Genomic DNA, 51476 nt, shown 5'->3' on the forward strand with positions numbered 1-51476 from the left:
TTACTATACATTATTATTGATGGTATTGTCATTTGTATTTTTATCATTTGGATTTTTAATCTCAAGCTTGATTAAAAGCAGTGAGCTTGGGCTTGGATTTTCATTTTTATTTTGGCTATTTTTGTTAGCGTTTTTAGACCTTGCTTTAATAGGCTTAATGATGAAAAGCTCCGTAAATGAAAATATCATATACTCTATATCGCTCTCTAATCCTATCGAGGTATTTAGAATCGCAGCAATTAGCCTATTTGATCCAAATTTAGCTCTAATTGGCCCAGCGGCGTATTTTATCTTAGATGGATTTGGTAGAATCAACTTCTTGATATATTCAGTTATTTATCCTATTTTACTTGGTATAATCTCGCTTTTAGTTGGTTATATACTCTTTTTAAAAAGAGATTTAGTATGAAAAAAATTATATATTTAACCATATTTGTTGGGGCAATTTTTGGGGCAAATTTAAGAGATGGTGAGTTTTTTAAAGATACGAATTCCACCTGCCCTATTAAATTTATAGATGTTTTCAAATATCCTGATTGGATAGCTGCTATTGAGTATAAAAATGGCAAAAAGGTGCTATTTAGCTCGGCAAAACAGATGTTTTACTATCTCTATACTAGCAAACCAAAAGAGGTAGTACCGATCAAAAAACTCTATGTCACAGACTATAAAACCAAAGAATTAATAGAAGCTACAGATGCCTTTTATATCTTTGGTAGTCGCATTGTGAGCTATAGCGGTGATGATCTCATACCATTTGCTAGTTACGAAGATGCCAAAGAATTTGCTACTCAAACCTCTGCTAGTAGGATTTTTGAATTTAGTAAAATCAATAAAAAATTAATTGATTACTTAAATTAAGGAAAAAATATGAAAAAGATTTTATATATCATAAGTGCGATTATCCTTGGTGGTGTATTTGCTTTTATCGCAAATTCATCTGATAACCAAATTCAAAAGATATCTGCCGATTCTAATATCACTTGCGATCTAAATAGCCAAGATTGTATCGTTAATCACAATGGTGATAGTATCACTTTCTCATTTTATCCAAGACCGCTTGAAGCGATGGCACCACTTACTTTAAAGGTAAATGGGCTAAAAAATGAGTATAAAAACCTAAATGCTAGAATCTATGGCCTAAATATGGATATGGGAACAATTAAAGCAAATTTAGAAAACAGAGGCGATATATACGCAGGTTCAGTGGTACTAAGCTCTTGTGTAGTAGAAGTGATGAATTATAGGCTAGAATTATACGACAAGGACAAACCGCTTGGAATTTATATAGATTTTAATCTCAAATATTAATTTTAGATCAAATAGCCAAAATTAGGCTATTTGACTATCAATTTGGCTTAAAAAATGTATCTAAATGTATATTTTCAAACGCCCCTTGCAAACTAGTAAATAGCTTTGGATTTTGCTTTTCTAAAGTAGCTAAAAGCTCCTTAGTTTCAGCCCTAGCGTGTGGCATTTTAACATCAAATCTCATAGCAGGACAAGCCTCATCACCAATTACTCTAAGCTCATTTCTAATAGCATTATCACGCAATTGACGCTCACGCACATTGATAAGTGGTCGAATCACCACTATACCATTTTTGGCAGTGTATTTAGGCGCTAGAGTCCTTAACGCCCCATTATAAGTAAAATTCATAAAAAAACTCTCAACCGCATCATCCAAATGATGTCCAATAGCAAGTTTATTAAATCCATTAGCCAACGCATAAGTATAGAGATATCCTCGTCTCATACGACTAAAAAAGCTACAAAAGCTTGAATTTTTGCGAATTTTATCCTTGCTAATTTCAAAAATAGAGCTATCAATCACACTATGCTTTATCCCGTGTTCTTGGCAATGCTTGGTTAGATACTCATAATCCTCGCCCATACCATAACTAAGAGTTACAGCTTGGAATTCGAATTTATCCGGCGTAACATTTTGAAAATGTTTTAAAATATGAGCCAGGCTTAAGCTATCCTTGCCACCGCTTAAACCCAATAAGATCTTATCATCTTTTTCAAACATCTTATATTTAGCATTAGTTTGACCTACTTGTCTAATTAGCTTTTTGCTTAATTCTATCATAAATTTTTTACCATTTCTAAGACAAATTTAGCCGATTTATCCGCCGCTTCAATCAAAAATTTATCAAAATCAATCTCCGCTTTTTTACCAGCTTCATCACTAATAGCCCTAAGCATACAAAATCCAACCCCTAAAGCCGCACAAACTTGAGCCACACTCGCCCCTTCCATCTCCACTGCATCAGCTTTGAAAGTTGATTTAATCCACTCTTTTTTATCTTCATTACAGATAAATTGATCACCAGTAGCGACTATCCCACTTAGCAAATTCACCCCCAAAGCATTAGCTACTTTTTTAGCTACGCTATTTAGTATATCATCACTATTTTCAAATACATTTATACCAGGAACATATCCATGCGGATGGCCAAATGCCGTGATATCTAGATCGTGTTGGGCTGTAGAGGTGGTATAGATCATATCGCCAATTTTTAAATTCTCATTTAAAGCTCCAGCCACACCGGTAAATATCAGCTTCTCGCACTCAAATCGCTCTATCAAAATAGCCGCTGTTAATGCCGCATTTACCTTGCCGATTTTGGAGTAGGCTATCACTAGCTCATGGCCAAAATAGTTGGCTTTGTAAAATGAATTTTTAGCGTGGTCTATCTTATCATATTCGCCAATCTCTTTTAGCAAAAATTCAATCTCTTCGCTCATTGCTCCAAGAATAGCAATTTTCATCTTAACGCCTCTAATGCTTCATTAAGTGAACTTAAATTTGTTATGCTATAAGTTGGTTTATCGCATATTTTTTTATTCATTCCCTTTAAGACACTTGCGCCAAATTCAACAAAACAATCAACGCCATCACAATAGTTTTTCACGCTATTTTGGTATAAAACTGGGCTAATTAATTGAAGTTTGAGTAGTTCTAAGGCCTCTTTTTTGGTTGTGTATTTCTTAGCAGTTACATTAGAGATAACAGGCGAAAACTCATCACTCAATAGACTCTCTAACTCATTAGCCAGCTTCACACTAGCATTTTGAAGTAGCGGGCAATGGCTTGCTACGCTCATATCAAGTAGCATAGCTCTCTTAGCTCCGGCTGATTTAAACTCATCTACGCTTAATTCAAGATCACTTCTAATTCCAGCCACTACAATTTGACCATCGCAATTATAATTCGCAGCCCAAATTTGTCTATTGCTATTTTGGCAAATCTCTTCTACTTTTTCATTGCTAAGACCTAGCACCACCATCATACCAGCACCGATCCCAGAGCAATCTTGAGTCATAAATTTACCACGCAAATTTACTAATTTAATAACATCAAGCGGCTTAATAGCACCACTTACGCTAAGGGCGCTAAATTCACCCAAAGAGTGGCCAAAGCTAAACTCAGGTTTTATAGATAGGCTATTTTTAAAGGCTTCAAAACACATTAATGAGTTTAAAACAATTGCCGGTTGAGTAAATTCAGACTCTCCTAGCTTATCATTTTCTGTAAATAATAAGGATTTAAAATCAATACCGCAATGCTCACTAGCACTATCTAATAGCTCTTGAGCTACCTTAAACTCACTATATATCTCTTGACCCATACCGACACTTTGTGAGCCTTGGCCAGGAAAAATAAATGCAATTTTCATGCTACACTCTTAATGGTGTTTTCCACAGCATCCACCACCATTTTCATCATGGTGAGCGCCATTACAACAACCATCATCATCATGACTCCCGCAACCGCCGCCGTGTCCATGATGATGACCATGATGATGAGAGTGGCCACCGCAACCACACACATGCGGCATAGCCACAACACCTGTTAACTCCTCATCGGCGTCTGCGTCTCTATTTTCTGTGATTTGAACATTAAATTCCAAATCCTTACCAGCGTATGGATGATTAAAATCCACAGTAACATCATTTTCGCCGATAGATTTCACACTTACACGAACTGTGCTTCCATCCTCACCCTCACCAAAAAGCTCCATACCAACACTCAAATCAATACCGGCAAACTGCTCTTTTGGCAAGTTTTGAAGAGCGCTTTCATCATACTCGCCCACACCTTGGCTAGCTGGAATTTTAATAGTAGCTTTCTCACCCACGGCTAAATTCAAAACACCGCTCTCTAAAGCATCTAAAACTTGATTTTTACCACTTACAAAAGCGATCTCTTGACCGCCCAAATTTGATTCTAAAAGCTCGCCTGTATTGGCATCTTTTAATTCATAGAACATTTTTATAACTTTTGACATATTTTCTCCTAAATTTATTTTCTATCTGGTGCTGCTGCGGCCTCTGGGCTATCTGGATAGGCTTGCTTTAATGCTTTATAAAATTTATTAGCACTATTTGTGTCGCCTATTTTGTCAAAACTAATAGCTGTATGATATAGAAGTTTTGGCATATATTTACCTTTTTGGCTGATAGCAACGCTCTTTTCGTAATATGGAATAGCGTTTTTGTAGTTTTTGTTAAAATACTCAATCTCTCCAAGCATAAAATTTGAATAAGCTGGTTTATAATTTTTCTTAATCAAACTCGCAAAACATTCACTAGCTTTCAAATACTCCTTAGATTTATAGGCTTTATCCGCCATCTCAAGCAACTCAGCGCCCGGGATATCATCGTATTTTAAATTATCGCTTTTTTTCTCACTATCAGCTTGTTTAGCTTTAGAGTCTGAATTTAACTCTTTTGGATTAGCTGCTTCTGAGTGTTTAGAATCTATCAAAGCAGTTAGTTGGCTAAGTGCGTTTGTGATATTTTTGATATCTTTGTCGTGTTGAGTTTGAGTTGTTTTGATTTGAGATTTTAAATTTGATATATCATTAGAATTTGTGGCTTTTTGCGAATTTACGCTATTTTCTAATTCAGTTATTCTAGTCTCCATAGCTAAAATTCTCTTATTTATGCCATCTAAAAGACTCTTGACACCTTCGATATTCTCTTGAACTAAAGATACATCGGACTGCATTGTGCCGATATTTTGATCTAATCTATCTACTTTTTTTTTATTGTTTAATAAGACCTTTTCATTCTCAGTTAAACCATATGGATTTTCTTTATTTATGTTACCTGCATCGAATACTGAAACTTCAGCAAATATAGAAGTTGCAGCCACTAAGGCTGCAAGGTGGATTGATTTTTTCATATATTGAAATGAAATTATGGAAGCAATCTAAATTCATCACGACGATTTTGAGCGTCGCAAGCTTTTGTTTTGTCAGTACATACAGGTTTGCTCTCGCCATTGCTTGTAATCTCTATTCTATCAGCAGCTATGCCTTGAGCTATTAGAGCATCTTTACCAGCTTTTGCTCTTTTAACGCCTAGAGCGTAGTTATACTCATCACTACCCCACTCATCGCAGTTACCTTCTATCATGATTTTGAAGTTACCAGCTTGGTTAAAGATAGAAGCATTTTGATTAATTACGCCTTGCATATCTGGACGGATATTGAATTTATCAAAATCAAAATATACATTTCTAACTTGCGCTTGTAGAGAATTTAATCTTTCAGCATCACTCATCATACCTTGTTGGCCAGCTTTGTTTGCATCAGCACTCATATCCACTTCTGGAGCTTTTGAGCTACAACCAGCCATAAATAGAGCCGCAGCTACAGTTGAAAGTAAAACTAACTTTTTCATTTTATTCCTTTTGTTGAAAATTTGGGCGTTATTATATCATAATTATTTAAATTTTAAGATATAAAAATATATTTTACCAATCAATTGATTGAAGTTTTCCTATTCTTAATGGAAACTGAAAACTTCTATTTTCATTTACTCTTATAATCCCAACCGCACTATTACCATCTAAATTTTTAATGAAAATGATGCTTCCACCATCACTAGAAAATCTAGGATAAGTATTAACCCCACCAGCTGTAAGCTGCCTTACATAATCACTCTTAGTTGAGATCAAATATAGATTAAAGGTCTTTTGAGCATACTCATTGACGCTTTCACGACTAGAATATACTACATAATTTTCAAAAGTGCTAATTGAGTTGTTGTTTTTGCCGTGAAATACCATCTGCTCCACCGCTCCACCATCTACACTAGTAGCAAAAATATTAGGATATCCTAATCTATCACTTACAAAAACAACCCTAGAATCATTATCTACAAAATTGCCATTGACATCAATTCCACTAAATGTGGTAATTCTTTTGAATTTTTTACTTATTATATCATATAGATAAATATCGCTTTGATCGTTTGGTGCCATACTTAAAAGCAACTTGGTGCCATCTTGGCTGACATCGCTTGCTACTATCATCCCACCACTTTGAGCGATTTTGCTTTTATGATTATTATCTAAATTAAATTTATATAGCGTAGGGACTGAATTTATATATGAAGTGTAATAAAAGGCGCTTTGATCTTTATTTGCCCATTTTGGGAAGATATTTAATCCGCCGCTTATTATGATTTTTTGGTATGTTAGTGTATAATCTGCTACTACAATATTGCTCTTACCTGGTGAAGTGTATTGAGAAAATATGATAGATTTATCCATCCAATCCACAGGTGATAAATTCAAATTTCTAGCCATATCCACCATGCTCTTGTGAGCTAAAAATACGAATTTATCAACACTTTGCGTGTATTCATTGCTAAATCTAATCTGATTTGTCTTGACATTTATTATTTTAAATTTCAAACTTAGCTTATCGCCTAATTGAGTTAAAGAGTATCTATATATAAGATCAGCTCTCTCATCGGCGCTTATTATCGCACTATCATCAAATCCGCTAGTGTAGTATTTATCAGATACTTCAAATGCGGATCCAACTTTTAAATCACCAACAACAAGCTTAAAAAATTTATCTTGCATTGCTCTATTAGCAAAATCCTTAGTTGCATCTTGGACTATAATTTTAGGTAAGACTAACCCTTTGTTAATCACATCTATCGTAGCATCTGCACTAAACAATCCTACACAGATACTAAGTAACAAAAATATCTTTTTCACTCTAACTCCGTTTCTATTTGGTCTATTAAATTTATATTTATCACTACAGCGTTTTGACTAGGCGGGGTAGGAAAATCCAAATCTTTTAACTGCTCTAGATACTCTCTTACCTTGCTATTAAAAGCACTGCTTAGTGAATATTTCTCCACACTATAGCTTAATTTTCCAAATTTATCTATAATGATTTGAACTTTTGCTTGATTATTTGTATCGGCTTTGTATGCCATCCATCTGCTTTGTATAATCTCAACTATATCGCCCATATATTTATTATAAACCCCTGTCATAGATGATTTGGGTGCTTTAGCATCTATATCTTTTTGGAGCGATGCGACTATATCGGCTGCACTTTTAGAGCTTGGCTCGGGGGTGCTTTTAGCGTTACTTTGGACTGCTTGAGTAGTGCTTGGCGTGATATCTATGGGCGCTGCTCCGCTAAAAAGATCGCTGAAATTTAAATTTGGTGTATCTGGTTTGGATGGGGGTAGATCTTTATTAGTTGTTTGTTGTTGTGGTTTTTCTTCTATTGTTGTATCTTTTACTTTTATATTTTTTTGCTCTGGAGCCACTATAATCTCACCAAGATTAGTCTCAATCACAAAAACATCCATAAATGCATCTTTATCATTTGTATATTTTATGCTATCTTCATAATTGCTAAGTTTGTAAAATATAAAAGATATGATAAAAACATATAAGATTAAAGAGAGCCAAAAAGCACTCGTAGTGTTATATGAGATGCCAAATTTACTATTCATTAGCCATTTGTCTCTAAAGCAACCTTAGAAAAGCCGGCATTTTTCATACTTTTTAAAACAAACATAACATCATCATAAATCAATCTTTTATCGGCTTTTATATATACTGGGGAATTTTTATCATATTTTTTAGATATTAAGATTAGATTATCACCTAATTCATTTAATGAAATTTTAGATTGATCTATATAAACTTGCCTTTGAGCGTCTATTCTGACTGTTAAACTCTTTATCTCTTGAGATAATACTTTGGATTTTGATCCATCAGGTAAGGTAATCTGTTCTTCATATATAATGGCTGGTGTTGTAACCATCAAAATAGCCAGCAAAACCAGCATTATATCAACCAAAGGAGTTATATTTAACTCTGGATTTTCATCAAAATTTATCATCTATCTACTACTAAGCAATAAATTTGACTCTCTTTGTATAAGGCTTATTAGCTCGTAGGCTTTACGCTTTATTAAGAGATTAAAGCTATAAGCAGGAATTGCTACAAAAATCCCGCAACCTGTGGCAACCAACGCTTCAGAAATTGCTGGAGCGATCACCGATAAAGATGCTGAGCCACCACCACTACCTAAAGCTGCAAAAGTCTCTAATATACTAATAACAGTCCCAAATAACCCAATAAATGGTGAAGTTGATGCTATTATAGATAAAGTTGTCAAACCGCTTGTAGAGTTAGTTTGAGCTAATGATATGAAGACCTCTAAATGCTCTTTGGTTAAATTCTCTTGTGGGCATTTTTTTAAAGATGAATCCGTGGTATCTAGTTTCTTACCTAAAAGAATCGCCTCTAAGGCTTGTTTCTCTCTTTTGATCCAGCGATTTAGCCCACTATATCGTGAGAATAAAATAGTAAAAGTGATGACAAAATATAGCGACAACCATGATAAAACAATGATTGTCACTAAACTACTTTTGGATAGATAACTTATAAAAAGCTCCATAGTATCTACTTATCTAGCTCTTGCTGAATTCTCTATCTTAGCCAAAGCAGTAGCCAAGATACCATTATTATCTTGCATTTTTCTAACAAGAGCTTTGGCATTTTCTATGGATTTAGCGATATCGCTTTCGCTATTACCGCTCACATATACAGCACCATCAACTAAAATACTAATCTTATCTTCATCAATCTTAGCATAACCCCAATCAATAGCAACAGCATCGTGCGTTCCATCCAAATTTTCGATATCAACTACTCCAATTTGAAGTAGTGAAACTAAAGAGGCGTGGCCTGGCAAAACTCCAAATTCACCATCCGCACCAGGAAGAACTACCATTTTAGCATCATTAGAAAATATTAGCCCTTCTGGGGTGACTATTTCTAAATGTATTGTATTCATATAGCTTCCTTTTTGGCTTACGATTTCATCTTTTCAGCTTTAGCGATAGCCTCATCAATATTTCCTACCATATAAAATGCATTTTCTGGTAGGTGATCATATTTACCTTCTAAAATGCCCTTAAATCCCGCAATTGTCTCTTCTAAGCTCACATATTTACCAGGGCTTCCTGTGAAAACTTCAGCTACGAAGAATGGTTGAGATAGGTATTTTTCTATTTTTCTAGCTCTATCAACTGTAAGTTTATCTTCTTCACTTAGCTCATCCATGCCAAGGATTGCGATAATATCTTGTAAATCTTTATATTTTTGTAACACCGCTTGAACTCCACGAGCTATTTTATAGTGCTCTTCACCTAGAATTTGAGGATCTAACATTCTTGAAGTAGAATCTAGCGGATCAACTGCTGGATAGATACCCTTTTCAGCAATAGCACGGTTAAGAACTGTAGTCGCATCAAGGTGAGCAAAAACTGTCGCAGGGGCTGGGTCAGTAAGGTCATCAGCTGGGACATATACAGCTTGCACTGATGTGATAGAGCCTTTTTTGGTTGATGTGATTCTCTCTTGCAGTTTTCCCATCTCACTAGCAAGTGTTGGTTGATAACCAACAGCACTTGGGATACGGCCAAGAAGTGCTGACATCTCTGAACCTGATTGAGAAAATCTAAAGATATTATCAATAAACATAAGAACATCTAATCCCATCTCATCACGGAAGTATTCAGCCATTGTAAGACCGGTAAGCGCTATACGGTTTCTTGCCCCTGGTGGCTCATTCATTTGACCATAGCATAGGGCAACTTTGTCTAAAACACCTGATTCTTTCATCTCATTATAAAGGTCATTACCCTCTCTTGTCCTCTCACCAACACCCGCAAATACAGAGTAACCACTATGTTTAAAAGCAACATTGTGGATCAGCTCCATTATGATAACTGTCTTACCAACACCAGCACCACCAAATAGTCCAACTTTACCACCTTTTGCGTATGGAGCTAAAAGATCAACTACTTTTATACCTGTTTCAAAAATTTCGCTTTTTGTGCTTTGTTCTTCAAATGGCGGTGGATCTCTATGGATAGACCATTTTGTATCAAATTTCTCTTCAGCGCCTTCATCTATCAAATCGCCAACAACATTAAAAATTCTACCCAAAACTTTTTCACCTACTGGAACGCTAATAGGCGCACCAAGAGCAGTGGCTTCTAATCCCCTAGTAAGCCCTTCGCTCATATCCATAGCGATTGTTCTAACTCTATTATCGCCTAGATGTGCAGCGGTTTCTAAAACTAATCTATGTCTATTACCCTCAACACTAAAATTTACTTCGATAGCTTCGTTAATCTTAGGCAAGTAGTCTTTGAAATCAACATCAACTACAGGACCCATAACTTGGCTAATTACACCTTTCATTATCACTCCTTATAAATTTACTTCATACTCTCAACGCCGCTTATAATCTCTATAAGCTCTGTTGTGATGCTTTCTTGTCTTGCTTTATTATAGGCAAGATTTAACTCTCTTACTCTGGCTTTTGCGTTGTTTGTAGCGTTATCCATAGCTTGCATTCTAGCACTATGCTCCGCTGCTAAAGAGTCAATAAGAGCATAATACATACTATACTCAAAGTATTTTCTCATCAGCTCATCAAGGATTCTATCATCGTGCTCTGGTTCAAAATCCATTAGTGAGCCTTGCTGATTATCATCTTGAATTTTTGGTGGTTCAACTGGCACTATGGTATTGACTCTAATCTCTTGAGAGATCATATTTTTATATCCATTATGAACCAATACAACCTTATCTGTCACACCAGCCGTAAAATCACTAATAGCAGCCCTAATCACATCTTGAGCCTTCTCATATGTAGGAGCTGAGCTAACACCACGATAACTTTCTAAAATTTCAATACCTTGAAAATTGAAAAATTCAATACCCTTTTTACCAACAGCTCTTAAGCGGACTTTTATTTTTTTAGATTTATATTCATCTATCATATTTCTTATAGTTTTGATAGTTGCAACATTAAAACCACCGCAAAGACCCTTATCAGCAGTAACGAAGATTATATCAACCTTTTCTACTTTAGCTTCTGTATCAAAGAATTTATTTCCTTCGCCGACGATTTTAAATTTGTTAATCTCATAAGCTATCTCGCTTAAGACTTCATTAATCTTTAGAGCATAAACACGAGAATGACGAGCCGCCTCTTCCGCTTTTTTGAGCTTAGCAGTAGAGACAAGCTTCATAGCTTTTGTCGTCTTTTGCGTGTTTTGAACGCTCTTGATCTTTCTTTTGATATCTTTTAAATTTGACATATTTTAGCCTTATTCAGCGCTAAATATTGCTTTAAATTCATTTAATGCTTTATCTAGTGCTTCTTCAATATCTTTATCAAGTGCTTTTTTGTTGCGAATTTGTTCAAAAATATCTGGATATTTAGCCTCAATATATGGATAAAGTTCAGCCTCAAATTTAGTAACAGCAGATACTGGAATATCATCTAAATATCCATTACTACCCGCATAGATGATGACAACTTGATTTTCTACTGGAAGCGGGCTATAAGGTGGTTGTTTTAATACCTCAACCATTCTTTGGCCTCTTTCAAGCTGTTTCCTGCTGCTCTCATCAAGATCGCTAGCAAATTGAGCAAAAGCTTGAAGTTCGCGATATTGAGCAAGATCCAATCTTAATGTACCAGATACTTTTTTGATAGCTTTGATCTGAGCTGAACCACCAACACGAGATACAGATAGACCAACATTGATAGCTGGGCGAATACCTGAGTTAAATAGATCGCTCTCAAGGAAAATTTGACCATCTGTAATGGAGATAACATTTGTTGGGATATAAGCTGAAACATCGCCTGCTTGAGTTTCGATAATAGGTAGAGCTGTTAAGCTTCCTGCTCCTAGCTTATCACTTAGCTTACTTGCTCTTTCAAGTAGTCTTGAGTGTAGATAAAATACATCTCCTGGGTAAGCCTCACGACCTGGTGGGCGGCGAAGGATAAGCGACATCTCACGATAAGCCACAGCGTGTTTGCTTAAATCATCATAGATGATAAGAGCGTGGCGAGAGTTATCACGGAAGTACTCTCCCATTGTTACACCTGCATATGGAGCTAGATATTGTAAGGCTGCTGCATCGCTTGCACTTGCATTTACAACGATTGTATAATCCATAGCACCATACTCTTCAAGCTTTTTGACAACTTGTGCTACGGTTGATTGCTTTTGACCAATAGCTACATAAATACATATAACATCTTGACCTTTTTGGTTGATAATTGTATCGGTTGCAACTGTAGTTTTACCAGTTTGGCGGTCACCAATAATAAGCTCCCTTTGGCCTCTACCAATTGGCACAAGACCGTCAATAGCCTTAATACCTGTTTGTAGCGGCTCATGGACAGATTTTCTAGCCATAATTCCTTTGGCTTTTTCTTCGATAAATCTACTTTCTGTAGCATCGATAGCACCTTTGCCATCTATTGGTTCGCCAAGAGCATTTACAACACGGCCAATTAACGCATCACCAACTGGCACTCTAAGAAGTCTAGCAAGTCTCTTTACACTACTTCCTTCTTTAATATCATTGCAACTACCTAAGACAACAACCCCTACGCTGCTCTCTTCTAGGTTTAATGCCATACCTTTTTGACCATTTTCAAATTCAACCATCTCGCCAGCCATGACATTTTTAAGACCATAAACATTTGCCACGCCATCTGCGACTGATATAACTTTGCCAGTCTCTTCAATATTAACGCTAAGATCAAAGTTTTCTATGCGTTCTTTGATGATACTGCTAATCTCATCAGCTTTTAACTTAACACTCACGCTTTTACTCCTTATTAAATTGCTTTTAATATATATTCGCTCATTTGAGCCCTTAATCTATCAATTGAAAAACTAACTTCCACGCCTAAATCATCAAGCTCAATTTTAATACCATTAAAATCATTTTTAATAGTTTCAAATTCAACCTTTACATCAAACTTATTAGAAAATTTACTCTCTAACTCACTTTTTTGTGCTGGAGTTATATCTATATTTCCAGATATTAAACCTTTAAATTTAGAATCTCTTATAGCCTTTTGATACTCAAATTCTTTTGAAATTTCTGGTATTAAATGCAATCTTTGCCTTTGGCTTAAAAGCAATAAAAAATTGCCTAATTTTTTATTTGAGCTATCATCTATTAAAGATAGTAGAAATTCAACCTTTGATTTAGCATCAATCATAGGAGAGTCTATGATAAAATTAAATTTAGGGATAGAAAATGCAGATGCTAACTTCTTAAACTCATCACTTGCTCTATCAAATTCACTAGCATCCAAAGCAAGAATTAGCGCTTTTACATATTTTTTTGCTACTATTTCTCTCATTAGCTCACCTTCTTAATAATAAGATTAACAAGCTCATTTTGATCAATTTTTATAGCATCACTTTCAAGTAACTCATCCAAAATTTCGCTTACTACAACTCTAACAAGCTTTCTTTCTTCAAAATCTTTTTGCTCTTCATAGCTTTTTTCTAAGATATGGATCTCGTTTTGAGTATCTTTTTCTATCTTAGCTAGCATAATTTCTATCTCTTTATTGATAGCCTCAGTTAGATCGCTAGCTATTACTTTAGCATTTTCTACCCTTTTAGCTGCCTCTTCTCTTTTGGCGTTTGATGCTTTTAACTTCTCTTGAATAGCATTTAATCTATTGGCAATAGAGTTAATCCTACCATTATAAGCGGCTTTTATAGGTTTGGCTATTAGATAATACAAAATAGCAAAGAATATAACAAAGTTAATCACCCTAGGGACTATGTCATACTCACCACTTCCACTAGCAGCACCAAAAGCAAATATCGGAGCTATAAGCAATAGAATAAATTTAATATTCATACAAAACTCCTATATTTTAGATAAAGAACCAGCAAGGGCACTTTTTAATTCTGGGATTTTGGCGGTTAAATTTGATTTTAACTCAGCTTTTCTATCAATCAATCCCGCTATAAAGCTGTTATAATCAGCTTCTAAGCTCTCTTTTTTGATAGCGATTTGTGTAGCGGCCTTCTCTTTGGCTTGGCTTAAAGCAGCGTGCTTTTTAGCTTGTGCTTCAGCTCTGGCATCACTTAGAATCTTATCTATTTGTGCTTCATAACTTCCAACATCGCTAGCATTTTTGCTAACGCTCTCTTCATCATTTTTGATAGATCTATTTCTATCATCAATGAAACCAAGCAAAGGCTTGTAGAGAATGGAATTTAACACAAAGATAAGCCCTAAAAAGATCACTAGCGTGATCAGCAACAACGGCGGATCTATCTGTAGCATCACTTCTCCTTATGTAATTTCATTAAATTAGCCAGTTATTTTACAATATTAAAAAATAAATTCTACTGAATTTTTTGAATTATTTTTATCAAATTAGCTATTTTTTTACTATCGTTTAAATTTAGTATCAATTTTGGACCATTTATCTTACATTTGATGCCAAAATCTTCTATTAGATCTTTAAGTAAATTTAAATTTTCTCTATCTTTCATATCGATTTTTGGCTTTTTGGTTTGACTAGGGCTTTTTAATCTTTTTACTAAATTCTCGGTATCTCTTACGCTTAATTTCTGGCCTATTATGGTGTCAGCGACTAATTTTTGATCTTCGCTGCTTAATCCTACCATTATTTTAGCGTGACCTTGAGTAATTTTGCCATCATCTATTAAGCTCTTTGTATAATCATCAAGACCTAAAAGTCTAAGTGTATTTGTGATCTGCGTTCGGCTCTTTTTGACTATTGATGAGAGAGTTTCTTGGGTGATTTTATACTCATTTATAAGCTCTTGATAGGCGTTAGCTAACTCAATTGGGCTTAAATTTTCTCTTTGGATATTTTCAATTAGCGCTAACTCTCTTAAATTTTTATCTGCGATATTGGCTACAATTGCTTTGATTTTGCTTAAACCAAGCAGTTTAGTAGCTCGTAAGCGTCTCTCGCCAGCGATCAAGGTAAAGTTGCTACCATCTTTAATGACAATTATCGGCTGGATAAGTCCATGACGCTCGATACTTTGGCTAAGCTCTTTTAAGGCTTCATCGCTAAAGCTTTTCCTAGGTTGAAATGGATTTGGCTGAATTCTATCGATATCGATTTCAGCCACTAGTTCTTTATTTAACTCTTTATTATACGCTTGTTCCACATCTCCTAAAATGGAGTCTAGTCCTCTGCCAAGTGCCATATCCTACCCCATTATCGAGTAAGCTAAATTTTGATAAGCTTGTGAGCCACTAGATTTAATATCATACAAAATTACAGGCTTACCAAAGCTTGGGCTTTCGGCTAATTTTACATTTCTAGGGATTATCACAAATCCATCTTCGCAATTTTGCGCTTTAAATAATTTATTGCTAAAATGCTTTTTAAGGTCGGCTACCGTCTCTTTAGAAAGGTTATTTTGTGCGCTATACATTGTAGGCAAAAATCCCTTTATAGTTAGTTTTGGATTTATTGTCTCTTTTATCACTTTTACGGTATTGAAAATTTGCGCTAACCCCTCCATAGCGTAGAATTCGCACTGAATCGGGATAATAACACTATCACTAGCAGTAAGTGCATTAATAGTCAAAATCCCAAGAGTTGGCGGGCTATCAATGATGATATAATCATAGCTATCACGGATGGTTGCAAGTTTATTTTTTAAAATGGTTTTATAATCTCTATTTTGTTCGCTAAATTCTTGCTCTATGCCTACTAATCCTATATTTGATGGGGCGATATCAAGCATTTTTAGCTCTGTTTTTAAAACTATATCATTTATATTTTTTCTACCTGTTAGGACATGGTAGATATTGAATTCATAATCACTTCTTTTAAATCCCAAACCAGTTGTAGCATTGGCTTGTGGATCTATATCAAGTAGCAAAACTCTCTTCTCAGCCACGGCCAAAGATGCTGCTAAATTTACAGCTGTTGTAGTCTTGCCTACGCCGCCTTTTTGGTTGGCAATGGTTATAATCTCACTCATCTTGCTGAATACACCCTTTTATTATTTATTATTATTGAGCCATCATTTTCTAGTTTAGCGTCATTTAGGCTAATTTCTTTATCATCTATATGGATAGAAAAACTCTTTGATAGCTCGAATTCTACCAAATATTTGCTAAAAATTTGCTTCCATTTTGGCTTGGCGCTTAAACTTTTGAAGTATAAATCCACTATATCATCTCTACTAAGCTCTATATCCAAACAATCGGCGTAATTTGGGCAATTAGTTAAATTTAATCCTATACCGCATATATAGATATTATTGATTTTGGTGGTGATGATGCCTGCGATTTTGCGATTTGCTAGGTATAGATCATTAGGCCATTTTAGCCAAATTTTAGAGCCTTTATCCCTTAGAGCTAAAACTAAAATAAAAGCAAAATATATACTAGCTGATGCTGGGGCTAAGTCGCTTGGTAGCTCACTCTCATCTATCGCAAAACTAAGATATAAATTCCCCCTTGGGCTATCCCAGCTATTTGCCCTACTACCGATACCAAAGCTTTGCGAATCAGCTATGATGGCGCATGGTGGGGATTTTTGTAGTGATTTTATATCATTAATTAGTTTGGTTTGAGTAGATTCACACTCACAAAGATACTCTATCTCCAATGCCTATCCTTTTGCCATTTAGATAACTTACCCCATCAACTGGTTTTTTACCGGCTATTTGAATTTTTTTGATCAATATCCCATTGCCAACTGCCCCGATCACAAATCCATCGCTATTTACGCTTATAATCTTGCCAACTTCGCCATTTAAATTCGAAATTTCCATATCCAAAATTTTTACGCCATTTTGTGTGAAAATACCCGGCCAACCAAAATATGCTAAAAATTTAGCCCAAATTTCGCTAGCTTTATCATTTTGTAAATTTATTAATCCATCATCTTTTTTAATTTTTTTACACTTTGAGCTAAGAGCGTTAAACTGCTTAATAGGCTTGATTTTTTCATACTCTTTTAAAATTTTGATAGTTAAATTTGCTGCTATATCACTTAATTTTTCAAACAACTCTTGAGAGTTTAATTTAGCTATATCAATGACGCTAAATGCCAATATATCGCCACTATCTAGCCCCTCATCCATCTTCATAGCCGTTACGCCACTTAATCTATTTTGGTCTAAAATCGCTGATTGTATCGGCGACGCACCACGATAAGCTGGCAAGATAGAAGCGTGTAAATTCACGCAAGGTGCGATATTGAGAATTTCAACTGGCAAGATCTGCCCATAAGCTGCTACTATTATAATATCTGGATTTAGTGATTTTATATGCTCTTTGACTCCATCATCTTTGAGCGAATTTGGCTGATGGACTATACTCAAAAGGCCTAAATTTATAGCTGTTTTTTTCACATCGGGCGGGGTTAGTTCGCCACTTCTGCCTACTGGTTTGTCTGGTTGAGTGTAGATAGCTAATATATTAAATCCCTCTTTATAAATTTCGTCCAAAATTCTACTAGCATAGCTTGGAGTTCCCATAAATACGATATTTTTCATCTTTTACCTTTGAAAATTGTCCCGCCAATTTGGTTTGAGTTTAAAAGAAATTCCCTAGCTACTTTTAGATCAAATCCACTAGCTAAAAACATATCTTTGCCCTTTTTCATCAAAAAATCAGCCGCTAAGAGCTTTGTGGTGATGCCGCCTGTGCCGTGCTTGCTACCTGTGTAGCTAGTTTTATTTAACTCTTCATCACTTAAAACAGTGACTAAATGGCGGATTGTTGCGCTCTTATCTAGGCTTGGATCAGCTGTGTAATACCCATCTATATCGCTTAATATCACCAATAAATCAGCGTCAAAATAGTGTGCTACCGCACTTGAGAGCCTATCATTATCGCCATAAACTATCTCGCTAATTCCTGTGGCGTCATTTTCATTTATAATTGGTAAAATTTTATTTTCAAGCAAACCATTGATAACATTTTTGGCATGATTTGTGATTTTTCTAGAGTCAAAATCTCCTGCCGTAAGGAGAATTTGAGCTGCTAATTTATTATATTTTGATAATGTTTTAGAGTAAATTTCCATCAAATATGGTTGGCCTAAACTAGATAAAATTTGCTTATTTACCACGCTTGTCCTAGGTAGATTAAACTTCGTTTGCCCCGCACTAATCGCCCCACTACTAACTAATATCACCTCAAATTTATCACTCAATTCACTTAGAAATTTACAAAGATTATCTATCCTATTTTGATTAATCGAGCTCTCATCGCTTAAAACATGAGAGCCTACTTTTATCACCACTCTTTTCATCACTTATTGCCTTGAATTTAAAAATAAATTTTGTGATTATACTATTTTTGGCTTAAAAATTTGGTTAGAATAAAAGCAAAATTAGCTAACTCAAATAGACTTTTTAATTAGCTAATTTTTATTATACATATAAGAAAATATAATAAAATATTAAATTTAATTTGAATTTAAAAGCTCCAAAAGATTAAATTTAAGCTCTTTTAATCCCTCTCCTGTAGCGCTAGAAATAGGCAAAACAAAAAACGGCTTTTGGTGATTATACTCATAAATATCTTGTTTTTTATCAAATTCAAACTCACTCAAAAACTCTTCTATCCTCTCATCACTATCCACCGCCGCATCAAGGCGAGTTAAGGCTATGGCGTAATCTCTTTTGGCTAGATTTGGTGAGAATTTCAAAACTTCATTTTTAAGAGTTTCAAACTGCTCTTTAAGTGAGCGATAATTTGCTAAATCTATCATATAAAGCAAAATTTTTGTCCTCTCAATATGCTTTAAAAACTGCAATCCAAGCCCCTTGCCATCGCTAGCACCCTCTATGATCCCAGGGATATCAGCCATCACAAATCCACTAAATTCATCCACTTCTACAAGGCCTAATTTTGGTGTGAGGGTTGTGAATTCATAATTGGCAATTTGTGGTTTTGCGTTTGATATGCTTGAGATTAAAGTGGATTTACCGACATTTGGAAAGCCTACTAATCCAACATCAGCTATGAGTTTTAGCTCTAAACGGATATTTTTACTCTCGCCTTGAAGTCCTGGCTGAGCTTTTGATGGAGCTTGATTGACGCTTGTTTTGAAATGAACATTACCAAGTCCGCCTTTCCCACCTTTTAAAAATAACTCTTTTTGCCCTTGGATTGTCAAATCTAGCAATATATCACCACTATCATTATCATATACTACGGTGCCAGGCGGGACAATTAAATTTAGATTTTCACCCTTTTTGCCACTCATATTTCTAGGAAGTCCGGGTTGGCCATTTTGAGCTTTTAAGACTCTTTTGCCCTTATAGTTAGCTAAGGTGTGAGTGTTGTTATCAACTATGAAATATACATCACCGCCATTTCCGCCATCGCCGCCATCTGGCCCACCTAATAAAACATGCTTTTCACGGCGAAAACTAGCACACCCAGCGCCACCCTTGCCACTACTTACACTGAAATTTACGCTATCGATAAACATTTGGATATCCTTTATTTAAAGGCTATTAAGAGATAATAAAAAGAGAAAAGCCCCAAATTATGGGGCTTAGATTATGCAGCTGGATAGACAGAAACTTTTTTTCTATCTTTGTCTTTTCTTTCGAATTTCACAAAACCATCAACCAAAGCAAATATAGTATGATCTTTTCCCATACCTACATTGTTGCCTGGGTGAGTAGCCGTTCCTCTTTGGCGGATTATGATATTTCCAGCTCTTACAAACTCACCACCGAATTTTTTAACACCTAAGCGGCGACCTATACTATCACGGTTATTTTGGGTTGAACCCTGACCTTTCTTGTGTGCCATACTTTACTCTCCTTAGGCTTTTATACTTGTAACTTTTACACGAGTGTATTCTCTTCTAAAACCGCGTTTTAATTTCGAATCTTTTCTTCTGCGTTTTTTGTAGATAACAACTTTTTTGTCTTTACCTTCTCGTATAACTTCTAAAACAACTTTTGCACCACTCACAAACGGCGCACCTACCTTTAAACTGCCATCATTAACTGCTAAAACCTCGGTGATTTCAACAATTGATTTTGCTTCGGCTTCAAAATGATCTAAATTTAGGAAGTCGCCTTCGCTAACTTTATATTGTTTTGAGCCATGTTTGATAATCGCATACATCAAACTATCCTTTAAAATTTGGTAAGACCAAAAAGCACTCTTAAATAAAAAATTTATCAAAGAGATTTATGGAGCTATTTTGGATATTAGGGCGTGATTATACTAAATTTTTTATAAATTTTGACTAAATTTGGGATGAAATCTGAATTTCGCCTACCGATTTGGTAGGCTTTGAGATTATAGCTCTGGTTTTGGAGTAGCTTCTGTGCTTGCTGGGAATTGTGGATATACAATTTTTGGTTTTTCACCTGTTAGAGCATTTAAGAAGTTAATAATGCTTTTTGCTTCAGCATCGCTGATTTCGATACCTAATTGGACGCTTCCCATCTCTTTTACAGCTTCATCAAGTTTCCATATAGCGCCATTGTGGAAGTATGGAGCAGTTTCTGCTACATTTCTTAGAGTTGGAGTTTTGACCATACCATTTGCATCACCTTTAAAGTCGCCAATATTAGCAAATTTATATTTACCTGCTACTTCAAATGCTTGCATAGATCCACCTAGATTTACACCTGTGTGGCAAGTAACACAACCTTTATCAATGAAAGTTTGTAGGCCTTGTTTTTCAGCTTTGTTTAGAGCTTTTAAGTCGCCATTCATAAATTTATCAAATTTAGATGGAGTAAGAAGTGTTCTTTCAAAACTTGCGATCGCATCAGCGATATTGTCAAATGTAATACCATCTTTATATATTTTTTTAAATTCAGCCTGATACTCTGGAAGTGAGCCTATTCTCTCTACTGCAAGTGCTGCTGGAGTAGCCATCTCTGGTTCAGCTTCGATCGGGCCTTTGGCTTGATCTACTAAAGTCATAGCACGACCATCCCAAAATTGTGTTGTGTTTAACACTGAGTTATAGACTGTTGGGCTATTTAGATGGTGTGGATTTACCGTCCATTTGTGACCCACAGCAGCAGCGATACCATCAGTTCCGCCTAGACCTAGATTGTGGCAGGTATTACAGCTAATTATACCGCTTTTTGATAATCTTGGCTCAAAATATAGTTTTTTACCAAGTTCGGCTTTTGCTTTTGTAAATTTATTTGGTTGTACGCCTATCTCTTTTAGCATCTCATCTACTTGGGCTTGTGTAGTTGGAAGTGCTTTTAAACCAGCATCTTTAGCAGCTTTTAAAAGATCAGCATCACTAGCAGCAAATAAAGATGTAGCAACTAATACAGAACTTAAAAGTAATGTACTTTTCATAATGAAACTCCTTACAAAATTTGGTTTGCGATTGGAAATATAATAATTGAAAGTAAATAAAAAATAGCGAATTTAAGCTAAAAATACTCTTTAAGTATTAATTATTTTTATTAAATATAAATTTTACTTATTTTATTTAAGATAATATTAATCTTTTTTGATGATAAAATAGAGCTTGAAAGCTATTTAAAGATAAATCTATGTAATAAATATATAATCAAATTTTATATAAAAATTCTAAATCAAATTTAAAATTTGTGTTACCTAAGGTAATATTATGCTATTTTTAGGCTTTGGATTCTTAAAAATTTGATAATAGATTGTGATTTTTGTTTAAAATTCGCCCATATAATTGCGATTTATATATGATAAGGATATAGAATGAAAAAGATATTTGTAAGCTCAATTCTAAGCTCTAGCTTGCTCTTTGGCGCTTTAAGCGAGTCTGAAATTTTAGAGATTTTTAAAGGAGATAATAGCCAATTAAAATACTCAATCGACTCACGCAAAAATATACCAAACACAAATTTCGAAGAGATCAAAATCAAAATAAGCGATGGCAAAAATAGTGCTTATAGCGCACTTTATAGCGATGGAGAGTATATCTTTCCTGATATTATAGATATCAAAAACAAATTTAGCTACCTAGCAAATTTCGAAAACGAACAAAACAAAATAGCCCTAAAAGAGGCCGCAAAATCCCTTGGCAAAGTGATAAAATCACTACCAAAAAATAGCATTATAACAATAGGAGATGATAAAAATAAAGAGACAAAATATCTATTTACAGACCCTGATTGTCCATTTTGTCGTCAGGATTTAGAATTGATAGAAAATAAGCTTGAAAAATCAAATTTAAAAGTCATTCTAGCCCCAGTCTCATCGCATGGAATTCCAGCAATTAAAAAATCTATAGCCATTTTAAACGAAGCCAAAAATGCCAAAGATGATGCCACTAAAATAGCAATTTTAAGAAAATATTTCTCTATAGATACAAAAGAGCCAACAGATATAAGTGATAAGAAAATTAGTGAATTTAAATCTCAAGTAGATAGGATTTTTGCCACTGGTGCTGTGCGTGGAGTGCCTACGCTTATAGATGCTAAGGATTTGGGATTATGATAAATAATCTAGCTATCATCACAGCAAGAGGCGGCTCGAAGCGAATTCCACGCAAAAATATCAAAGAATTTATGGGAAAACCTATGATAGCTTATGCTATACAAGCTTGTCAAAACTCAAATATCTTTGATGAGATTATGGTCTCAACAGATGATGATGAGATTGCTAATATAGCTCGAAATTTAGGCGCTAAAGTGCCTTTTATGCGCTCAAGAAAAAACTCTGATGACTACGCTACTACTAATGATGTTTTAGTAGAGGTGATCGGTGAGTATAAAAATCTTGGGATTGAACCAAGTGTGATATGCTGTGTGTATCCTTGTGTGCCGTTTTTAGATGGTGGTATCTTGCGTGATGCGTATGATAAGTTTATATCTAGTGGCGCTGATGGACTGACGCCGGTGGTGAAATTTAGCTTTCCAATTCAAAGGGCGTTTAGAATTGTAGATGGAATTTTACAATACAATGAACCACAAAACGCCACAAAAAGAAGCCAGGATTTAGAGCCTATGTATCACGATGCGGGGATGTTTTATTTCCATAAAACTTCAAGGCTAAATAGCAACAATATAATACCATATATAATAGATGAATCCCTAGCTCAAGATATCGATACAATGGATGATTGGAATATGGCACAGATTAAATTTAAGGTCAAAAATGAGTTATAAAATTGGTTTAAAACTTTGGAGTTTAAATGAAAATTATATATCACCAGCAAGAGAGCTTTTTGAGCTTGGGGTGTATAATTATATCGAGCTTTATGCGGTGCCAAATAGCCTTAATATGATATCAAAATGGAAAAGCCTAGCCAAAGATTGCGGGGTTAAATTCGCCATCCATGCTCCGCATTTTGGCAGTGGGCTTGACTTTTCTAATCCTAATAAACTCAATGATAATTTAAATTTATGCGAAGAGGTAAAAGTATATCAAAATGAGCTTGAAGCCCTATATACCATCTTTCATCCAGGAATTGGTGGCAAACTCAAAGAGAGTATAAGACAGATGAAAATGATCAAAAATCTCAAATTTGCTATAGAAAATAAACCATATATAGTCCCCATTGATAGCTATAACAACGCATTTTGCGTAGGTAGCACATACGAAGATATCAAAGAGATTTTAAGCGAAGTTGGGTGTGATTTTTGCCTTGATGCGGGGCATGCTCTGTGTAGTGCGAACTATCAAGGGCTAAATCCATATGATTATATAACCAAATTCAATACCCTAAAACCTACAATTTATCACATAAGCGACAATGACCAAGAGGCTAAATTTGACGCTCATTTACACTTTGGTGATGGCAGTATCGATATAGCTAGGATTGTATCAATCTTGCGTGGGGGCGAGTTTTTGGCTATTGAGACTATTAAAGATAGTAAAGAAAATTTAGATGATTTTATCAAAGATTCAAATTATTTAAAAGATATTATCTCAAAATTTATAATCTAATATTAGATTTGATAATAATTCTTAAGATTGTTAATTATATGTAATTTATTTAATTATAATATCAAATTTAAGCTATAAATCTCCTATTTTTATAATTTTATTTTAAAGTTATTTTGAGTATAATTATCAAAATTTTTGGAGATTTTAATGGAATTTTTAAAAGAATATATAGATTACATAATCTTTGCTACGCTTGGTATTATGGCGTTTGTGGCTTGCTGGTGCGTTATAGAGAGAGTTCTGTTTTTAAGGCGAGTTGATTTTGATAACTATTCTAATCAAACCGAATTAGATAACGCCCTAAGCTACAATCTCACTACTCTATATATAATCTACTCAAATGCCCCATATGTCGGACTTTTAGGTACTGTTATTGGCATTATGATTAGCTTTTATGATATGAGTATTTCAGCTACTATTGATGTTAAAAGTGTGGTTTTGGGTCTTTCGTTAGCGCTTAAAGCAACTGCGCTTGGACTATTAGTAGCAATTCCTAGCTTGATAGCTTATAACTATCTTTTGCGAGGTGTGAATTTGATATCTAGCAAATATCAAAATAGGATAGAATCTTGATTAAATTACCTAAAAACGAAGGGCTAAATATCATCCCATTTATCGATATTATCTTAGTTGTCTTAGCGATGGTTTTGAGTATCTCAACCTTTATCGCAAGTGGTAAAATCAAAGTAGATTTGCCAAGTGCTAGCTCTGCTAAACCGCTTGAGTCTAAGGAGAAATTAACCATCATAATAGACCAAGATGACAAATTTTATCTTGATGATACACAAATTAGCATTGATGAGCTAAGCAGTAAAATATCAATCACGCCAAAAGATACAATAGTAGAGCTAAAAAGCGATAAAGAGGCGAGATTTGATAGTTTTGTCAAAGTCATAGATATATTAAAATTAAATCATCACGAAAATTTCGCTATCATCACAGAAAGGGCACAATGATAAGATATATCTCAAATTCAACCAAAACACAATCATTTTGTCTAACTACTATATTGTTTTTGCCGTTTCTTTGGCTTGGGTTAAATGTATTAAAGCCCATTACTCCATCTATTAGCAATGATAGTAGCATATCTTTAAGCCAGATTATCCAAGCCCCATCCAAACAAGCCAGTCCCGCCCCAACTCACAATATCGAGCCTATAATAGAGCCAATTGCTAAGCCACTTGAAGCAATCAAAAAGCCACCAATAAAAAAGCCAAGACACAGACCAAAACCAGCTATAAAACCAGCTACGAAGCCGATACCAGAGCAAGTAGCACAGATGGCTACTACAAATGCTAACTCTCAAGCCCCTTTGGCTCAAGTTAATTCAGCCGAGCAAATAGAGAGCTTTAATATCTCAAATTCAACCAATCATCCATTCTTAGCTGCGATAAAATCGGCAATTGATAAAGAGCATAGATACCCTAGAATGGCTAGAAAATTAAGACAGCAAGGCGAAGTTGTGGTGAAATTCACATGGACTAAGGATATGAAGCTTAAATTTCTTAAAATTATAAAAGGCTCACCATATGAGATATTAAACGACGCCGCATTAACCACTATTTTAGATGCGTCAAAGCACTTTCCAAAATATGATAAAACCATTGAAATTCAAATTCCATTAGTCTATAAAATATCATAATTTCACCCCTAAACTCCCATCCAAATAGCCAAAAATCAAAATACCATTTAAATTTGGTATTATTTTGGCTTACAAGCTATAATTTTGGATTTTTTGGATAAAATCTATAAAATTAAATTTGGAGTTGATATGAATCCATTTGTCATAGCTGAAATGTCAGCAAACCACTGCGGTGATAAGAATTTAGCCTTTAAAATCATAAAAGCCGCTAAAGATGCAGGTGCCGATGCTATCAAAGTTCAAACCTACACCGCCGATACCATCACGATTGATTCTAGGGATGAGATTTTCATGACTAGAGATGATGAGCTTTGGGCTGGGCAGAGCCTGTATGAGCTTTATCAAAAGGCCTATACCCCTTGGGAGTGGCAAGGCGAGCTTAAAGCTTATGCTGATGAGATTGGGATTGAGTTTTTTAGCACGCCATTTGATTTTAGTGCTGTTGATTTTTTAGAAAGTATCAATGTAAATAGGTATAAAATAGCCTCATTTGAAGCGATGGATTATCCATTAATCCGCTACGCAGCAAAGCATAAAAAGCCTATGATTATCTCAACTGGGGTATCTGAAATTGAAGAAATTTATGAAGCAATTGAAGCTTGTAAAAGTGTCGGAAACAATGATATAACCATTCTTAAATGCACTTCTGATTATCCGGCTAAAATAGAAGATATGAATATCGCTACAATTGCTGATATGGTATCTAGATTTAGCCCACTTGGCGTTAAAGTTGGTCTAAGCGATCACTCAATGAGCCTAGAGGTGCCAATTTGCGCTGTGGCACTAGGTGCTAGTGTGATAGAAAAGCACTTCACACTTGATAGAGCCTTAGGCGGTGAAGATAGCGGATTTTCTCTTAATTATGATGAGTTTAGCGCCATGGCAAAAGCAGTCAAAAATGCCTATAAGGCTCTAGGCAAGGTAGATTATAGCTTTGATGAGAAAAATCGCAAATATGCTAGATCGCTTTTTGTAACAAAAGATATTAAAAAAGGGGAAATTTTAACCCCGCAAAATATCCGCTCCATCCGCCCTGCCCAAGGTCTTCATCCTAAATATTATGATGAAGTTATAGGCAAAAAAGCCTCAAAAGATCTGAAATTTGCCAAGCCATTAGAATTTAGCGATTTTGAATAGATGAAAAAAGTATATATAATAGCTGAAGCTGGAGTAAATCACAATGGTGATTTGGATATGGCTAAGGCTTTGATACAAAAGGCCTATGAGGCTGGGGCTGATGCGGTGAAATTTCAAACTTTTAAAGCTAAAAATTTAGCTAGTAAAACCGCTTTAAAAGCTAATTACCAAAAGCAAACAACAGATATAAACCAAAGTCAATATGAGATGTTAAAGGCTCTTGAATTGAGCTTTAATGACCATATAGAGCTAATCAAGCATGCTAAGAAATTTGGGATTGAGTTTTTATCTACGGCTTTTGATATAGATTCAGCTAATATGCTCTATGAGCTTGGGGTTAAAACCTTTAAAATTCCAAGTGGGGAGATTACGAATTTGCCCCTACTTCGCACCATAGCTAAATTCCAAAAACCTATAATTCTCTCAACAGGCATGGCGACAATGAGCGAGATAGACTCAGCTTTAGGCATTTTAAAGCAATATACAAAGCTAGAAAATATCACAATCTTACACGCAAATACGCAGTATCCAACCCCATTTTGTGATGTAAATTTAAAAGCGATGAATAGCATTGGGGCGGAATTTGGGGTTAAATTTGGTTATAGTGATCACACATTGGGGATCTATGTGCCTATTGCGGCTGTGGCATTGGGTGCTAGTGTGATAGAAAAGCACTTCACACTTGATAAAAGCCTAAATGGCCCAGATCACAAAGCTAGTTTAGAACCAAATGAGCTAAAAATGATGGTAGAAGGGATTAGAGCTATAGAGATAGCTTTAGGTGATGGCATTAAGCGTCCAAGCCCAAGTGAAATAGAGAATATAAATATCGCTAGAAAATCCATAGTAGCAAAGTGCGATATCAAAAAAGGCGAAATTCTAAACGAACAAAATATCACCACCAAAAGAGCCACACCACCTGGTATAAGTCCGATGAAATGGGATGAAATCATAGGTCAAGTAGCTAAAAAAGATTATAAAGAAGATGAGATAATATGAGAAAAATTTGTGTAATTACAGGCTCAAGAGCGGAGTATGGACTCCTATATTGGCTCATTAAAGAGCTTAGCATTAATGATAGTTTTCAACTACAATTAGTAGTCACAGGTAGCCACTTAAGGAGCGAATATGGCAATACATATTTAGAAATTCAAAATGAATTTAACATAGATAAAAAAGTAGATATATTAAACTTCTCCAACAACGCCCTAGGCGTGTGTAAATCAATGGGCGAAGCAATTAGTAAGATTGGTAAAGCTCTAAATGAGCTTAGCCCTGATATTGTGGTTGTCTTAGGTGATAGATATGAGATATTTTGTGCGGCAGCGGCGGCTTTGGTGATAGGAATTCCTATAGCGCATATTCACGGCGGTGAGCTAAGTGCTGGGGCGATAGATGAGGCATTTAGGCATAGCATCACTAAAATGGCCAATATACATTTTACCGCTGCTAAAGAGTATGCTAAAAGGGTGGCTCAACTAGGCGAAGATCCAAAATTTATATTTAATGTAGGTGGGATGGGGATTGAGAATATCAAAAGATTAAAGCTTTTAAGCAAAAAGAAATTTCAAGAGTCAATTAAATTTAAATTAAATAAGAAAAATATCTTAGTTACATATCATCCACTCACCACAAAAAAAGATAGCAAAGCTGATTTTAAAGAGATTTTAAAAGCTATTAGCGAACTAAAAGATACAAATATCATCTTCACAAAAGCCAATAGCGATGCTGGTGGATTGGAGATAAATAAGATGATAGATGAGTATGTCAAATCTCACGCAAATTGCGTTGTATTTGCCTCTTTGGGGAGTTTGAGATATTTGAGTGCTTTAAAATTCGTAGATATAATCTTAGGCAATAGCTCTAGTGGGCTCTTAGAAGCCCCAAGTTTAGGCGTGGCAACCATCAATGTAGGCAGTAGGCAAGATGGTAGATTAAAGGCTTTAAGCGTGATCGATACTAAGCCTATAAAATCTCAAATTTTAAAAGCGATAAAACTAGCCTACACACCAAAATTCCAAAAAATTATCCAAAAAAAGCAAAATCCATATGGCAACTCCAAACCTAGCAAAGCGATAATAAAAGTGTTAAAAAATATAAATTTAAAAGATATAAGAGTGAAAAAATTCAAGGATATAATATGAAAAATTGGGGGGGGGTATTGCGTGAAAAGGGCTACAATATGGATATAAATACTATAAAATTAAGCCCATCAAGCTCAATTAAAGAAGCCTTAAAAATCATAAATAACGGCGCTTTACAGATGGCCTTAGTCGTTAGTGATGATGGAGTTTTACTAGGGACTATAAGCGATGGCGATATAAGGCGTGGATTGCTAAATTCCATGGAGCTTGAAAGTAGCATTGAGAGCTTGTATTATCGCACGCCGATAGTATCTAGCTCATTTGAAATTCCAGCATCCATCATCGCAAAAGCCAAAGCCAAAAATATCCGCTACATACCGATTGTGGATCAAAATGGCATAGCCATAGCGATAAAAAATCTCTATGAATCCAAACAGATAAAGCCAAATCAAGTAGTATTAATGGCAGGTGGGCTAGGTATGCGACTTCGCCCACTCACTAGCAAAATCCCAAAACCAATGCTCCATGTAGGCCCAAAGCCGATTTTACAAACAATAATCGAGAGCTTTAACTCTTATGGATATATAAATTTTACTATCTGCGTTAATTATAGATCTGAGATTATCAAAGAGTATTTTGGTAATGGCGATAAATTTGGGATAAATATCCGCTATATTCACGAGAGTAAGCGACTAGGCACGGCTGGAGCGTTAAGCCTCATTGATGGGTTAGAAGATGAGTTTTTTGTGATGAATGCTGATCTGCTAACTAATGCTGATTTTAGCAAACTTCACGACTATCACAATGCCCATAAATCCATGGCTACAATGTGCGTGCGAGAGTATGAGATGCAAGTGCCTTATGGGGTTGTAAATTTAGATGATAACACCATCAAATCAATCACAGAAAAGCCAAAATCCAAATTTCACATAGCAGCTGGAATCTATATGCTAAATCCGCAAATTCTAAATTTAATAGACAAAAATAGCTATCTTGATATGCCTGATCTCTTTAATCATTTAGCCGCCAAAGGCTATAAACCAAAGGCCTATCCAATTAGCGAAAAGTGGCTAGATATCGGTAGAATCGAAGAGTATAACACCGCAAATGAAATTTACAATGAGTTTTTCTCATGAGAGCACTCATCATCTCCATGGGCTCAATCGGCCGTAGGCACTATGAAGTCTTAAATCAAATTGGTATAAAAGCTGACGCCGTATCATCGCAAAATTTAGAAAATATTAAAATTTATAAAGATCTAAATCAAGTGGATTTAAACTCTTATGACTACTTCATCATCGCTTCTGCGACGCATTTACACTATGAGCATTTAAGCTACATTGACTCAAAAGTGCATGGCAAAATCATACTTTGCGAGAAACCATTATTTGATAAATTCCAAAATTTCAGCCCAAATAACCAAATTTTAATCGGCTATAATCTTAGATTTCACCCTTTAATATTAAAACTTAAAGATATGTTAAAAAATCAAAACATCCTATCTATCGAAGCTCGTTGCGGCCAATACCTGCCAACTTGGCGTAAAATGGATTACACCAAATCATATAGCGCTGATAAAGAGTGTGGTGGTGGGGTTTTATTAGATCTTAGTCATGAGATTGACTATATAAGTTTTTTATCTGATACAAGCCTAAAACTCATCAAAGCTATCCAAGCCAAAATATCAAATTTAAATATCACAAGCGATGATATATCGATGATTTTAGCCTACTGCGATAGAGCCTTGGTCAATATCTCTTTAAATTATCTAAGCAAAACTCCATATCGCCAAATTTTAATTGAAACAGATGATAATACTTTTGAACTAAATCTTATAACAAACCAGCTTAAAATCAGTGATATAAGCGGATCAACTACCACAATAAATGAGCCAAATTTAGATAGAAATTCCATATTTATCGCTATGCACGCTGATGCTTTGGGCGAGCAAAAATATATATGTAAATTGAGTGAAGCCCTAAATACAATGAGATTAATAGACCAAATTCAAAAGGACAATATATGAGCAAAATACTATGTACCATCTGTGCTAGAGGTGGTAGCAAAGGGGTCAAAAACAAAAATATCCGCCAAATTGCTGGTCTTCCGCTAATTGCTCACACGATAAATCAAGCTAAGGAGTGTGGCTTGTTTGAACATATTGTAATTAGCACCGATAGCGATGAGATAGCTAGTGTGGCTATAAAATATGGTGGCGAAGTCTTTTTCAAGCGAGAATCAAGCTTAGCTAGCGATAGCGCCGGCAAGATCCCTGCTATCCGTGATGCTCTCATTAGATCCCAAGAGCATTATGGGTGCGAATTTGCTTATATAATAGACCTTGATGCCACTTCACCACTTCGATTAGCTAGTGATATCAATAGAGCTTTTAAGCAGTTTATAGATGATGATAATGATATCCTAATCACAGCCGCACCAAGTCGCCGTAGCCCATACTTTAACCTAATAGAGAGGCAAATTGATGGCACAATAAATTTAAGCAAACCACTCCCAAATGCGATTTTACGCAGACAAGACGCACCGCAAACCTATGATATGAACGCATCAATTTATATATGGAAATCTCAAATTCTATTAACAACCGATACTCTATTTATACCAAAAACTGGCCTATATATAATGCCTCAAAATCGTAGCATTGATATAGATGATGAGCTAGATTTTATGATTGTAGAGCAAATTTTAAGGAGTCAAAATGCTTAAAGATAAAGTAGTAGTAATAATAGGTGGCTCAGGACTAATCGGCAAAGCCCTTGTAAGTGCCACTATCCAAAATCACGCCACAACAATCAACGCCGATATATCCAAACCAAATTTAGAACAAAAATGCGATTTCATAAGCACAGATATCACAAGCCAAAACTCACTAGATAATCTAATAGAGCAAACTAGTCAAAAATATGGTAAAATCGATGCTGTAGTCAATGCTGCCTATCCTAGGACAAAGAGCTTTTCAAACCACTTTTTTGATGTGGATTATGAGGATTTTTGTCTAAATACAAATTTACAGCTTGGTGGGGCGTTTTTGGTGATGCAAAGATTTGCTAAATACTTCAAAACTCAAGGATATGGCAATATAATCACACTCTCATCCATCCAAGGCGTGGTCGCTCCTAAATTCCAAACCTACAAAGGCACGCAAATGAGCTCACCAGTAGCTTATAGCGCTATAAAAGCAGGCGTAATCCACCTAAGTCGCTACCTAGCCAAATACCTAAAAGGGGCTAATATCAGAGTCAATTGTATAAGCCCGGGTGGAATTTTGGATAATCAAAATGAGCTATTCTTAAACCAATATAAAGAAGTTTGCCTAAATAAAGGAATGCTAGATCCTAGCGATATTTGCGGGGCTTTGATATTTTTGCTTAGTGATTATAGCGAGTTTATCAATGGGCAAAATATCATAGTTGATGATGGATTTTGCTTATAAAGCTTAAATTAGTTATAATTAAACAAATTTTTAAAGGAGAAAAATGGATAATTCACTATCAGCATACATTACAAAGTATGATACACAAGGCTACGGCTTAGAGTTTCCTGATGGGCATGTTATTAGATTTTATGAGAGAATTTTAAATTTCGCTCTTCATAAAACTAGTGGAAACTTACTAGATTTTGGTTGTGGAAATGGAATTCACTCCAAATATTTCGCTAAACGATCAGGGGGGGGGTATAAGGCCTTTTGGCATTGATATCGTGCCAAGCTTAAAAGAAATTTGGCATAATGATCCCCATATAGATCAAGATAATTTTCATATAATCGAGCCAAATAGCTCATTTTCTCATCTATTTAACCAAAAGATGGACTTCATCTTTGCTAATCAAAGTTTATATTATCTTAGCAAAGATCACTTTGAAACTACCATAAAAGAGCTTTATGATATCTGTAATGATGGTGCCATAATCTTTGCTACAATGATGGCAAATGAGTGCTATGATATGTATCAAAAATCCACCCCACTACCAAATGGCTTAACCCATATCCAAGGCACTCCCACAGGTAGAATGAGCGAGGACTCATATATTAAATTTACTAAGGATATAGAGCAGTTAAAAGATGATTTTAAGCTATTTGAGCCACTATATTTTGGTGATTATACGCCGATTAATCTATATAATTTTGAAGGTAGCTCAAGGCATTTTATATTTATTGGTAAAAAAAATTAAGATAAATCTCTCTAAATTTGCTAAATTCATAGCAAATTTAGAGACAATAAGAAATTTATTTGAGTTGCTCTAAGCGCTCTTTTTTGGTGCCGATTTCTGTGATTTGGACACCGAAGTTACCATCTACAATCACCACTTCGCCAAGGGCGACTGGCTTATCACCTATTAAGACTTCAAGCGGATCATTTGCTAGCTGATTTAGCTCAATAACAGAGCCAATATCCATAGATAATACATCTTTTAATAGCATTTTTTTAGATCCTATGCGCACCCTAATCGGTAGCCTTACATCCATAATTAGCCCGATATTTCTAATCTCATCGCTTAGATCGTGCTTTTGCTCTGATTTATTCTCTTTTTGGTTTGAAGATTCTGTTTTATGAAAGTATTTATAAAACGCAAAATCAATACAAACCCCCATCATCTCGCTTAAATTCGCTATGCCAACTTGATACAAAAACATCTTTTCAAATGAGGTAAAATCCAAAATTTGATTCTCATCGATATACTTAACTGCGTTGATAGTGAAATTTATCTTTGGCATATCCTTAGCCGCACCAAGGCTAGTTGTGATAGCACTTAGCAAATTCGAAAATATCTCTTTTGTAGCATCTAGCTCATCATCACCGATTACTACATTGCCTGTTGGCTCTTCTTCGCCTAGCATCAAGTCATTTATCGCAGTCAGCAAAAGTGGAGAAGCTACGATATTCATCTTGCCATTTATATCGCCACTTAGAGCTATATTAGCTATCACAGCTGGAGTTTTAATACCATTTTGCGTTGGGGCGTCGTATTCAGCTGGATCTGATATCTGCGGCGTAGCACCTGTTAATCCCTCTATTGTCGCACTCAATTCATTTTTGAAAATCTCAAAAAATCTAATCATCGTAGTCATCCTCTTCTTCGTTATCTTCGTCGCTATCTTCTTCAGGCTCATTATATGCCATTAATTTAGCTTTTCTATCCTCTTCATATTGTTCTAAGATCGCTTTTATCTCATCTCTATCAGTTTTGATAAGCTCTTCTAATTTAATAGATTTGCTAAAGCGATGAATTCCAATCTGGGCTAAGAATACCTCTTTTTTATCTATACAGACTATGGCTTTGTCATCGGCATTGCGATCAAGCCTTAATATATCGCCAACTTCTAAATTCAAAAACTCACTCACACTAATCACAGTCTTACCCAAAATCGCCTCATATAACACCTCAGCACGACCAATTAAGGTTTTAAGCTCTTTGTTACGGCTCTTTTTCGCACTGGTTTCGCCAAGCATAATATCACGATTAGCAAGGCGACTTAAAATCGGCTCAAGATAGATAACTGGATAGCATAAATTTATCATTCCGCTTGAGTTTCCGATGATAATCTCCATAACAACCATAATGACAATCTCATTTTGGCTAACGATTTGGACGACATTTGGGCTAGACTCTTTGGCTTCGACATTTGGATACATATCTGTAATCATCGACCACGACTCTTTAAGCCGTTGCATAATAATACGCAAAATCGCATCCAAAAGATTAACCTCAATATCAGTTAGCTCTCTATTATTACTATCAAATCCATCGCCATTGCCACCAAGAAGTCTATCTATCATAGGAAATGCGATACTAGGATTGATCTCTAAGACGCAGTTTCCATCAAGTGGCTTGATAGAAAATACATTAAAGCTAGTTGGACTTGGCAAACTCATCAAAAACTCACCATAAGTCATCTGATCAACCGAGTGAAGCCTAATCTCAACGATGCTACGCATAATGCTTGAAATTTGCGATGCTAGATTTCTAGCTAATTTATCATGTATCCCCTTAACTGCTCTTAACTGCTCTTTACTAACCCTATTTGGGCGTTTAAAGTCATATATAACAACCTGTTTAGGCTCTTCTATGTGCTCTGGGATATCAGCACTCTGCCCATCTCCATCATCATCTACAACTTGTAAAAGCGCATCTATCTCCTCTTGACTTAAAATATCTGCCATTAAAAGCCTAGCCTTTCTCTAATTTTGGTTATAAGTCTTTTGTGAATTTGACTAATCCTAGACTCTGTTATATTTAAAATTTCACTTATCTCTTTTAAGCTCAACTCTTCATAATAATATAGCTGGATTATCATCTGGTCACGCTCACTAAATTCATTTAAAATCAATTTAATATGCTCTATTAGCTCATCTTTTTCTATCTGTGCTTCTGTATTATACTCACTTAATAACTCATATTGATCTTCTAAACGCAAAACAGATGCTATATCGCTTAAATTCCTAGCCTCTTTGATCTTGCTTATATCCTCATTTAAGGCCTTAGCAAGATACTCATCGCTTGGTTCGCTCTGATGTCTATTATAGTATTCATCTACTAAACGATCTATATCTTTGACTAATTTACGGCTATTTCTACTTATACTATCAAGAGTGCGAAGGTAATCTAACATCGAGCCATAGACCCTTTGCTTGACATAACCCCAAAAATTATCATTTTGACTCTTGTCATAGCTATGACTTAGCCTTACCATAGCTTCGCTCCCTACGCTGATTAGATCGCTAACTTCTACCGAGCTAGGCAAACGGGATTTAAGCCTATAAGCCATAGCTTTTAGAGCTGGCATATAGGCAATTACTAAATCATCTTGCTCTTTTTTAATTTGAGATTTATATATATCAAGCTGCTTTTGCTTTGCGTAGTTCATGCTTTTTACCTGATTTTTTGAGCTTTTGGTCTAAGTGTAAAACAATACTATCAAGCTTACGCTCTCTAATAGCAAGCTCTGTAATGAGATAATCATTTATCTCTTCGTGGTGCTCTTTGTTAAATATCTTTAGACCAATCTTTTTGGCATCTATATAGTTCATAACCACAATATGGATGATAATATAGAAAAAAAATGTGATAAGCAAGGTATAAACAACAATCTCTACAGGATCTTCGATCTTAAGAATAACAAACATAAGACCTACGAAAAATCCACACACTGTAAAAAATGCTATATAATTATCTGCTCTCACAAAATTCCTTTAAAACTGCTCTACTAAACGCTTGAAAAAGCCAGCAAAACTTCTATCTTCGCTAGTATCAAGCACTTTTCGTTCCAATTTCTCAAGTAGATTATTTGCCGCTTTTTTAAGCTGAATTGTAGCTAGAGAGTGCGGCGCATCAGTGGTAAATAATGCTCTTTGCTTAATGCTCTTTGATACAACCTTATCACTTGGCAACCAACCTAAAAGGCTTAAATTTAGATTATGAGTGATGTTTTTGTCAGCTACTATTTTGATAGTTTGGAATATCTTTTGCGCTTCATCTTCGTTTCTTGTTTGATTAATTAGCATAAAAACATCGCTTTTTGTTTTAGAAATAACTTTAATTGTAGCATAAGCGTCAGTTATCGCCGCTGGATCAGGCACAGTAACTACTATAATCTCATCACACGCTTCTAAAAATACTTGAGTACTAGAGCCAATCCCTGCTCCTGTATCTATAATCACAAAATCAACATCTTTTAAAATTGATGCTTGATTTAAAAACTTCTCATATAAAAATTGATCATTAAATTTAAAAATTTCATCTCCGCTCTCACCTGGAATTAGTGTTAAATTTGGCTTAACTTTGATCAATATATCTTCAAGCGGACATTCGCCTTTTAACACATCTAGCATATTTTTATTGATTTTAACATTTAACAAAACATCTAAATTCGCTAGCCCAATATCAGCATCAAATAGCACTATTTTATATCCACTAGATGCTAAAAGATTAGCCAAATTCGCACTTACTGTGGATTTGCCTACTCCGCCTTTTCCGCTAGTGATGGCTATAAAATGGGTTGATTTTTTGATCTTTTGAGCTATCATTAACTCTCTTAATTTATCTGCTTGATCCATCACTCATCTCCTTTAAATCCATCTAAAACACAACCAACCAAAAACTCGCTTTTAGCCTCCATAATATCATCAGGGACATTTTGCCCAGTTGAAAAGAAGCTAACAGGCACGCCCGTTTCATAAATAAGAGAGAATATATTGCCAAATATCTTAGTTTCATCAAATTTAGTAATAATCAAAGTATCAATATCCAAAGATGAAAAGTTATTATAAATCTCCAATAAATCATCGATTTTTGACCCAGCTGATACCACTAAACTCACATCAATCTTACTACCGCACTCTTTTAAAAATGTATGAAGTCGCACCAACTTCTCTCTATCATATTGACTACTTCCCATCGTATCAACTAAGATTAAATCGCAATTTGATAAGCTCTTAATAGCTGATCTAAAATCCTCAGGCTCAATCGCGTCAAGTATCGGTATATTCATAATCTTAGCATATTGAAACAGCTGCTCAACCGCCCCAAGCCTATATGTATCAAGGGTTATAATCCCTGTTTTATATCTGATCTGATCGCCATGAGCAAATTTATAAGCTAGTTTTGAAAGGGTCGTAGTCTTGCCTACGCCAGTAGGGCCTACTAGCATCATAATTCTTTGCTTTTTATTATCAAAGCTCTCACTTCTACAAGGTAGCATATTGCGCAAAAGTGAGTAAAAATATCGCTTTACCGTGGTTGGATTGCTCTTCATAGATGATGGCATATTTTCGATTGTGGCTTGCATTATGCCTTTTAAATGCTCGCTTTTCATCCCGCTTTGCTTAGCTAGTTTATATATAGTAGCAAATTCAGGTGGAATAATGATATCATCACGATTTTCAGACCTATCATCCCATATCATATCAGCTATCATAGAGATTTTTTGGTTGAGTTTATTAACCTCTTTTGCTACTTCATCTATCTTTTTATCATATTCTAAGCCCTTATCGCTCGTCTCGTTGCTAACACCTGCAACCTTGCTAATCTCCTTAGCAGCTTGTGAGATATTAAGCAAGATATCGTTGCTATCTTTTTTGGGTTGTTCTATTGGGTTGTTATTTTGATTAAATTTATTTGGCTCTGGGGGTTGATTTGAGCTTAGTGTATAGGCTGCGATCTGCTTTTGAATTTGATTGATTTGAGCTTGCTTGCCCTTTTCATCGGTGCTTTTTGGTGGTTGATTCTCTTCTACACTTACTAAAATCTCATATAGAGGTTTTTTGTTTAAGGTTTTAGGCTGAATTTGCTTAGTAGTTACTAGCATAGCACTCTCGCCACACTCCTCTTTGGCCTTTTTTAGTGCTTCTATCGCACTCTCTCCTGTAAAAGTCTTTAAAACTGTAGCCATCATACTCCTTTCATAAGACCCAATGGGATAAATACACTCGCCCTGCTATTAGCCCCTGGATGTGGCAAGGTTAAAATCTTATTATTATAACTCTTAGCACTAAAATATAGTATATCCAAGTCCAAAGTTCTTGGCGAATTTCTAAACTCCCTAGTGCGTTTAAATCTCTTTTCAAAATGCTGCATAATCCTTAAAATTTCTTTAGCGTATAAAGAAGTTTTAAGGATTATAACAGCATTTATATAATCCCTACTAACATACCCAAATGCCTTATTTACTAGCATTGGTGAGCTTTGAATGATAGCAAATCTCCTATCTTTTAAAATCAAATTTAAAAATCTATCAAATATCTTTGCTGTGTTACCGATATTGCCACCAAGACCGATTATAGCGGTATATTTGTGCGGGGCTTGTGGGTTAAATTCATTAGGAAAATACCTACTCCTAAGCAACATCCTAGCCCCATCAACGCAAATTCTATCCATCAAAGCACTTCACACCCATCATTAGTCACTACTACGACATCTTCTATTCTTATGCCAAATTCATTCTCTATATAAATTCCTGGCTCAACGCTAAATACCATCCCTGGTTCTATGATAGTTGTGCTTTTAGGGCTGATTATCGGAAACTCATGTATATCAAGCCCAACCCCATGCCCTGTAGAGTGAAAAAAGCACTCCCCATAGCCATTTTTAGCTATAAAATCCCTAGCCGCTGCGTCTATATCGCACGCCCTAACTCCTGGTTTGACTGCTTTGATAGCTAAATTTTGCGCTTCTTTTACTATTTGATAAATTTCATTTTGTTTTGAATTTGAAAATTTCTGCTCTTTTGTAAATTTAAATCCATCTTTAAATTCCGCCGTTCTAGTGCGATCTGAGCAATATCTTTGATACTTCACCCCAGCATCTACTAGCAATAAATCACCGATTTTGATCCGCTCATCAAGTGGCAAAGCGTGAGCCTTAGCCGCATTAGCGTTTATAGCGGTGATAGGAGTAAAACTAAGAGCTAAATTCCCACCATCTCTAAATATATTTTCAGCCTTGAAATTTATCGTTTTTTCGCTCATTCCACTACTTATTGCCTGCGATAACTCATCAAATTTACTAGCTCCAAGTCTTGCTGCTTCTTTTAAAATTTCAATCTCTAAGCTACTTTTTATCTGCCTTTTTAGCTTAGAAAATTCATTTTTAGCTATGAAATTTATATGCAAATCACGACTAAGATTTACAAAATCAAAATAGCTAAAATCGCTTGGATTATAGATCATATCACGCACCCCAAGACTTCTTAGTAGCAATCTTGCGCTTTTGATAATATCTCTTGACTCGATCACTTCGCTATTTAATATAACACTTCTAGCCTCAATCGCATATCTAGAATCTGTTATGAAAAATCCCCTATTTTGGAATTTAATAAAAATCTCATTATCACAGCTATAACCGCACTCGAAATATACGGCATTTTCATCTTTTAAGATATAATTAAGCATTTTGAGAAGCTGACTCCATACGCTTTAATTGCTCAAAAATTTGAAGCATACCAATGATAGCCAAATGATACCCAATTGGCCCAAATCCTGCGATATGCCCAGCACAAACAGGCGCTATTAAGCTCTTATGGCGAAACTCCTCTCTTTGATAAATATTGCTAATATGAACCTCAATAGTAGGCAAATTCACAGCTGCCAAGGCATCTCTAATGGCTATTGAAGTATGAGTATAAGCGGCTGGATTTATGATAATACCATCAAATTCACCCAAACACTCTTGAATTTTATCAACTATTTCGCCCTCAAAATTGCTTTGAAAAAACTCAATCCCAACCCCAGCTTGATCCGCTACTGCCTTCATCTGCTCATGTATATCGCTCATTGTCATAGAGCCGTATATTCTGCGATCTCTCTTGCCAAGCATATTGATATTTGGACCTTGGATTACCATTATTTTCATAATTTTACTCCGATAAAAAATTAATGGCAACTATTTTACAAAATATTGGCTAAATTTTGGCTATAATGTCTGCTTTTTTGAAGGAAATTTATGAAAATATTAAAAGCTAAATTTATAATTTTGTGTAATGAAAGCCTAGATATATTAGAAAATTCCGCCATCGCATTTAGCGACAAAATCGAAAAAATCGCCAAATTTGATGAGCTAATAAATGAGTATAAAGATGCTCAAATCCTAGATTTTAGCGATGATATCGCTATGCCAGCTCTCATTAATCCGCATATCCATCTAGAGTATAGTAGCAACAAAACTACGCTAGATTATGGCGATTTTTTGTTATGGTTAAGAAGCATTATCGCAAATAGCAATAAATTTGATAATAGCGATAAAATTTCAGATATCCAAAACGCTATTAATACTCAGCTTAGAGCCGGTGTAGGCACGATCGGTGAGATTTCTAGCTTTGGGCTTAGTGCGAGCTTATGCGCTAAATCTGCTATTAGGACTATATATTTTAGTGAAATTTTAGGCTCAAATGCGGCGATTTTAGATAAGCAATGGGATGGGTTTTTAAGCCGTTTCAAGGCCGCAAATGAGCTAAAAAGCGATCTTTTTATCCCTGCTATTAGCGTTCATTCGCCCTATTCTACTCATATAGATTTAGCCAAAAAAGCTATAAATTTAGCCAAAAATTCAGATATGATGATCTCTACACACTTTATGGAAAGCCTAGATGAGAAGCTTTGGTTAGAAAGCGGTAATGGTGGATTTAGCAATTTTTTTAAAGAGTTTAATAATCTTGCTAAGCCATTTTATACTCCAAGTGAATTTATAGAGCTTTTTAGCGGTGTTCGCACGCTATTTATCCACTCTGTTTTTGCTAAAGATTATCTAAATTTAATGGATAAATCACTTCATTCTATTGTTACTTGTCCTGTTTCTAATAGGCTTTTAAGTGCTAAATTTGATCTATCAAATGCCCTTAAAAATGGTATCAATATCTCACTTGGCACAGATGGATTAAGCTCAAATATCAGCTTAAATATCTGGGATGAGCTAAGGGCAATGCTAATAACTCATAGCGATATGGATTTAAGCGACCTAGCCAAATTCGCTATTAAATCAGTCACCATAAATCCCGCCAAAGCTATGGGATTAAATCTTGGTCAAATAAAGGTTGGCAATATCGCTGATATCGCTATTTTCGATGGATTTGATGCTAGTGATACCAATCAATTATATATAAATCTCATCCTTCACACCAAATCTGCTAAATCACTATATATAAAAGGAAAAAAATGCGAATTTTAAATTTAATCTTATCACCTATTAAAGGGCTTTTGAAATTTATCAATAACTATTTCAAAAGTATGATTTTTGTGCTTATTGTCATTTTGATTGTTGTAAATAGCTCTAATTCTAATAGGGCAAATTTAATGGAGATATCGCTAAATGGAGCTATCTTGGATGATAAGGAGCTTTTAGCTCAAATAGAACTAGCCAAAGACCCAGCTATCAAAGGGGTCTTAATCAACATCAATAGCCCTGGTGGCGATATGAGCGCAAGTGTAGCCATTAGCGATGCTATTAGCTCACTAAAAGCCTTAAAGCCGGTGCTAGCCTACGCTAGCGGGACAATGGCTAGTGGTAGCTACTACGCAGCCATTGGTGCAAATGAAATTTATGCTAATCGTGGAAGTTTCATAGGCTCAATCGGCGTTATCTTACAAGCCCCAAATATAGAGAAATTAGCTGATAAAATCGGCATTAGTGCCCAAGTAGTAAAGGCTGGTGAGTATAAAGAGTCAGGCACCTATACTAGAAAGTGGAGCAAGGCCGAAAGAGATGAATTGCAAAAATTGGTAGATAGGAGCTATGAGCTATTTACTACAGATGTGGCAAATGCTAGAAATTTAGATCTTAATCGCTCTAATGAGTGGGCAAATGCTAGAGTATTTTTAGCTAGTGAAGCCCTAAATTTAGGCCTAATAGACAAGATCTCAACCTACGATGAGGCAAAATCTAGGCTAAAAGAGCTTAGTCAAGTGAAGCTAGACATATGGTATGAAGCCCCAGCAATAGAGCGTTTTATGAGTAGTATCGCAAAACAAAGCGCAAATTTAATCACAAACTCATTAAGCCAAAAGAGCGTATTATGGCAGTGGTAAAATCTGTAAATATAGGCATTATCAAAGATTATGGCGAGTTTAGCAGTGCGATGGATAAGCATAGTGTAGGTAGCATAATTTGTGATTTTAATGGCGTTAAAGATGATAATCTAAGCGATACAAAGCATCACGGCGGCGTGGATAAAGCTGTTTTTGCTAATGCTTTTAGCAACTATAAAATCTTTAATAAATTTGCTAATAGATCTCTAAATCCTGGTCAAATGGGTGAGAATTTAACCATCTTAGATATTGATGAAAAGAGCGTATATATCGGCGATATTCACCGCATTGGCTCAGCTATTTTAGAAGTTAGCCAACCTAGAAAGCCTTGTGCGAAATTAAACAAAATAATAGCCCCTAAAATCTCTAAATTTATCTTTGAAAATGGCCTTAGTGGCTGGTATTATAGAGTTTTAAAACCTGGCATAATCACAAGTGGCGATGAGATAGAGATAATATCTCAAAATCAAAATAATCTAAGCATAATGGAGCTAAATATGCTATTTTACGCCCCAAAAGAGCATTTAAACCTCATCCCCAAACTCCAATCCACAAATATCCAAAATAGCTGGAAAGATACCATAACCGCCCGCCTAAAAGGAGCATATGATGATAGTTATATGTATAAGATATAGCTAAATTCAAATTTAGCAAATAATAAATTTAAATTACCAAAATATAATAACACAAATCAAACTATCTCAAAAGGACAAAAGTGAAACTAAAAAAGATTAATCCACTTGATAATGGATATTTAGAGAGCATCGGATTTGGCTGGCATACCGATCTAGATGGTAGTAGATATATCGCTGATGAGCTAGTATCCATCACAGATGATGAGGCCGAGAAATTCTATGAAGCAGCAAATGAGCTATATGATATGTATGTGGCTGCGGCTGAGTATGTGATCGATAATGATCTATTTCATGAGCTTGGAATTCCATTTAATCTAGTTGATATCATCAAAGCTAGTTGGGAAAATGATGTTCATTGGCATATATATGGTAGATTTGATCTTGCTGGTGGTATAGATGGTAAGCCTATTAAGCTTATTGAATTTAACGCTGATACGCCTACAAGTTTGTTTGAGACTGCGATTATACAATGGGCGATGCTGAAATTTAATAATATAAATGAAGCTAAGCAATTTAATAATCTATATGAAGCATTGGTGGAGAATTTCAAAAGATTAATCACCCTTGAAGAAGATACTAGCAAATTTGATGAGTATTATGAGGGGTGGAAGATTCTATTTAGCTCTATTGCTGGTAATAATGAAGATGAAAATACCACTAGATTGCTAGAAGCGGCCGCTAGGGACGCTGGGTTTGAGTGCGGTTTTGCTTTTGTGGATGAAGTTGGGTTTGATGATGATGAGGGGATATTTTGGAATGAGAAGAATTGGGAGTATTGGTTTAAGCTTATTCCTTGGGAGATGATAGCCATAGATGAGAGCGACCTAGCCTTAATAATCAAAAATATAATAAACAACCAAAAAGCCATAATCCTAAATCCCGCCTACACATTGCTATTTCAAAGCAAAGGAATTATGAAAATTTTATGGGATTTATACCCTAATCATCCGCTTTTATTACAAAGTAGCTTCGAGCCATTAAAAGGCAAAAAACAGGTCAAAAAGCCCTTTTTAGCTAGAGAAGGAGCAAATGTATCTATCATAAATAGCGATGGCAATATAGAAGCCCAAAATGGCGGTGAGTATGATAATGGCAAATTCCTATATCAAGAATTCGCTGAATTTGCCAAAGATAGTAACGGCGATAGCTATCAAGCTGGGGTGTTTTTTGCTTTTGAGGGGTGCGCTTTGGGCTTTAGAAAAGGCAAAGATATCATAGATAATTACTCTAAATTTGTAGGACATATAATAGAGTGAAGTTAATAGTCGCAATAAGTGGAGCTAGCGGGGCTCATCTTGGGATTAAACTAGCTAATACCACGCTAAATTTAGGCATAGATACAACTCTTATTATCACGCAAAATGCGAAGCTATCAATACAAAAAGAGCAATTAAGCGTTAAAATTGCTGATGGCGCTCAAATATATGATAATAGCGATATCTCCGCACCACCAGCTAGTGGCTCGGCTATGTATGATGCGATGATAGTTGCGCCTTGTTCTATAAATACCTTGGCTAAAATCAGTTGCGCAATAAGCGATAATCTACTCTTAAGAGCGGCATCTGTGATGATAAAAGAGCGTAGAAATTTAGTTCTAGGAGTGCGTGAGACGCCACTTAGTGCTATATCTCTTAGACAGATGGCTGATCTAGCTAGTATAGGCGTTGGGATAGCGCCACCAATTTTGGGCTATTATACTAATCCTAGCACCATTGATGAAGCTGAGAATTTCATCATAGCAAAATGGCTAGACAATCTACATATCAAACACAATCTAATAAGGCGATGGAATGGATAATATCTTTAACAAAAACTACAATCACCAAGTCGATCCCCAAGCAGTAAAAGCCTTGCACCACGCAATAGACCAAGATATTAAAGCAAATGGCGGCGCTAATGCCTTTATACACAATATCATCGCACTTTGCTCCATTAACTTTATCCTAGCTAAGGCCATTTATGACCTAAAAAGCAATACCAAATTTGATGTCTTTGCCGGCAAGGGCAATCTAGATATAAATATCATCAACACACATACCAAAACCCCGATTTATAGTGGCTCGCCAGCAGAACATACAACCGATATGCTAGATAAATTCAAAAGAGATTACGCCCTTTATCCATCGCTATTTTTCTATGGGCTTGGCAATGGCAACTTCTATAAAGCTCTATTAGAAAATAAAAATCATAAGAAAATTGTAGTATTTGAGCCTGAAATTGAGATATTATTTATCGCTTTTTGCCTAAATGATTTTAGCAAAGAGATGCGTGAAAATCGCTTTATACCATTTTGTGTTGGCTTTTTAAATGATGCGTATCTACATATAATTTGTAATCAAAAAGAGATTAAATACAACGCCAAAAACTATGATTTTCACATATATAATGACTATTATGACCAAACCTACAAACAAAACGCAAATAGCATAAATAAAAGATTATTAAATATCTTACTTCTAAATATCAAAGCCGCCGGCAATTCGCCAGAAGATACCCTTATAGGAATGAAGCATGTAGTAGAGAATATGCCGAAATTCTATGCTAATTATAGCCTAAAAGATATTTTAAATTTAAATCACAATCGCAACCAAACCGCCATCATCGTCTCAACTGGACCAAGCTTAACTAAGCAACTTGAGCTATTAAGAAGTGTCGCTCCATATGCCATTTTGATCGCTGCTGACGCCTCATATCCGATACTAAAATTAAATAATATTAGGCCAGATTTTGTAACTACAATGGAGAGAATCGAGCTTAGTGGGGCGTTTTTTGATAGTGAGGTGAGTGAATTTGATAATTGCATAACCTTCATCGCTAGCTCACTTATCCATCCTAATACAATCAAGCTTTTAAAAGGGCGAGATGTCGCCTTTGCTCATAAGCCTTTGAAATTCGAAGAGGCCTTAGGCGAAGATCCGAAAAACTATATGTGTAAAGGGCCTAGCACCGCTCACTTCGCCTTTGATCTAGCTATAGAGCTTGGCTGTAAGCAGATAATATTTATCGGACAAGATCTAGCCATGGCAAATGATGGCACCACTCACGCTAGGGGAATGGTCTTTGGCGAGACTTCGCCTACTATCGCCTCTAAAGAGTATGAGTCTAATATAACAACAACTCTAGGTTATGGCGGCAAAACGCAGGTAAAATCGATCAAAATTTGGGATATGTTTAGAGAGTATTTCGAGGCGATGATAGATGCCATTAGCTCATATACTGATGTGAAAGTTTATAACGCCACCGAGGGTGGCTCTAGGATTAGAGGCACGATAGAAAGGCCTTTTGGTGAGCTTGTAAGCGAAATTATAAATAGCAAAATTAAAAAGAATTTACTAAAACCAGAACCGATATCACCAGATATTAGCCGCGCCAAACTACAATCCCAAAAGCAAATTATAGAAAATTTCATCACAATAGGCAAAGATAAACAAGATCTAATCAAAGAGCTATTTAAGAAAATTAGCAAATTAGTAGAACCCGCAAACACAGATCTAGCAAATGGCAAAGAGCCAAGATATGCTAAATTCTATGAGCTTAAAGATCGCATAGATAGATTAAAAGCAAATTTGGATAGTGATAAGAGTTTTAATGATGTATATATGAGTGCGGCATATAACTTTTGCTTACATCAAGAGCTAGATTTTGCTACATTAATGGTGCGTCCTGAAAAGAGTAAGAGCGATCGTGATAAGAAGATTTTTGAGTATGTCAAACAGCATGGATACTACTTCTTTAGCCTAGCAGGCCTGATAGAAAATACCATTGACACACTCCAAACCGCACTTGATGGGTGGGAGTGAAACTATCAATCCCAATAGCAAATACCGTCAATCCTTGATTGGCGGTGTAATGATGGTTTTATAGCTCTGAAATAAGATATAAATCTATATTTTACCTACCGATAAATCATCAAACAATTCAATAGCCCGTAAAATAGCCTTATCCATATCATAATACTTATAGTCACCCAAGCGACCTAAAAAATAAATATTTTTATTCAAATTTGCTTCTTTTAGGTATTTTTCATACAATATTCTATTTTCTTCTTTTGGTATAGGATAGTATCTTTCATTTTTTCCAAGTTCAAAAGCCTCTGAATACTCTTTGGCAATTACTGTTTTATCGGTTTTATCCTGAAGATAGTGTTTGTATTCATGAATTCGTGTAAAATTATAGTTACAAGGATAATTAACAACCGAATTAGACTGATAAAATTCCCTCTCATACTCTTCTAACTCAAATTTTACACTACGGTAAGGCAGTTGTCCATATTTATAATCAAAATATTCATCAATCGACCCAGTATAAAAAATCCTATCAAATTTATTGCTATTAATATCCTTAAAATCAGTATTTAATCTAATTTTAATATTTTTATGAAATAAAATATTTTCAATAAGCTTAGTATAGCCTTCTAGCGCAATTCCTTGATATTTGTCTTGAAAATATCTATTATCCTTGCTTAAATACACAGGCACCCTTGCAGTCACAGCGCCATCAACATTGCTAGGCGAAACTCCCCATTGTTTTATAGTATAATGCAAGAAAACCTTTTCATAAATATAATTTGATAAATATTTTAAATCCTTATCATCTTGTTTTTGAAATTCTAATATTGGCACTTTTGTATTGTATTCAAATTTTTCTAAAAGCTTTTCTTCTAAACGCCTTGCCATTGTTTGCGGGAAAAGATCATAAAGAGTATTGAAATTAAAAGGTATGATAGTCTCTATACCATCGATTAGAGCTATCACTTTATGCATATATTGATTAAATTTACCAAATTGACAAACAAAATCCCAAACTCTTTCATTTGAAGTATGAAAAATATGCGAACCATATTTATGTATCATAATCCCATTTTTATCTCTATAATCATATGAATTGCCCGCAATATGGCATTTTTTGTCTATTACAACAACCTTTTCATTGAGTTTTGTAGCAATTAAATTTGCGATTACTGCCCCAGAAAATCCAGCTCCAACTACCAAATTTTTCATTGCTCACACTCTTTTGTAAGATTAATTATAAGATTATTATAATTTTTTGCAAAGTGCTCTAAAGTGTAATTATTTTCATATGCGATCTTTGCGAGTTTTCTTTGTTGGTTTTTATACTCTTTAGAAGTATCGATGAAATTTTCTATTTTATTTATGCAATCATCTTGATTATCATAAAGCTCTATGGCTTGCGTGTCTTGATATACGGTTTTGTTTCCGCCAGTATTTGAAGCCAAAATAGGCACACCAGATGACAAAGTTTCGATCAAAATCAAATCAAAATAAGTTTGTCTATTTGGTAAAATAAATAAATCTGTTATTTTTAGTAAATCTGCTGGATGTATTTTTCCTAATTCTATCCATCTAGGATGGTCAAGGGGCGATATTTCACTTGTCTGCCCCCCCCCAATTACAAATGTTATATCATCTCTTTTAGCTAATATTTTATCTGCTATGCTCTTTAATATATCATAACCCTTAATAGCGGTATGTCTGCCGATAAATGATATTATATATTTAGTTTTTATACCAAATTCTTCTCTTATATCTCTAATGCTATTTTCAATATCTAACCTAGCACAACATGTTCTAATAAACATTACTTTTTTACTCTTAGTTAATTCTTCGAAATAATCTAAACCTTTCAGATACGGCTCCATAGCCTCTTTACTAGGAAAAACCAAAATATCCGCTTGATTAAAAGCATCTTTTTCTATTTTTTGAAGCATAGCATAAATTTTATCGGCATTTTGATCTTGTTTCAATTTCGCATGATGATACACTTCTTCTGACATTGGCTCAGGAGAGTGAGACATTAACATTAATTTTGCTTCTATTTTTCTAGATTTTAAATAATTTTTGATAAAAATAGCATCCTTCACATGGTGACAAATAATTGTTTTAAACTGATATTTATCTAATTGCTCGATATATCCCCTATATTCTATCGCATCTATCTCTAAGTAATTAAATGATGCCTTTCGGATTAAAAAAGCAAATATTTTTTCTCTTAATTTTTTTCTATATTTTCTTATTGGAATGAATAATGAAAAAATCCTTGCAATGTTTTTTTGTATTTTATATTGATGCTTTTTAATAATAACATTATCCATTGAAATAAAGGCAATACTACTAGAAATATGGCATTGAGAAATACTTTCTTTTAGATTTGCTATATATCCAGAAGGTCCTCCAGCTCTAATATCTAAAACACCATTAAAAAAAACTATATTATCGACATTCTCCTTTTGTTTTATCGCTCTTTTTTTATTAATTAATTGCATTAAAATATCAAACCTTTCTTTATTTGAATCGAATTATAATATGCCATTTACAAGCTAAAATTATGCATCTTGCAACGCCACTACTTTATATTCATTCCTTATTAATCTTCCCAAACAGCTCCATCCACTGCTTCATCACCACCTCTTTGCTAAATTTATTTTTGACTATCTCTTTACTTTTTTCGCCCATTTTGGCTCTTAGATTCTCATCTTGCATTAATATTTTTAGTTTATTGGCATATTCATCTAGATTATTATCTTCTATCAAAAATCCGCTTTTTTCATCTTCTATTATATCGCTTGGGCCTGTGGCGATATCAAAGGCTATGGTTGGCAAGGCATAAGACTGAGCCTCTATAAGCACCATAGGAAGACCTTCAAAATGGCTTGCCATAGCATATATACTAGCACTTAGATACTCTTTTTCAACTTCAGTAGTAAATGGTTTTAAGATTATAGAGTTAGATAAATTTAGATTATCTATCTTAGTTTTTATCTGCTCTTTTAGATCGCCATCACCTACAATGTGTAGCTTCCAATCATTAAATTCCCCACTATCTTGGATTAACTTCCAAATATCAATTAAGCGTAAAAAGCCCTTTTGATTGGTTTTTTCTATGCGCCCCATTGAGAGCACGACTTTTTGAGAGTAATTGGTGTTTGAATTTGGGATATTTGGGATGAAATTTGGAATGATATAAAAATTAGCATTTGGATATTTTGTTTTAAATTTATCAATATCATGATTAGATAATAAAACGATATTTTTATAAATATTTAGATCTATTTGCCATTTTTCATAAGCATCAAAAGAATTATGTACAACTTTAATAATTTTATCTTGCATTTTTTTAAATATTTTAGTCAAACTGTTATCAAAATGAGTATGACATATTATAAAATCCGGATTAAATTCATTTATTGCTTGCTTAAACACGGCTCTTTTTTTGATTGCATTCCATTTTTTTATAGGCATTATCAATCTTTTTATCTCGTGTAAAACCTTTGCCAATCCTTTAGGTTTTACATTTTTTTTAATAAATCTAATTGCAACTTCTTGGTGATATTCATAAGGACATTGCTTACTAAGTGTAATACTAAAAACCATCACTTCATATCCACTAGCAATTAAAGAATTACTAAAATTACATATAACTCTCTCAGCACCACCTCCATGACTAATATCATCGTATACCATCAATATTTTATTGTTCATTTAACTCCCAAACTCCACTTTAACCTATAAAATCAATTTTTAATTCATCCATTAAATTCTGCTCTATTAAGAAATTTTCTATTAAATCAAAAGTTTTAAAAATATCAAACACTCTTTTGCTTTTTGCACTAGATCTCATTATAAAGCCTTCTCTAATACGGTAATAATACAAAGCCTCATCTAAAAATGCGATTCTTTTAGCTAATATATCTTTTAAACTTTGATTTATTGCTGAGTCTAAGCATTGGCTGATATATTTTTCTACATTATAAACTGGGATTATTATAGATATTTTTGGGGTTAGCATTATTTTCCTTTATATCCCAAATTTAACTCTTAATTTTTCTCTAAATCTAAAATATTTATCATAAATTTTAAAAACTCTTTTGCTTATTTGATGATAAATCAATCTATCGTAATATTCATAAATTTTCAAATTATCTATAAATACTTTAGTAATTCTCCTATCAAATTTATGCTTTTTTGAGATCTCTTTTATTTTATTAATTACAAATATTCTATCTTTGGAATTTCTAGCGATTATCTCTTTGTTTTTGGTCTCAGTAGATGAATCAGGATTATTGCGATAATAGTATAAAATATCGCTAATATGGCGAAATTTATTAGATAAACTCCACAGCACAAAACTCATCAAAGCATCCTCAGCCATCGTAATCCTACATTTGAGATCTAAAATTTCAAAAGCTCTTAAATAGATATCCCTTTTTATCAATATAAAAGCCAAATTCCATCTCGGATAGCCTTTTTGCCTATACATATAATTGGCATACTCTTCTAAAGATTCAAAACTATCATTTTCTAAAATTTTATAAAATATAGTAGCATTACCATTTTCATAATTATAAGCACTGAATTTCACTGC

64 protein-coding genes (1 of these 64 only partly in view) are annotated in these 51476 nt (G+C 34.8%); 24 read left to right on the forward strand and 40 right to left on the reverse strand.

Annotation, left to right across the window (positions count from 1 at the left end):
• The 3 genes in view from CCAL9328_RS06085 to CCAL9328_RS06095 are tightly spaced (at most 9 nt apart) and all read left to right on the forward strand, a layout consistent with a single transcriptional unit that may run on beyond the window.
• A protein-coding gene (locus CCAL9328_RS06085; RefSeq protein WP_096021675.1) for an ABC transporter permease crosses the window boundary here: on the forward strand, nucleotides 1-409 show its final stretch. It extends 419 nt beyond the left edge of the window; 409 of the gene's 828 nt are visible here — the last part of the coding sequence; the start codon falls outside the window, past its left edge; the stop codon is at nucleotides 407-409.
• Complete coding sequence (locus tag CCAL9328_RS06090) at nucleotides 406-861, forward strand: nitrous oxide reductase accessory protein NosL (RefSeq protein ID WP_096015245.1); 456 nt, start codon at nucleotides 406-408, stop codon at nucleotides 859-861. The genes CCAL9328_RS06085 and CCAL9328_RS06090 overlap by 4 nt, the downstream gene beginning before the upstream one ends.
• A gap of 9 nt (nucleotides 862-870) precedes the next feature.
• Complete coding sequence (locus CCAL9328_RS06095; protein WP_096015244.1) at nucleotides 871-1311, forward strand: hypothetical protein; 441 nt, start codon at nucleotides 871-873, stop codon at nucleotides 1309-1311.
• Between the two features lie 37 nt (nucleotides 1312-1348).
• Here the strand turns inward: CCAL9328_RS06095 and CCAL9328_RS06100 are convergent, their stop codons facing one another.
• The 26 genes from CCAL9328_RS06100 to CCAL9328_RS06225 all read right to left on the reverse strand — a co-directional run bounded on the left by CCAL9328_RS06100 (nucleotide 1349) and on the right by CCAL9328_RS06225 (nucleotide 21490).
• Nucleotides 1349-2092 carry a tRNA 2-thiocytidine biosynthesis TtcA family protein gene (locus tag CCAL9328_RS06100; protein ID WP_096014075.1) on the reverse strand — a complete coding sequence of 248 codons (744 nt, stop codon included), beginning with the start codon at nucleotides 2090-2092 and terminating at the stop codon, nucleotides 1349-1351.
• Entirely contained in the window at nucleotides 2089-2775 is a 687-nt protein-coding gene (locus CCAL9328_RS06105) for a 5'-methylthioadenosine/adenosylhomocysteine nucleosidase (protein WP_170000260.1), read from the reverse strand. Before CCAL9328_RS06105 ends, CCAL9328_RS06100 begins: the two co-directional genes overlap by 4 nt.
• A complete protein-coding gene (gene fabD, locus CCAL9328_RS06110; RefSeq protein WP_096023469.1) occupies nucleotides 2772-3683 on the reverse strand; it encodes an ACP S-malonyltransferase in 912 nt (303 codons plus the stop codon). Before fabD ends, CCAL9328_RS06105 begins: the two co-directional genes overlap by 4 nt.
• Before the next feature lie 9 nt (nucleotides 3684-3692).
• The gene (locus tag CCAL9328_RS06115) at nucleotides 3693-4295 is read right to left on the reverse strand and encodes an FKBP-type peptidyl-prolyl cis-trans isomerase (RefSeq protein WP_096015795.1); all 603 of its coding nucleotides are present in this window, start codon (nucleotides 4293-4295) and stop codon (nucleotides 3693-3695) included.
• Between the two features lie 14 nt (nucleotides 4296-4309).
• On the reverse strand, nucleotides 4310-5164 hold the full coding sequence (locus tag CCAL9328_RS06120) for a tetratricopeptide repeat protein (protein WP_170000261.1): 855 nt from the start codon (nucleotides 5162-5164) through the stop codon (nucleotides 4310-4312).
• Nucleotides 5165-5208: 44 nt separating this feature from the next.
• Nucleotides 5209-5694 carry an OmpA family protein gene (locus CCAL9328_RS06125; protein WP_096014080.1) on the reverse strand — a complete coding sequence of 162 codons (486 nt, stop codon included), beginning with the start codon at nucleotides 5692-5694 and terminating at the stop codon, nucleotides 5209-5211.
• A 73-nt stretch (nucleotides 5695-5767) separates the two neighbouring features.
• Nucleotides 5768-7024 (reverse strand): Tol-Pal system protein TolB, encoded by a 1257-nt coding sequence (gene tolB, locus CCAL9328_RS06130; RefSeq protein WP_096015238.1) that lies wholly within the window; start codon nucleotides 7022-7024, stop codon nucleotides 5768-5770.
• Nucleotides 7021-7782: a TonB C-terminal domain-containing protein gene (locus tag CCAL9328_RS06135; RefSeq protein ID WP_170000262.1), complete on the reverse strand. Its 762-nt coding sequence runs from the start codon at nucleotides 7780-7782 to the stop codon at nucleotides 7021-7023. The genes tolB and CCAL9328_RS06135 overlap by 4 nt, the downstream gene beginning before the upstream one ends.
• Nucleotides 7782-8174, reverse strand: coding sequence for a biopolymer transporter ExbD (locus tag CCAL9328_RS06140; protein WP_096014083.1), 393 nt, complete (start codon nucleotides 8172-8174; stop codon nucleotides 7782-7784). The genes CCAL9328_RS06135 and CCAL9328_RS06140 overlap by 1 nt, the downstream gene beginning before the upstream one ends.
• The gene (locus CCAL9328_RS06145; protein ID WP_096014084.1) at nucleotides 8175-8735 is read right to left on the reverse strand and encodes a MotA/TolQ/ExbB proton channel family protein; all 561 of its coding nucleotides are present in this window, start codon (nucleotides 8733-8735) and stop codon (nucleotides 8175-8177) included.
• A 9-nt stretch (nucleotides 8736-8744) separates the two neighbouring features.
• Nucleotides 8745-9134, reverse strand: a complete 390-nt coding sequence (atpC, locus tag CCAL9328_RS06150) for an ATP synthase F1 subunit epsilon (RefSeq protein WP_096014085.1) — start codon at nucleotides 9132-9134, stop codon at nucleotides 8745-8747.
• Between the two features lie 17 nt (nucleotides 9135-9151).
• A complete protein-coding gene (gene atpD / locus CCAL9328_RS06155) occupies nucleotides 9152-10549 on the reverse strand; it encodes a F0F1 ATP synthase subunit beta (protein ID WP_096014086.1) in 1398 nt (465 codons plus the stop codon).
• Nucleotides 10550-10566: 17 nt separating this feature from the next.
• Nucleotides 10567-11454 (reverse strand): ATP synthase F1 subunit gamma, encoded by an 888-nt coding sequence (gene atpG / locus CCAL9328_RS06160; protein ID WP_096014087.1) that lies wholly within the window; start codon nucleotides 11452-11454, stop codon nucleotides 10567-10569.
• Between the two features lie 9 nt (nucleotides 11455-11463).
• A complete protein-coding gene (atpA, locus tag CCAL9328_RS06165) occupies nucleotides 11464-12981 on the reverse strand; it encodes a F0F1 ATP synthase subunit alpha (RefSeq protein ID WP_096023472.1) in 1518 nt (505 codons plus the stop codon).
• A gap of 14 nt (nucleotides 12982-12995) precedes the next feature.
• Entirely contained in the window at nucleotides 12996-13529 is a 534-nt protein-coding gene (locus tag CCAL9328_RS06170; protein ID WP_096021679.1) for a F0F1 ATP synthase subunit delta, read from the reverse strand.
• Entirely contained in the window at nucleotides 13529-14041 is a 513-nt protein-coding gene (locus tag CCAL9328_RS06175) for a F0F1 ATP synthase subunit B (protein ID WP_096023473.1), read from the reverse strand. Before CCAL9328_RS06175 ends, CCAL9328_RS06170 begins: the two co-directional genes overlap by 1 nt.
• A gap of 9 nt (nucleotides 14042-14050) precedes the next feature.
• On the reverse strand, nucleotides 14051-14473 hold the full coding sequence (locus CCAL9328_RS06180) for a FoF1 ATP synthase subunit B' (protein ID WP_096014091.1): 423 nt from the start codon (nucleotides 14471-14473) through the stop codon (nucleotides 14051-14053).
• 62 nt (nucleotides 14474-14535) lie between these two features.
• Entirely contained in the window at nucleotides 14536-15375 is an 840-nt protein-coding gene (locus tag CCAL9328_RS06185) for a ParB/RepB/Spo0J family partition protein (protein WP_170000263.1), read from the reverse strand.
• Nucleotides 15376-15378: 3 nt separating this feature from the next.
• Nucleotides 15379-16161 carry a ParA family protein gene (locus tag CCAL9328_RS06190; RefSeq protein WP_096014093.1) on the reverse strand — a complete coding sequence of 261 codons (783 nt, stop codon included), beginning with the start codon at nucleotides 16159-16161 and terminating at the stop codon, nucleotides 15379-15381.
• On the reverse strand, nucleotides 16158-16793 hold the full coding sequence (locus CCAL9328_RS06195) for a biotin--[acetyl-CoA-carboxylase] ligase (RefSeq protein ID WP_170000264.1): 636 nt from the start codon (nucleotides 16791-16793) through the stop codon (nucleotides 16158-16160). Before CCAL9328_RS06195 ends, CCAL9328_RS06190 begins: the two co-directional genes overlap by 4 nt.
• Nucleotides 16771-17685, reverse strand: coding sequence for a methionyl-tRNA formyltransferase (gene fmt, locus CCAL9328_RS06200; protein ID WP_096015805.1), 915 nt, complete (start codon nucleotides 17683-17685; stop codon nucleotides 16771-16773). The genes CCAL9328_RS06195 and fmt overlap by 23 nt, the downstream gene beginning before the upstream one ends.
• Nucleotides 17682-18446 (reverse strand): glutamate 5-kinase, encoded by a 765-nt coding sequence (gene proB / locus CCAL9328_RS06205; RefSeq protein WP_096021683.1) that lies wholly within the window; start codon nucleotides 18444-18446, stop codon nucleotides 17682-17684. The genes fmt and proB overlap by 4 nt, the downstream gene beginning before the upstream one ends.
• A gap of 156 nt (nucleotides 18447-18602) precedes the next feature.
• The gene (gene obgE, locus CCAL9328_RS06210; protein ID WP_170000265.1) at nucleotides 18603-19634 is read right to left on the reverse strand and encodes a GTPase ObgE; all 1032 of its coding nucleotides are present in this window, start codon (nucleotides 19632-19634) and stop codon (nucleotides 18603-18605) included.
• Nucleotides 19635-19705: 71 nt separating this feature from the next.
• Complete coding sequence (gene rpmA, locus CCAL9328_RS06215) at nucleotides 19706-19963, reverse strand: 50S ribosomal protein L27 (RefSeq protein ID WP_038455086.1); 258 nt, start codon at nucleotides 19961-19963, stop codon at nucleotides 19706-19708.
• Between the two features lie 12 nt (nucleotides 19964-19975).
• Entirely contained in the window at nucleotides 19976-20284 is a 309-nt protein-coding gene (rplU, locus tag CCAL9328_RS06220) for a 50S ribosomal protein L21 (RefSeq protein WP_086225044.1), read from the reverse strand.
• Nucleotides 20285-20461: 177 nt separating this feature from the next.
• The gene (locus CCAL9328_RS06225; protein WP_096015229.1) at nucleotides 20462-21490 is read right to left on the reverse strand and encodes a cytochrome-c peroxidase; all 1029 of its coding nucleotides are present in this window, start codon (nucleotides 21488-21490) and stop codon (nucleotides 20462-20464) included.
• Nucleotides 21491-21871: 381 nt separating this feature from the next.
• Here CCAL9328_RS06225 and CCAL9328_RS06230 point away from each other — a divergent pair, with 381 nt between their 5' ends.
• The 15 genes from CCAL9328_RS06230 to CCAL9328_RS06295 all read left to right on the forward strand — a co-directional run bounded on the left by CCAL9328_RS06230 (nucleotide 21872) and on the right by CCAL9328_RS06295 (nucleotide 33115).
• Nucleotides 21872-22612, forward strand: coding sequence for a thioredoxin domain-containing protein (locus CCAL9328_RS06230; RefSeq protein WP_096015228.1), 741 nt, complete (start codon nucleotides 21872-21874; stop codon nucleotides 22610-22612).
• Complete coding sequence (gene pseF, locus CCAL9328_RS06235) at nucleotides 22609-23283, forward strand: pseudaminic acid cytidylyltransferase (RefSeq protein WP_170000266.1); 675 nt, start codon at nucleotides 22609-22611, stop codon at nucleotides 23281-23283. The genes CCAL9328_RS06230 and pseF overlap by 4 nt, the downstream gene beginning before the upstream one ends.
• Nucleotides 23273-24064 carry a sugar phosphate isomerase/epimerase family protein gene (locus CCAL9328_RS06240; RefSeq protein ID WP_170000267.1) on the forward strand — a complete coding sequence of 264 codons (792 nt, stop codon included), beginning with the start codon at nucleotides 23273-23275 and terminating at the stop codon, nucleotides 24062-24064. The genes pseF and CCAL9328_RS06240 overlap by 11 nt, the downstream gene beginning before the upstream one ends.
• A 147-nt stretch (nucleotides 24065-24211) precedes the next feature.
• Nucleotides 24212-24637, forward strand: a complete 426-nt coding sequence (gene exbB, locus CCAL9328_RS06245; protein WP_096018346.1) for a TonB-system energizer ExbB — start codon at nucleotides 24212-24214, stop codon at nucleotides 24635-24637.
• The gene (exbD, locus tag CCAL9328_RS06250; RefSeq protein ID WP_170000268.1) at nucleotides 24634-25020 is read left to right on the forward strand and encodes a TonB system transport protein ExbD; all 387 of its coding nucleotides are present in this window, start codon (nucleotides 24634-24636) and stop codon (nucleotides 25018-25020) included. The genes exbB and exbD overlap by 4 nt, the downstream gene beginning before the upstream one ends.
• Complete coding sequence (locus tag CCAL9328_RS06255) at nucleotides 25017-25706, forward strand: energy transducer TonB (RefSeq protein WP_170000269.1); 690 nt, start codon at nucleotides 25017-25019, stop codon at nucleotides 25704-25706. The genes exbD and CCAL9328_RS06255 overlap by 4 nt, the downstream gene beginning before the upstream one ends.
• 129 nt (nucleotides 25707-25835) lie before the next feature.
• Entirely contained in the window at nucleotides 25836-26843 is a 1008-nt protein-coding gene (pseI, locus tag CCAL9328_RS06260; protein WP_170000270.1) for a pseudaminic acid synthase, read from the forward strand.
• On the forward strand, nucleotides 26844-27842 hold the full coding sequence (neuB, locus tag CCAL9328_RS06265) for an N-acetylneuraminate synthase (protein WP_170000271.1): 999 nt from the start codon (nucleotides 26844-26846) through the stop codon (nucleotides 27840-27842).
• Nucleotides 27839-28987, forward strand: coding sequence for a UDP-N-acetylglucosamine 2-epimerase (gene neuC / locus CCAL9328_RS06270; protein WP_096028358.1), 1149 nt, complete (start codon nucleotides 27839-27841; stop codon nucleotides 28985-28987). Before neuB ends, neuC begins: the two co-directional genes overlap by 4 nt.
• Nucleotides 28984-30063 carry a nucleotidyltransferase family protein gene (locus tag CCAL9328_RS06275; protein ID WP_236845827.1) on the forward strand — a complete coding sequence of 360 codons (1080 nt, stop codon included), beginning with the start codon at nucleotides 28984-28986 and terminating at the stop codon, nucleotides 30061-30063. The genes neuC and CCAL9328_RS06275 overlap by 4 nt, the downstream gene beginning before the upstream one ends.
• Entirely contained in the window at nucleotides 30060-30953 is an 894-nt protein-coding gene (locus tag CCAL9328_RS06280; RefSeq protein ID WP_170000272.1) for a Gfo/Idh/MocA family protein, read from the forward strand. The genes CCAL9328_RS06275 and CCAL9328_RS06280 overlap by 4 nt, the downstream gene beginning before the upstream one ends.
• Nucleotides 30950-31651, forward strand: coding sequence for an acylneuraminate cytidylyltransferase family protein (locus tag CCAL9328_RS06285; protein ID WP_096023485.1), 702 nt, complete (start codon nucleotides 30950-30952; stop codon nucleotides 31649-31651). Before CCAL9328_RS06280 ends, CCAL9328_RS06285 begins: the two co-directional genes overlap by 4 nt.
• Nucleotides 31644-32378: an oxidoreductase gene (locus CCAL9328_RS06290; protein ID WP_096024128.1), complete on the forward strand. Its 735-nt coding sequence runs from the start codon at nucleotides 31644-31646 to the stop codon at nucleotides 32376-32378. Before CCAL9328_RS06285 ends, CCAL9328_RS06290 begins: the two co-directional genes overlap by 8 nt.
• Nucleotides 32379-32421: 43 nt before the next feature.
• The gene (locus CCAL9328_RS11045; protein WP_236842816.1) at nucleotides 32422-32640 is read left to right on the forward strand and encodes a class I SAM-dependent methyltransferase; all 219 of its coding nucleotides are present in this window, start codon (nucleotides 32422-32424) and stop codon (nucleotides 32638-32640) included.
• Between the two features lie 4 nt (nucleotides 32641-32644).
• Nucleotides 32645-33115 (forward strand): methyltransferase, encoded by a 471-nt coding sequence (locus CCAL9328_RS06295; RefSeq protein WP_249318062.1) that lies wholly within the window; start codon nucleotides 32645-32647, stop codon nucleotides 33113-33115.
• A 55-nt stretch (nucleotides 33116-33170) separates the two neighbouring features.
• On the opposite strand, the gene fliY is transcribed toward CCAL9328_RS06295, so the two are convergent.
• From fliY to aroQ, 9 genes are read right to left on the reverse strand one after another with little or no spacing between them, the layout of a single operon-like run.
• Nucleotides 33171-34004, reverse strand: a complete 834-nt coding sequence (gene fliY / locus CCAL9328_RS06300; RefSeq protein ID WP_096022743.1) for a flagellar motor switch protein FliY — start codon at nucleotides 34002-34004, stop codon at nucleotides 33171-33173.
• Nucleotides 33997-35106, reverse strand: coding sequence for a flagellar motor switch protein FliM (gene fliM, locus CCAL9328_RS06305; protein ID WP_096014113.1), 1110 nt, complete (start codon nucleotides 35104-35106; stop codon nucleotides 33997-33999). Before fliM ends, fliY begins: the two co-directional genes overlap by 8 nt.
• Entirely contained in the window at nucleotides 35106-35810 is a 705-nt protein-coding gene (locus CCAL9328_RS06310) for an RNA polymerase sigma factor FliA (RefSeq protein WP_096028356.1), read from the reverse strand. Before CCAL9328_RS06310 ends, fliM begins: the two co-directional genes overlap by 1 nt.
• Nucleotides 35782-36126, reverse strand: coding sequence for a hypothetical protein (locus CCAL9328_RS06315; RefSeq protein WP_096014115.1), 345 nt, complete (start codon nucleotides 36124-36126; stop codon nucleotides 35782-35784). Before CCAL9328_RS06315 ends, CCAL9328_RS06310 begins: the two co-directional genes overlap by 29 nt.
• Before the next feature lie 9 nt (nucleotides 36127-36135).
• The gene (locus CCAL9328_RS06320; protein ID WP_170000273.1) at nucleotides 36136-36999 is read right to left on the reverse strand and encodes a MinD/ParA family protein; all 864 of its coding nucleotides are present in this window, start codon (nucleotides 36997-36999) and stop codon (nucleotides 36136-36138) included.
• Entirely contained in the window at nucleotides 36999-38333 is a 1335-nt protein-coding gene (gene flhF / locus CCAL9328_RS06325) for a flagellar biosynthesis GTPase FlhF (RefSeq protein ID WP_170000274.1), read from the reverse strand. The genes CCAL9328_RS06320 and flhF overlap by 1 nt, the downstream gene beginning before the upstream one ends.
• Nucleotides 38333-38818 (reverse strand): 2-amino-4-hydroxy-6-hydroxymethyldihydropteridine diphosphokinase, encoded by a 486-nt coding sequence (gene folK, locus CCAL9328_RS06330; protein WP_096015591.1) that lies wholly within the window; start codon nucleotides 38816-38818, stop codon nucleotides 38333-38335. Before folK ends, flhF begins: the two co-directional genes overlap by 1 nt.
• Nucleotides 38818-39831, reverse strand: coding sequence for a M24 family metallopeptidase (locus CCAL9328_RS06335; protein WP_170000275.1), 1014 nt, complete (start codon nucleotides 39829-39831; stop codon nucleotides 38818-38820). The genes folK and CCAL9328_RS06335 overlap by 1 nt, the downstream gene beginning before the upstream one ends.
• The gene (gene aroQ, locus CCAL9328_RS06340; protein ID WP_096014120.1) at nucleotides 39824-40291 is read right to left on the reverse strand and encodes a type II 3-dehydroquinate dehydratase; all 468 of its coding nucleotides are present in this window, start codon (nucleotides 40289-40291) and stop codon (nucleotides 39824-39826) included. The genes CCAL9328_RS06335 and aroQ overlap by 8 nt, the downstream gene beginning before the upstream one ends.
• Nucleotides 40292-40381: 90 nt before the next feature.
• On the opposite strand from aroQ, the gene mqnF reads away from it, so the two are divergent.
• The 6 genes from mqnF to CCAL9328_RS06370 all read left to right on the forward strand — a co-directional run bounded on the left by mqnF (nucleotide 40382) and on the right by CCAL9328_RS06370 (nucleotide 46894).
• Nucleotides 40382-41602: an aminofutalosine deaminase family hydrolase gene (gene mqnF, locus CCAL9328_RS06345; protein WP_170000276.1), complete on the forward strand. Its 1221-nt coding sequence runs from the start codon at nucleotides 40382-40384 to the stop codon at nucleotides 41600-41602.
• Nucleotides 41590-42459 (forward strand): signal peptide peptidase SppA, encoded by an 870-nt coding sequence (gene sppA, locus CCAL9328_RS06350; protein WP_170000277.1) that lies wholly within the window; start codon nucleotides 41590-41592, stop codon nucleotides 42457-42459. The genes mqnF and sppA overlap by 13 nt, the downstream gene beginning before the upstream one ends.
• On the forward strand, nucleotides 42447-43094 hold the full coding sequence (locus CCAL9328_RS06355; protein ID WP_170000278.1) for an MOSC domain-containing protein: 648 nt from the start codon (nucleotides 42447-42449) through the stop codon (nucleotides 43092-43094). The genes sppA and CCAL9328_RS06355 overlap by 13 nt, the downstream gene beginning before the upstream one ends.
• An 80-nt stretch (nucleotides 43095-43174) precedes the next feature.
• Nucleotides 43175-44350, forward strand: a complete 1176-nt coding sequence (locus tag CCAL9328_RS06360; RefSeq protein ID WP_096015596.1) for a glutathionylspermidine synthase family protein — start codon at nucleotides 43175-43177, stop codon at nucleotides 44348-44350.
• A complete protein-coding gene (locus CCAL9328_RS06365) occupies nucleotides 44347-44892 on the forward strand; it encodes a UbiX family flavin prenyltransferase (RefSeq protein WP_096015827.1) in 546 nt (181 codons plus the stop codon). The genes CCAL9328_RS06360 and CCAL9328_RS06365 overlap by 4 nt, the downstream gene beginning before the upstream one ends.
• Entirely contained in the window at nucleotides 44885-46894 is a 2010-nt protein-coding gene (locus CCAL9328_RS06370) for a motility associated factor glycosyltransferase family protein (RefSeq protein WP_170000279.1), read from the forward strand. Before CCAL9328_RS06365 ends, CCAL9328_RS06370 begins: the two co-directional genes overlap by 8 nt.
• A gap of 84 nt (nucleotides 46895-46978) precedes the next feature.
• On the opposite strand, the gene glf is transcribed toward CCAL9328_RS06370, so the two are convergent.
• The 5 genes from glf to CCAL9328_RS06395 form a co-directional block, all read right to left on the reverse strand.
• A complete protein-coding gene (glf, locus tag CCAL9328_RS06375; protein ID WP_170000280.1) occupies nucleotides 46979-48094 on the reverse strand; it encodes a UDP-galactopyranose mutase in 1116 nt (371 codons plus the stop codon).
• The gene (locus tag CCAL9328_RS06380; RefSeq protein ID WP_096028350.1) at nucleotides 48091-49377 is read right to left on the reverse strand and encodes a glycosyltransferase family 4 protein; all 1287 of its coding nucleotides are present in this window, start codon (nucleotides 49375-49377) and stop codon (nucleotides 48091-48093) included. Before CCAL9328_RS06380 ends, glf begins: the two co-directional genes overlap by 4 nt.
• A 91-nt stretch (nucleotides 49378-49468) precedes the next feature.
• On the reverse strand, nucleotides 49469-50593 hold the full coding sequence (locus CCAL9328_RS06385; protein WP_096021702.1) for a glycosyltransferase family 4 protein: 1125 nt from the start codon (nucleotides 50591-50593) through the stop codon (nucleotides 49469-49471).
• A gap of 19 nt (nucleotides 50594-50612) precedes the next feature.
• Nucleotides 50613-50900: a glycosyltransferase gene (locus CCAL9328_RS11180; RefSeq protein WP_096021703.1), complete on the reverse strand. Its 288-nt coding sequence runs from the start codon at nucleotides 50898-50900 to the stop codon at nucleotides 50613-50615.
• 9 nt (nucleotides 50901-50909) lie between these two features.
• Nucleotides 50910-51476, reverse strand: a 567-nt coding sequence (locus CCAL9328_RS06395; RefSeq protein WP_170000281.1) for a hypothetical protein, incomplete at its 5' end; no start/stop codon positions are given.

The organism is Campylobacter sp. RM9328 (assembly GCF_012978615.1).

Excerpts from the sequence above, each read along its gene's own strand:
- CCAL9328_RS06170 (WP_096021679.1), bottom strand. The coding sequence starts at position 13,529 with ATGAGAGAAATAGTAGCAAAAAAATATGTAAAAGCGCTAATTCTTGCT.
- CCAL9328_RS06190 (WP_096014093.1), bottom strand. The coding sequence starts at position 16,161 with ATGAGTGAGATTATAACCATTGCCAACCAAAAAGGCGGCGTAGGCAAG.
- proB (WP_096021683.1), bottom strand. The coding sequence starts at position 18,446 with ATGAAAAGAGTGGTGATAAAAGTAGGCTCTCATGTTTTAAGCGATGAG.
- CCAL9328_RS06275 (WP_236845827.1), top strand. The coding sequence starts at position 28,984 with ATGAAAAATTGGGGGGGGGTATTGCGTGAAAAGGGCTACAATATGGAT.
- CCAL9328_RS06100 (WP_096014075.1), bottom strand. The coding sequence starts at position 2,092 with ATGATAGAATTAAGCAAAAAGCTAATTAGACAAGTAGGTCAAACTAAT.
- CCAL9328_RS06115 (WP_096015795.1), bottom strand. The coding sequence starts at position 4,295 with ATGTCAAAAGTTATAAAAATGTTCTATGAATTAAAAGATGCCAATACA.
- atpG (WP_096014087.1), bottom strand. The coding sequence starts at position 11,454 with ATGTCAAATTTAAAAGATATCAAAAGAAAGATCAAGAGCGTTCAAAAC.
- CCAL9328_RS11045 (WP_236842816.1), top strand. The coding sequence starts at position 32,422 with ATGGATAATTCACTATCAGCATACATTACAAAGTATGATACACAAGGC.
- CCAL9328_RS06255 (WP_170000269.1), top strand. The coding sequence starts at position 25,017 with ATGATAAGATATATCTCAAATTCAACCAAAACACAATCATTTTGTCTA.
- sppA (WP_170000277.1), top strand. The coding sequence starts at position 41,590 with ATGCGAATTTTAAATTTAATCTTATCACCTATTAAAGGGCTTTTGAAA.
- fabD (WP_096023469.1), bottom strand. The coding sequence starts at position 3,683 with ATGAAAATTGCATTTATTTTTCCTGGCCAAGGCTCACAAAGTGTCGGT.
- CCAL9328_RS11180 (WP_096021703.1), bottom strand. The coding sequence starts at position 50,900 with ATGCTAACCCCAAAAATATCTATAATAATCCCAGTTTATAATGTAGAA.
- pseF (WP_170000266.1), top strand. The coding sequence starts at position 22,609 with ATGATAAATAATCTAGCTATCATCACAGCAAGAGGCGGCTCGAAGCGA.
- rplU (WP_086225044.1), bottom strand. The coding sequence starts at position 20,284 with ATGTATGCGATTATCAAACATGGCTCAAAACAATATAAAGTTAGCGAA.
- CCAL9328_RS06380 (WP_096028350.1), bottom strand. The coding sequence starts at position 49,377 with ATGCAATTAATTAATAAAAAAAGAGCGATAAAACAAAAGGAGAATGTC.
- CCAL9328_RS06125 (WP_096014080.1), bottom strand. The coding sequence starts at position 5,694 with ATGAAAAAGTTAGTTTTACTTTCAACTGTAGCTGCGGCTCTATTTATG.
- CCAL9328_RS06135 (WP_170000262.1), bottom strand. The coding sequence starts at position 7,782 with ATGAATAGTAAATTTGGCATCTCATATAACACTACGAGTGCTTTTTGG.
- obgE (WP_170000265.1), bottom strand. The coding sequence starts at position 19,634 with ATGTTTATCGATAGCGTAAATTTCAGTGTAAGTAGTGGCAAGGGTGGC.
- exbB (WP_096018346.1), top strand. The coding sequence starts at position 24,212 with ATGGAATTTTTAAAAGAATATATAGATTACATAATCTTTGCTACGCTT.
- atpD (WP_096014086.1), bottom strand. The coding sequence starts at position 10,549 with ATGAAAGGTGTAATTAGCCAAGTTATGGGTCCTGTAGTTGATGTTGAT.
- CCAL9328_RS06355 (WP_170000278.1), top strand. The coding sequence starts at position 42,447 with ATGGCAGTGGTAAAATCTGTAAATATAGGCATTATCAAAGATTATGGC.
- flhF (WP_170000274.1), bottom strand. The coding sequence starts at position 38,333 with ATGGCTACAGTTTTAAAGACTTTTACAGGAGAGAGTGCGATAGAAGCA.
- CCAL9328_RS06090 (WP_096015245.1), top strand. The coding sequence starts at position 406 with ATGAAAAAAATTATATATTTAACCATATTTGTTGGGGCAATTTTTGGG.
- CCAL9328_RS06225 (WP_096015229.1), bottom strand. The coding sequence starts at position 21,490 with ATGAAAAGTACATTACTTTTAAGTTCTGTATTAGTTGCTACATCTTTA.
- CCAL9328_RS06140 (WP_096014083.1), bottom strand. The coding sequence starts at position 8,174 with ATGATAAATTTTGATGAAAATCCAGAGTTAAATATAACTCCTTTGGTT.
- CCAL9328_RS06180 (WP_096014091.1), bottom strand. The coding sequence starts at position 14,473 with ATGCTACAGATAGATCCGCCGTTGTTGCTGATCACGCTAGTGATCTTT.
- CCAL9328_RS06280 (WP_170000272.1), top strand. The coding sequence starts at position 30,060 with ATGAGAGCACTCATCATCTCCATGGGCTCAATCGGCCGTAGGCACTAT.
- neuB (WP_170000271.1), top strand. The coding sequence starts at position 26,844 with ATGAAAAAAGTATATATAATAGCTGAAGCTGGAGTAAATCACAATGGT.
- pseI (WP_170000270.1), top strand. The coding sequence starts at position 25,836 with ATGAATCCATTTGTCATAGCTGAAATGTCAGCAAACCACTGCGGTGAT.
- fliM (WP_096014113.1), bottom strand. The coding sequence starts at position 35,106 with ATGGCAGATATTTTAAGTCAAGAGGAGATAGATGCGCTTTTACAAGTT.
- CCAL9328_RS06285 (WP_096023485.1), top strand. The coding sequence starts at position 30,950 with ATGAGCAAAATACTATGTACCATCTGTGCTAGAGGTGGTAGCAAAGGG.
- fliY (WP_096022743.1), bottom strand. The coding sequence starts at position 34,004 with ATGATTAGATTTTTTGAGATTTTCAAAAATGAATTGAGTGCGACAATA.
- aroQ (WP_096014120.1), bottom strand. The coding sequence starts at position 40,291 with ATGAAAATAATGGTAATCCAAGGTCCAAATATCAATATGCTTGGCAAG.
- CCAL9328_RS06290 (WP_096024128.1), top strand. The coding sequence starts at position 31,644 with ATGCTTAAAGATAAAGTAGTAGTAATAATAGGTGGCTCAGGACTAATC.
- CCAL9328_RS06385 (WP_096021702.1), bottom strand. The coding sequence starts at position 50,593 with ATGAACAATAAAATATTGATGGTATACGATGATATTAGTCATGGAGGT.
- CCAL9328_RS06370 (WP_170000279.1), top strand. The coding sequence starts at position 44,885 with ATGGATAATATCTTTAACAAAAACTACAATCACCAAGTCGATCCCCAA.
- CCAL9328_RS06335 (WP_170000275.1), bottom strand. The coding sequence starts at position 39,831 with ATGCTTAATTATATCTTAAAAGATGAAAATGCCGTATATTTCGAGTGC.
- CCAL9328_RS06185 (WP_170000263.1), bottom strand. The coding sequence starts at position 15,375 with ATGGCACTTGGCAGAGGACTAGACTCCATTTTAGGAGATGTGGAACAA.
- CCAL9328_RS06240 (WP_170000267.1), top strand. The coding sequence starts at position 23,273 with ATGAGTTATAAAATTGGTTTAAAACTTTGGAGTTTAAATGAAAATTAT.
- folK (WP_096015591.1), bottom strand. The coding sequence starts at position 38,818 with ATGGATAGAATTTGCGTTGATGGGGCTAGGATGTTGCTTAGGAGTAGG.
- atpC (WP_096014085.1), bottom strand. The coding sequence starts at position 9,134 with ATGAATACAATACATTTAGAAATAGTCACCCCAGAAGGGCTAATATTT.
- rpmA (WP_038455086.1), bottom strand. The coding sequence starts at position 19,963 with ATGGCACACAAGAAAGGTCAGGGTTCAACCCAAAATAACCGTGATAGT.
- CCAL9328_RS06230 (WP_096015228.1), top strand. The coding sequence starts at position 21,872 with ATGAAAAAGATATTTGTAAGCTCAATTCTAAGCTCTAGCTTGCTCTTT.
- CCAL9328_RS06145 (WP_096014084.1), bottom strand. The coding sequence starts at position 8,735 with ATGGAGCTTTTTATAAGTTATCTATCCAAAAGTAGTTTAGTGACAATC.
- CCAL9328_RS06320 (WP_170000273.1), bottom strand. The coding sequence starts at position 36,999 with ATGGATCAAGCAGATAAATTAAGAGAGTTAATGATAGCTCAAAAGATC.
- neuC (WP_096028358.1), top strand. The coding sequence starts at position 27,839 with ATGAGAAAAATTTGTGTAATTACAGGCTCAAGAGCGGAGTATGGACTC.
- CCAL9328_RS06175 (WP_096023473.1), bottom strand. The coding sequence starts at position 14,041 with ATGAATATTAAATTTATTCTATTGCTTATAGCTCCGATATTTGCTTTT.
- glf (WP_170000280.1), bottom strand. The coding sequence starts at position 48,094 with ATGAAAAATTTGGTAGTTGGAGCTGGATTTTCTGGGGCAGTAATCGCA.
- CCAL9328_RS06095 (WP_096015244.1), top strand. The coding sequence starts at position 871 with ATGAAAAAGATTTTATATATCATAAGTGCGATTATCCTTGGTGGTGTA.
- CCAL9328_RS06310 (WP_096028356.1), bottom strand. The coding sequence starts at position 35,810 with ATGAACTACGCAAAGCAAAAGCAGCTTGATATATATAAATCTCAAATT.
- mqnF (WP_170000276.1), top strand. The coding sequence starts at position 40,382 with ATGAAAATATTAAAAGCTAAATTTATAATTTTGTGTAATGAAAGCCTA.
- fmt (WP_096015805.1), bottom strand. The coding sequence starts at position 17,685 with ATGAAAAATATCGTATTTATGGGAACTCCAAGCTATGCTAGTAGAATT.
- CCAL9328_RS06105 (WP_170000260.1), bottom strand. The coding sequence starts at position 2,775 with ATGAAAATTGCTATTCTTGGAGCAATGAGCGAAGAGATTGAATTTTTG.